This is a genomic window from Actinoplanes sp. NBRC 101535, from assembly GCF_030269225.1.
Taxonomy (GTDB): domain Bacteria; phylum Actinomycetota; class Actinomycetes; order Mycobacteriales; family Micromonosporaceae; genus Actinoplanes; species Actinoplanes rectilineatus.
Genome location: NZ_BSSY01000027.1, coordinates 57,672 through 107,916, shown reverse-complemented (window position 1 = coordinate 107,916; position 50,245 = coordinate 57,672). Strand labels below are relative to the sequence as shown.

Here is a 50,245-nt window from a genome sequence, read left to right as displayed (position 1 = left end):
TGCGGGCCTGCAACGCCAGGTTGTAGACCTTGCGCACGCAGCCGAACGTCCGGTTCAGCAGGTCAGCCTGCTCCGGAGTCGGGTAGAAGCGGAACTTGAAAGCCCGCTTCACCGTGCGCTTGGACATTCCTCACATGTTAGCACGCTTGTTTGTAACCGATCTTGCGGGCGGGCTGCGGGTAGACGCCGAGTTCGCCTTGACGGCGAATCGGCTACCCCTGACCTGCTCCGCAGGAGTCCGTTTCCTCTCCGGCCTGAAGGCCGGAGTATCCACGGAGGCATCTGATGACACGAGGGCACCGCCCCGTTTCCAGCAGCCGGGGAAGGCGATCCGGTCCTTGCCGATCCCCCCGCTCACCGGTGAGGTGCCGGCGGATCCGGGTCACCGACCCGGCGGTCCGGGCCGGTGACGACCACTTCGTCACCGGGGCGGGCGGCCGGCGCCCAGGCCGACGCCGGCGACGACGTGCTGACCCAGGTCGCGCCGACCAGGCGATGTACCGGGCCACGACCTCATCCCAGGATCACCTCCCGCGTCCACCGCAGCGTCGTGTCACCGCACCCCTCGACGGCCGGACTGCCGATCACCAGGTCGGCCGCGAGCCGGCGCGGCTGCCAGCCACCAGCGATGCTGTAGCGGGCGTCCAGGACCGACGCGGTGAACCGCCAGGTGCCCCGGGCTGCGGCGTCGTCGCAGATCAGCTCGCCCCGGGGCAGCTCGCCCTCGGCCGTCCACGTCTCGCCGGTCAGCACCATCGGCGCCGGGACCCGGCCGGTCCAGCCGTCCACGCCGACACAGACCGGGATGCCGTCGCAGCCGGTCAGGCGTACCGTCGCGGTGCTGAAACCGGCGCAGTCCTGAAAGTTCTCGCACTCGGCGATCGCCAGCTCGAAGGTGTCCTTGCCGGCCGTGCTCAACGCGGCGGGGATGCTCGCCGCGGAGACGTCCACGGTCTGCTCCCGGGCCGCCCGCAGCGCCTGCTCGGTCCGTGACAGCCGGTCCCGCAACGCGTCGGTCCGGCTCTCGGTGCGACGGGCCGCCTCCACCCGCATCACGGCGGTGACGACCGACCCCAGACAGACCACCATCATGGCCGCGAACAGCACGACGATCACCCGTAGCGAACTCATCCTAGGTCCACATCATGATCAGGCCGGACAGGCAGCCGGCCAGCACGAGCGACATCAGCAACGCGACCTTCCGGTACCGGCGGCGCTCGGCCGGGGTGGGCGGCGACGGCAACGGCGACGGCGACGGCGGTGGCACCGGCTGCGGGGTGATCTCTCGCAGTCGCTCGCGGAGGGTGCGTTCCAGGTCGTCGGGCGGGGCGTCACCCGGCGGGCGCTCCCAGCCGGTGACGCTGACCTCGCCGACCCCGGACTCGGGCAGGTGCACCAGGCGCGGATCGGGCCCGGCGTGCCGCAGACCGAAACGCTCCTCGAGGTCGTCGCGCAGGGTGATCCAGCGGGCCAGCAACTCCTCCAGTTCGGCCGGGCCGAGACGGTTCAGCCGGTCGGCGAGGGTCGGGCCGGGCAGCTCGGAGTGCACCAGCACCGGCAGGTGCCGTTCGTCGTCGAGGGTGAGGCCGCGGTCGTACCAGCGGGGCACCACCACCTCGGCCGGCAGTCCGCCCCGGGCCCGCAGCCCGGACAGCATGTCGCAGCGTTCCCGCAGGCCACCGGCGGGCTGATCGACGAAACAGTCGACCACCCGCGACCCGGCCGCGGTCGCCAGCCGGAACGACACGCTCTCTCCGGAGAGCCGGGCCGCCGCCGGCCGGTTGCCGCCGTCCACGACCAGCCAGCCGTCGCAGATCTCCGACGAACTGAACGCCGGCCGCCGTCCGGGATCCTCGGTGCTCTCCCCCGCGTCCAGTGCCTTCACCACCACCGTCTCGATCAGGCAGGTGCGGCGCAGCGGCGCGATCCGCCGCAGGCTCCCGTCCGGCAGACGCTCGGCCAGCGAGATCGTCCAGCGGAACCCGATCCGCCCACCCGGGAGTGCCCACCCGGGCATCTGCCGCCGCGGCGCCAGGAAGCGGCCACCGGATGCCAGATCCAGGCCGCCGGGCGGCAGCGCGGGCAACCAGTTCATCGCCATCCGGTGGGCGTGCCCGCCGGGATCCGGCATCGCCGGCACCACCTCGACCCCGTCGACCACCACCGGGCGCCCGGACCGGTTGGTCACCACCGGCGACGGCAGCGCCACGATCATCCGCCCACCGTCCAGGCGGAACACCCGGCGCGCGACCCCGTCGCTCCCCCCGGCGAACTCCAGCTCCACGTCCAGCCGGCTCCGCACCCTCGTATCCACGCTCATGAGCAGCCTCCGACGCCTCGAAGAAGACCCCCGGCGATCCCGCCACCTCGACCTTAAGGCCGGAAAACCCCCGGTTTCGTCGCCCTTCAGAGGGATTGCCGTCCTTCATTTCCGGTACGCGGAAAGCACCGTCCCGTGTCCGTCCTCGACCCGGCCCCGTGCCACCCGACCGGATGATCACCCGGTCGGACGGATGTCGCCGCGTCCGGCCGCGCGACCCGGCTCGCGCTCCCCATGCTGGTCGCACCGCGCGCCGCCACGGCCGCCACCGAGGGGAAGTCAGAGACGCATGCCCGTTCGTTTGTCCAGCCGCCGAGTCCTCGCCCTGGTCGTGGCGCCGATGCTGGCCGTGGCCGCCGGGGTCCCCGCCCTGGCCGCCCCGGCGTCCCCGGAGCCCGGGCGGCACCGCCCCAGCTGGCTGTGGCGGTGGTTCGGTGTCGCCCTGCCCTCCAGCACCTGCGACGACCCGGTGCCGGTCGGCAAGGCCGCTCCGACGATCCGGGTGGAACGTCTCGCGTCGCTCCAGTTCTGCTTCACCGGGTTCGCGCCGGGCGACGAACCCCGGTTGCACCTGCCCACCCCCGACGGGGGCAGCACCGAGTGGCCGGGCCGGCGCCACGGGAACGTCTGGACCTGGTCGTGGGAGACCGAGGACGTCGCCACCGTCCTGCCCCGGCCCGGCACCTACCGGTTCCGGGTGACGGCCCCGCATTCCCCCACCGGCACCGGTCGCATCGTGGTTCGGCCCGCCTCCCGTCCCCATGCGATCTTCACCGAGAACCTGCTGTTCGGCAGCACGGTGACCGCTACGGCGGTCGGGTACCGCCCCGGCGCCCCCATCCTGGCGAGCGTCTACAGCAACCGCCAGGGTGAGCGGCTGCGCCTGATCGAGGATCTGCCGCCGGTGATCGCCGATCGTTTCGGCGAGGGCATCGTCCGCTGGAGCGTGCCGTTCTCCCCGGCCCCCGAGGGCTACATGCTGCTGCTCGAGCCGATCGACCCGAACAATCCGAACGAGTGTTTCCAAGACCTCTGCGCCGGGATCGGGGGCGACTATTGAGCCGCCGGACGGTGCCGCGGCCCTCTCCCGAGGCGCCCACGCCGGAGCCGCGGGTCACGCTCCTCGACGGGCTGATCAAGTACGCGGTGCCGCTGCTCGGCGTCGTCGGCGCCGTCCTGTTCGGGACGCTGCGCCTCGCCTACGTCTTCTTCTACCAGCCGCTGCGGGCCACCCCGGAGGAGGTCGGGTACGGCTACCTGGAAGTCCTGTCCAGCCAGTTGGCCGGCACCGTGGAGCTGGTGCTGCTGCTCACCACGGTCCTGATGGCGACCGCCCTCGGCGCCACCGCCCTGCGCCACACCGCCGGAGGCCGCTGGCGGGCGGCCCTCGCCGCGCCGAGCCGGGCGGCCCTCACCCGGCTGGCGCGACGCTGCGCCCTCGCCGCACTGATCGTCGTGCTGGCCCTGCTTCCCGTGCTCGCCTGGCTGTTCGGCACCGAGGCCCGGCACGGCTCCGCGGTCCGCAACATCTACCTGCTGCGGTTCGTCCGGATCCCGGTGCTGGCCGTCCAGGCCAGCCCGGCAACGGTCACCTGGACCGCGCCGTCGCGTCCCGGCCTGCCGGAGATGAGCGGGTGCCTGCTCTATCTGGGACAGTCCGGCGGCATCACGGTGTTCTACGACGTCGCCGACCAGGAAAGCATCCGGGTGCCGTCGGTCCAGATCATGGTGAATCTGCCCTACGCCGAGGCCGTCCCCGCGACATGCGTCCCGGCCGACCGGTGAGACCGTCTCCCGTCGGTCAGCCGGCTCGGCGCCCCGGAATCCCGTTCGGTGAGCGCCGCCGCCACCTGTGCCGTGTCCATGTCGAAGATCATTCCAAAGGGGTACGACAGTTCCGGCGGTCCCCTCAGCCCTGGCCGGTGCCCCGTGACGTGGCGGGCACGCTGTCCGGCCGATGGCGCTCCTGCTCGTCACCGCGGTAGGAGAGATATCCGAACACCAGGCCGACGACGGTGAGGAGCACCGAGATCAGGGCGACCACCCCGTTGAACGTCGGATGCCGGAAGAGGCCGAACCGGCCCGCGTCCCCGCCGCCGTCGTCGTCGCCCAGCCGTAGTTCGAGCGTCCGGACGTCCGCCCCGGAGTGCACCAGGTCCCGGTCCGCCTTACGTTCCACGCCGTCGAGCAGGCGCCCGATCGGGAACTCGACGATCAGTCCCTGCGGGATCACCGCCTCCCGTCCGGCCGCCTCCAGGTTCAGCAGGTGGTGGTACGGCACCCACACGCCGGGATGCTCCGGCACCGGCACCTGCTCGTCCCCGGCCAGCCCCGGCAACGTCTGCTCGATCTTGCGCAGCTCGGCCCGGATCGCGGTGAGCAGGCCCCGGCGGCCGTTCTCCGGGCCGGACACCTTGATGGTGAGCACCGCGTCCTCGTGGTCGACCCGGATCAGCGCCCGGTTGTTGTCCATCGCGAGCACCACGCCGGTACGCCAGACCGTCGACCTGCTGATCAGGTGGTGCAGCCGGACGATCAGCCGGCCGATCACACTGGTCGGCAGGATCCCGTACCGCACGGTGAAGTGCAGGGAGCCCGCCCAGGAACCGGTGTCCGGCTCCTCCTTGGTCAGCAGGTCCGGGATCAGGAACACCTCGTCCGACTCGTAGCAGAGCTCGAACTTCTTCATCATCGCGATGATGAACGGCCGCTTGTCCGGCCAGTAGTCCCCCTCGCCGAGGACGGCGTCGATGTCCGCCCAGGAGAGCAGCCCGCGCGCCTGGGCGGCCCGGTGCGAGTTGAGCAGGTGGTAGACCCCGCCGGTGACCCAGCTCGGATTGAGGATGTTGGTGTCCCGGAGCCGGTTGTCGTTGCGGAAGCAGAGGACCGTGCCGAGGTCGTGCAGGAACTCGACGAGCACCTCCTGCGACTCCGCCGTGTTCACCCCGTGCCGCCGGCACAGCTCCTGGTACTCACTGAACGGCAGGTAGTCGTCGTCGAGCTTCTCCAGGTGCTGTTTGACGTCGAAGAAGGAGGCGGGCAGCAGGTCCCGCACATGTTTCAGGTCGCCGATCGCCCGGCTCAGCGACGCCCCCAGCTCGTCGATGCCGACGCCGGCGGCACACGACGTCTCCACGATGTCCACGATGTTGGGGTACTTGCGCCGCAGACCGGGCTTGTCGACGTCCAGCCCGAACTTCTCGCACTTGTTGCCGACCAGGATCACCGGCGACCGTTCCGACAGGCCCTGGATGAGCTTCAGCCAGTACTCGATCCGGTTCTGCTCCTCGCTCTGCCGCGCGTCCACCACCAGCAGGTAGACACTGCGCCGGGTGAGGAAGAACTGGTGGGTGGCGTGCATGATCTCCTGGCCGCCGAAGTCCCACAGATTCACCGCGATCGCGGACGGCCCGGCCTGGAGATCCCAGCGGGTCACGTCGATGCCCTCGGTCTTGCGCTCGTCCGGGTCGTAGTCGCCGCGGGTCAGCTGCCGGATCAGTGAGCTCTTGCCGACCGAGCCCTCCCCGACCACGAGCAGCTTGGCCTCGTTCAGCGGGCGCTGGTCCTGCCGGGTCCGGGCGAGGTATTCGCCGATGTGGTCCGGGCTGGCCGGCCGGGACAGGATCTCCGGCGGAATCGTCAGCCGGTTGCCGGCCAGCCCCAGATAGGACATCCCGGCAAGCCTGCCCGGATCGACCGCGATGCTGTCGATCCGATTTCCCGCCGCGTTCAGCGACACCAGCGACGGAATCTCGAAAACACTTCGCGGCAGTCGCGTCAACCGATTCCCGGAGATCAACAATCCACGGAGTCCGGTCAGCTTTCCGACACCCTCGGGAAGATCGGCGATCCGCTGCCCGGAGAAGTCGATCCATTCGATCAGCGGAAGATCGAAGAGCCAGTCCGGGATTCTTCCGATCTCTCCGCGGCCCGGCATGACCGCCGATCCGGACAGCCGGGTGAGCCGGTGGAGATCCGGCCGCCGATGGTGGGACTGCGGATCGAATCCGGCGCTGTAGGTGCCGGCATGACTCACATCGATCGTGCGGAGCCCGGTCAGCCGCCGTACCGACTGCGGAACCACTTTCAGGTTGGTCCCCGGTGCGACCAGATGCTCCAGACTCTTCGGCAGATGAAGCCGCGCCGCGGCACCGAGCGCGTTGAAACCGACGTCGAGCGCGGTCAGGTTCGCGAGGTCACGCAACGTGTAGGGAAGGTCCTCCAGCTGGCAGTCGGAGACCACGAGGCTCTCCAGCACGGCGAGCCGGCGGATGTCGTCGGGGAGGACACCCAGCGGAACACCGGACAGGCCCAGGTGACGCAGTCGCGGCATCTCCAGCACCAGCCGGGGGAACCCCGGAAGGGGATTGTTGGCCAGGTCCAACGTCTCGATGCCGAGTTCCACGATCCAATCCGGGACGGATCCGACGCCGCAGTTGACCATTTTCACCGTGTGCAGGCGGCGAATCTTGAGTATCTCCGGCGGGAATTCGCCGATGGCCTGACCCTCCATCACGAATTCCCCGGTCCGCCGGGCGGTCTGCAATGATTCGTGAAGGCGGTACATGATGGTGTCGATGTCGGAACTCCGGAATTAATATCGGATGGCCGCACGGGTTTTGACGCGTCATCCTACGCACGGAATTCACCGGACAGAACAGGCAACGAGCGCCGGTATCGCGGGGACACCCGTTCCGGGGACATACGGCGAACGCCCGGTATTCGGCATTCGCGGGCGGGCGTCGCCGGTGAGGTGTTCACCACCGGCGACGCCCGCCCCACCGACCCCGGCTCTCGCCGCCGCCGAGGCTCCGGCGTCAGTACGTCCACTTCTGGTGGTCGGCGCCGGTGCACTCCCAGATCTGCGCGGGTACGCCGTCCGCCGTGCTCGCGTCCGGCACGTCCACACATTTGATCGCCCAGAGGTTCACCAGGTCGTCGGAGCTGTTGTAGTCCCACTGCTGACTGATCCCGCCGGTGCAGGTGGCCAGTTGCAGGACGGTGCCGTCGGACGTACTGGAGATCTGCGCGCACTTGCCGCGTACCCGCATGGTCCCGTCGGCGGGATGGGTGAACCGCTGGGCCGTGGAGCCGGTGCAGGACCAGAGTTCGAGGCGGCCGGTGACAGCCGGGGCGTGCAGGCAGGTGCCGGTGCCGATGCTGCGGACCACCCGCCCGGAGGACGCCGCCGTGGTGGTCGTCGTGGCCACGGCCGGCTTCCCCGACGCCTTGGCGGTGGTCGTGACGGACGCCTTCGGTGTGGTCCCGGACGGGGGCGGCGCGGTGACCGGCCGTCCGGGTCCGGCACCGCCCGCCGCGGTACGTGACGGACGGCCCGTCGGGTCGGCGGTGGCGACCGGCGCTCCGGCCGGCCCGGGAGCCGACACCACCCAGGTGGCACCACCGGCGGGCACGTCCGCGTCCGGGCCGGACAGCGCCTCGGTGATCGCGGGCTGAGCGGCCACGCCGCCGCCGACCAGGGCTGCGGCGAGCAGGATCGTCAGGCTGCGACGGCTGAGGTTGCGGCGTCTGCCGGGCGGCGGTTCCGGGGTGATCGCGGGCGGGGTCGCGTCCGGATCGGCCTGCGGACGGGTGCGGGGCGCCGGCGGCCGCCCCGCCACCGGCAGGGACATCGAGGGCGCGGAGAGCGGATCGACGGGGGCGGGCGGTTTCGGACTCTCACCCAGCGGGATCGGGCGCGCGGGGGCCGGGGTCACTGCGGCGCCGGGTTCGGCGAACGTCGGCCCCTGGAAGCCGGGCAGCGATCCGGCGGCGCCCGCCCCCAGTGCCGCCTGCAGCAGGCGTTCGGCGGTCTCCGCGTCGGCCCGGTGCCGCGGATCGCGCTGCAGCAGCCCGATCAGCGTCGGGCGCAGGGCACCGGCGCGGGCCGGTGGCGGCGGCAACTCGGTGGCCAGGGCCGCGAGGGTGGCCATCGGTGACGACTTCGCGTACGGCGGTTTGCCCTCGACCGCCGCGTACAGCGTCGCCCCGAGCGACCACAGGTCGGCGGCCGGACCGGTCTCCTGGTCCAGGGCGCGTTCCGGGGCCAGGTAGGACGGCGACCCGAGGACGACGCCGGTGCTGGTCATGCTGGAGTCGCCGGCCGCGGTGGCCAGACCGAAGTCGGTCAGTACCACCCGGCCGTCGTGGGCGATCAGTACGTTCGCCGGTTTCACGTCCCGGTGCAGCAGGCCGGCCCGGTGCGCGGCCCGCAGCGCGGCGAGCACCCCGAGCCCGACCCGGGCCGCCCGCTCCGGGGGCATCGGGCCTTCGGCGCGGACCAGGTCGTACAGCGAGCGGGACGGCACCAGCTCCATGACGATCCACGGTTCGCCGCCGTGGAAGACCACGTCGTAGACCCGGACCACGTTGGGCGCGTCGAGGCGGGCGATGGCGCGGGCCTCCCGGATCACCCGGTCGCGCAGGGTACGGACCTCGTTCTCGCTGAGGCCGGGCTGCGGGGCCAGTTCCTTGATCGCCACGTCGCGGCCGAGCAGCTCGTCGCGGGCGGACCAGACACGGCCCATGCCGCCCTGGCCCAAGGCGCCTACCAGGCGGTAACGTTCGGCGATCAGATGCGGGTTCCTGTCGTGCACTGCGGCACGGTATCGGCGCGGATCGTCCGGGCACACGCGGCGCGCGCCGGCCCGTTGACGTCCACACGACGTCAATCCCTTGTCGATCATCGCCTGCCTGCGGCGACGGCCCAGCTCATCCCGGTCCCCCGCGGGGGCCGCCGTGGTTCCGGCGCGGGCCGGAACCCACGATGTGGACAGTGTGAGTTCTCTCTCCAGCGGTCTTTCACAATGTGACGCGCTTCCCACCCTCGCGGCCCGATCCGAACGACGACGGACACCCGGGGTTAGGTATAGCTAACCTAACTACTGGAGATTTCCATGTCTTTGTCCCGTCGGCGCTGGCTCGCCGTCTCCCTCGGCGCCGCCCTGCTGGCTGTCGCCGGCTGCACCACCACCGGCACCGAGGTCGACACCGCCGCCCCGGACAGCAGCGCCGCCGCCCAGTTCCCGGTCACGGTCACCACCGCGTTCGGCGACGTCACCATCGAGAAGCAGCCGCAGCGTGTCGTCGCCCTGGGCTGGAGCGACGCCGAGACCGCGCTCGCCCTCGGCGTGCAGCCGGTCGGCGCCTCCGACTGGCTGGCCTTCGGCGGCGACGGCCAGGGCGTGTGGGCACAGGGCCGCTACACGACCGCACCGAAGATCCTCGGCACCCTCGAGCTCGACATGGAGCAGGTCGCCGCCCTGCAGCCCGACCTGATCCTGGACACCCGCTCCAGCGGCAAGCAGGACCGGTACGACCTGCTCAAGGGTCTCGGCGTCCCGGTCGTCGGCATCCCGGCCGGCCGCGAGTCGTACCTGACCACCTGGTCGGAGCAGCTCGACCTGGTCGGCAAGGCGCTCGGCAGGACCACCGAGGCCGCGGCGCTCAAGACCGATCTGGACAAGCGCTTCACCGACGCCGCGGCGGCCAACCCGCAGTTCGCCGGCAAGACCACCGCGCTGGTCAGCCGCACCAAGACCGCGTACGGCGCCTACGTCAACAGCAACCGGTTCGAGTTCATGCAGAAGCTCGGCTTCGTCATCCCGCCGGCGCTCGACAAGATCCGGGGTGAGAACTTCTCGGTGCCGATCTCGGCCGAGCAGCTCGACCTGCTCAACGCCGACCTCGACGTGGTCTTCATGATCGGCACCACCAAGCAGACCCTCCTGGACGACAAGCTGTTCCAGGCCGTCCCGTCGGTCAAGGCCGGTCACGTGGTCTACCTCGAGGACAAGACCATCTCCACCGCGTTCGCCAGCGCCTCGGTTCTCGGCCTGCAGTACGCGATCGACAAGGCCGTCCCGCTCTTCGCCGCCGCCGTCGCCAGTTGACGAACGCCCGTACACGGACCGCCGGGTTCGTGGTGCTCCTCCTCGTGCTCGCGGGAGTCACGGTGCTCAGTGTCACCGTCGGCTCCCGCAGCCTGCCGCCCGGCACCGTCTGGGCGGCGCTGACGCACCACGACCCGGCCCTTCGTGATCACCTCATCGTCAGCGAGGTGCGCGTTCCGCGTACCCTCGTCGGTCTCCTCGCCGGTGCGGCCCTCGGCCTCGCCGGCGCCGTCGTGCAGGGCGTCACCCGTAACCCGCTCGCCGACCCGGGCATCCTCGGCGTCAACGCCGGGGCCGCCCTGTTCGTGGTGATCGGCATCAGTGTCTTCGGGCTCACCGACCTCATCGGGTACGTGTGGTTCGGCTTCGCCGGTGCCGCCGCGGCCGCCGTCCTGGTGTACCTCATCGGCTCGCTCGGCTCCGGCGGCGCGACCCCGGTGAAGATCGCCCTGTCCGGCGCCGCCCTGTCCGCGGCGCTCGGCTCGGCGACGACCGCCGTGCTGCTCACCGACACCGACACGTTCGAGCAGTTCCGGCTCTGGCAGGTCGGCTCCCTGGCCGGGCGGGGCCCCGAGATCGCCGCGCAGGGCCTGCCGTTCCTGCTCGCCGGGGCGGTCGTCGCGCTGGCCGGCGCCCGGGTGCTCAACGCGCTCGGAATGGGCGACGACGTCGCCGTCTCCTGGGGACAGAACGTGCACGCCGGGCGGATCCTGTGCGCCGCCGCCGTGGTGCTGCTCTGCGGGGCGGCGACCGCGATGGCCGGGCCGATCGGCTTCGTCGGCCTGGTCGTCCCGCACATCGCCCGGATCGTCACCGGGCCGGACCACCGGTGGCTCCTGCCGTACGCCATGGTCCTGGCCCCGATCCTGCTGCTGGCCGCCGACGTCGCCGGCCGGATCGTCGCCCGCCCCGGCGAGGTCCAGGTCGGCATCGTCACCGCGGTGATCGGCGCACCGGTGTTCGTCGCCCTGGCCCGCCGCCGACGACTGGCGGAGTTGTGACCGGCGGGGACGCGGCGCACCGCCGCCCACGACGGAGCCCCGCGGTGACCGGCGTGGTCGCGGCACACCGCCGCGCGGAACAGCGACGGGCCACCACGGCGACCCTTGCCACGGGTACGGCCGTGCTGGCCGTGTTCCTGCTGACCCTCTCCTACGGCGAGTTCCAGGTGTCGCTCCCCGACGTCGTCAGGTCCCTGACCGGGACCGGGCTGCCGGCCGTCGACTACATCGTGCACACCGTCCGGCTGCCCCGGGCGCTCACCGCCCTGCTCGTCGGGTTGGCGTTCGGACTGTCCGGGGCGATCTTCCAGCGGCTGGTGCGCAACCCACTGGCCAGTCCGGATGTGATCGGGGTCAGCGCCGGGGCGAGCACCGCCGCGGTCACCGCGATGATCGTGTTCGGCGCGGGCGGCCTGCTCGTCAGCGTCGCCGCGCTCACCGGGGCGATCCTCACGGCGACCGTCATCTATCTGCTCTCGTGGCGGTCCGGCGTGGGCGGTTACCGGCTGGTGCTGGTCGGCATCGGGATCGGCGCCGGACTGTCCAGCGTCACGTCGTTCCTGATGACCCGCGCGGACGTCCGGGTGGCGCAGGAGGCCCTGTTCTGGCTGACCGGAAGCGTCACGGGACGAACGTGGGGACACGTCCAGCCGCTCGCGGTGGAGCTGCTCGTGCTCGTACCCCTGTGCCTGGTTCTGGGCCGTGCCCTGAACGGCCTGCAACTCGGCGACGACCTGGCGCGGGCACTCGGCTGGCGCGTCGAGGCGACGCGACTGGGCCTGCTGCTGGGCGGGGTGCTGCTCGCCGGGGCGGCCACCGCGGCGGCCGGGCCGGTGGCGTTCGTGGCGTTCGTGTCCGGACCGATCGCGGCCCGGCTGGTCGGCGGCGGACGGCCCGCACTGCCGGCCTCCGCACTGGTCGGCGCCCTCGTGCTGCTGGTCGCCGACTTCATCGGGGCGCATCTGCTCGGCGACGTGCAGTTCCCGGCCGGGGTGATCACCGGCGTCGTCGGGGCGCCCTATCTGCTGTGGCTGCTCGCCACCGCCAATAGAAGGGGACACCAGTGACCACGTTACGGTCCGAGAAACTCAGCCTCGGCTACGGCGAGCGACGGGTCGTGGACGACCTCAGCCTCGACGTGCCCACCGGAGAGATCACGATGATCGTCGGGCCGAACGCCTGCGGGAAGTCGACGTTCCTGCGCGGACTGGCGCGGCTGCTGTCGCCGCAGGCCGGGTCGGTGCTGCTGGACGGCCGTGCCCTGCACGACACGCCGAGCCGGGAGATCGCCGTGAAACTCGGCATCCTCCCGCAGGGGCCGATCGCACCGGACGGCATCACGGTGGGTGACCTGGTCGGCCGGGGACGGCACCCGCACCAGGGCCTGTTCCGCCGCTGGAACGCCACCGACGACGAGGCGGTCACCCAGGCCCTCACCGCGACCGGGACACTCGACCTGACCGCACGGGCGGTCGACGAGCTCTCCGGCGGCCAGCGGCAGCGGGTGTGGATCGCCATGGCGCTCGCCCAGCGCACCGGCGTGCTCCTGCTCGACGAACCGACGACCTACCTGGACGTGAGCCACCAGGTGGAGGTCCTCGACCTGCTCACCGACCTGAACCGGCGGGACGCCACCACGATCGTCGCGGTGCTGCACGACCTGAACCTGGCCTGCCGGTACGCCGACCACCTCGTCGTGATGAAATCCGGTCACGTCGTCACCGCCGGAGTGCCCACCGAGATCCTCACCGAGGAGGTGGTCGCCGAGGTGTTCGGCATGCCGTGCCGGATCGTCGCGGATCCGGTCTCCGCGACACCGATGGTGGTCCCGATCGGCCGCCACCACAACGCCACCGGCCGGGAGGACACGTGACGGACACCCGGATCACCACCGAGGAGCAGCTGCGGGAACTCGTCGAACCGCCGCACCCGCACATCCGCGACAAGGCGCTGACCGTGATCGACGAGGAGACGGCACGGTTCCTGGCCGCGTCCACGTTCTTCGTCCTGGCGACGACCGGCGCCGACGGCTCGATGGACGTCTCCCCGCGCGGCGAGACCCCCGGCGGCGTCCAGGTCCTCGACGACCGGACCGTGGCCTTCGTGGACCGGCCCGGCAACCGCCGCCTGGACAGCTTCCGCAACATCCTGCAGCACCCGCGGGTGGGCATGCTGTTCATCGTCCCCGGCATGCGCGAGTGCGTCCGGCTCAACGGCGTCGCGACCCTGTTGCGCGACCCGTCGTTCGCCCCGGCCGGCGTCCGGGGCACCGCGATCGGCGTCACGGTCGCGGTGCAGGAGATGTTCGTCCACTGCGGCCAGGCGTTGCGGCGCTCGTCGCTCTGGGACCCGGCTGGCTGGCCGGATGCCGCGATCGTGCCCAGCCCGGCCGACCTGATCGCCGGTCAGCGCCGCCTCCGCCCGTCCCACGCCGAGGCCTGACAGCGATGTCTTGCTATGTCGGGGGACAGATGCGGCGCAGGGGCAGCGCGTCACCGACCGCCTCGGCCCACTCGGCCGGGGTGAGGTCGCGCCCTGCGATCCGGCAGGCGGCCCCGACCCAGGCGCCGTCGTCCAGCTGCCACTGAGCGACGCCGTCGAGATGTCCCACCGCGAGCTGGAATCCGGGCGCTCCGGGCCGGGTCGCGAGGCTGTTCGCCTGCCAGCGCGGACCGGGCAGCGGTCCCATCGTCAGGGTCCGGGTCGTCAGGTCCCAGAGCTGTACGTCGGCGCCGGTCTCGCCGTCGGCCCACTCGCTGCCGGAGACCAGCGTCGTGCCGTCCGCGTCGAAGGCGAGCGAGGTGACGCCCCGGCCGGACGGTCCGGGCAGCGGCTCGCCGTCCACCCGCCCGCGCGCCGCGTCGAGCAGATGGATCGCGTCGACGATCTCCGTGCCGCCCTCGCCCCAGTCCGACCGGTCGGTCCCGGCCACCAGCAGGTCGCCGGGGCCGAAGGCGAGCGCCGTCACCCGGGCCTGCTGCGGCAGAGTGATGTCCGGGCCGTGCCGGGTGCCGTCGGCGAGGTTCCACAGCTCGACCGCGCCGATCTGGCCGACGGCCACCACCCGGCCGTCCCGGCTGACCGCCATGCTGCTGGTCTCCGGACCGACCGGGAACCGCCGAACCTCCCGGCCGGTCACCGGGTCGACGACACCGACCCCGGCCCCGGCGTCGTCCTCCCCTTCGGAGAAGACCACGACCAGCAGGCCGTCCGGGGTGAACACCGCGCCGTGCAGCCAGGTGCCGTACCGGAGTGTGGCGCGAACCCGGCCACCGGCTTCGACGTCGATCAGGGACAACACTCCCCAGATGCTGGACAGCGCGCCGGTCGTGAGGCTCTCCCCGTCGACGCCGCCGGCCGCCAGCAGCCGCCCGTCCGGGCTGTAGGCGACCGTCGAGACGCCCCGGGCGAGATCCATCGGATAGTCGGCGACCCGGGCGCCGGTGTCCGGGTCCCACACCGAGGCGGCACCGACCTCACCGACGGCCAGGCGCGCGCCGTCCGGCCGGTACGCCACCGCGATCGCCTCCGCCGCCCGTCCCACCGGCCGCCGGATCAGCGTCTCCGGCAGCGCGGTCGCCACGCCCGGCAGCCGCCACACCAGGGCGTTTCCGTCGGCATCGGCGGTGAGCATCGTCCGGCCGTCCGCGGCGACCGACACGGCGGTGATGTCGGCCCGGTGGCCGGTGAACACCCGGCTCTCCCGGCCGTCGGCCACGCCCCAGGCCCGCAGCGCCCGGTCGTCGCCGACCGTGACGAGTGTGCCGCCGCCCGGTGTCAGGACGGCCGAAGTCGGCAGGTTGCCGCCGTCGCTCTGGTTCGGCACCACCCGGGGCGCCCCCGCCGGTGTCCACGTCCCGGTCCGCCAGGTGCGGACGGCCGGCGACGCCGCCGGTGTCGGCTCGTCCGGATAGGGCGTGCTGGTGCCGCTGGCCGTGCGCAGGGTCCGGCCGTCCGCCGTGAAGGTCAGGTCCTCCACCTCGTCCGGGTGCCGCGTCCGGTCCGTGGTGACCCGCCGGACCGATCCGTCCCTGACACCCAGGACGAAGACCTCGCCGAAGTGGCTGCCCACCGCGACGGTCGTCCGGTCCGGACCGATCGCGACGCTGCTGATGACCTCGTCGTTGCGGATCCGGAGCTGCCCGGTCCGCTCACCGGTGGCGGTGTCCCAGATCCCGACCGTGTCGCAGACCGTCGTCTCCGTCACGTCCTCCGAGACGAGGCAGAGCGCGGCGGCGAGCAGCGTGCTGTCGTCGCTGAACCGCAGCGCCGTGACAGACCGGCCGCCGGTGTCCAACGGTCGTGCCGTCGTGGCGACGGACCGGGTCAGGGCGAGACCCTCGCCGCCCAGCGCGAGCATCCGGCCGTCCGGGCTGAACGCGACCTCGGTGATGCCCCGGCCGGCCCCGGCCAGTGGCGCTCCGGCCGGGGCGCCGCCGGGCACCCGCCACCGCTGGACGGTCTGCGCACTTGCCGGCCCGCCGCCGGCGGAACGGGCGTCGACAGCAGGATCGCCCAAGGGCAGGTCGTCGTCCCCGGTGACGGTCACCGCCGTCCGCCCGTCGGGGCTGATCGCCGCCGCCCGTACCTGCACCGCGCCGGGGTGCAGATAGCCCACCAGGTCGTCGCGCCCCACCAGCGAATCGCGCAGCGCCTCCCGGGACTGCCGGGTCGGCTCGAGCCGGTGACTGTGCGCGGCCAGCAGCAGCGACCGGTCCGGCTGGGCCGTCCGGTAGGTGCCGGCGAACGCCGCGAGCGCCCGGGACCCCGCGACCCGGGACTGGGCGATCGCCTCGTCGCGCTGCCGGACCGCGACCACCGCCGCCGTGCCGGCCAGCAGCGTCAGCACCGACAGCACCGCGCCGACCGCCACGACCGTCCGGCGTGCCCGGGCGCGCCGCCGCAGGTGCTCGCCGATCAGGCTGTCCTTGCTGCGCCCCTGGATCGGCGCGGCGAACTCGGCGACCACGTCACCCAGGCTGAGCCCGGCGGGCTGGGCATCCGGCCCGGTGGCCCGCAGCCGCCGCAGGTCGATCCAGTGCGGCTCCTCGGCGAAGGCGCCGGCCAGCGACGCGGGCACGGCGGTGCTCAGCGGCTGGGCGAATCCGCCGCCGTCCCAGTGCAGGTCGCCGCCGGTCACCGCGATCAGGATCCGCTCCACCGGCCGGTTCGCGGTCCACCAGTCGATCTCGCGCCGCACCCAGGGTGACCCGGCGGATTCCGGTGAGGCCATCAGGATCAGCCAGTCGGAGCGGCCCAGCGCCTGCTCGATCGTCGACCAGAGTCCCGGGGAGGCGGCCAGGTCGGTGGCGTCACGGAAGACCCGCAGCACCCGGCCGCGGTACCACGGACCGGCGAACCGCTCCAACTCGGACTGCAGCGCCCGGGCGACGGCGGTGTCGGCCCGGTGGCTGTAGGAGATGAAGGCGTCGTAGCGCTCGGCGGACGGAATGGCGCGCTGCCGCGGGACGGGCAGTCGGAAAGACATCACCGGATTGTCGCCGTGATCACACGCATCGCTGACAGCCGTCACTCGCCAGGATGAAGCCCGAATGAAACCGGAGGGGAGCCTTTGATGAAGCCGCGCCGGAAATTAGGGCGCCGCTGCGAATTCCACGGGGGGAGAACTCGCAACGGCGTTGGCCGTACGCTAACCGACCCGGGACGCCACGTCCAGTCGTGCAGACCAGACCGGCACAGGAACCTCAGCGCGGCAGCGGGGACCGCCGACCGGCGGCGGCCACACGATCAGAGGCGTCCCGTTCGGGACGCCCACGACACCACATGGTCAGAAACGGCCAAGGCCGGCGGTGGGAGCCGGTCAGACGGCGTCCGGCAGCTTGATGTCGTCGACGCGCACGTCGCAGTTGTTGACGTGCAGCCCGTACCCCTCGACCGCCTCGATGATCCGCTTGCGGACGGTGGCGGTGATCTCCTCGACCACCTTGCCGGCCTCGATCACCAGGACCACCTTGAGGTCCACATCGGTGCCGTCGACCCGCGCCGACACCCCACGGGTGGCGTCACCGACCTTGTCCAGGCCGATCCGGTCGAGGACCGCGTTGAAGAAGCGGGCGACGTCACCGCCGAGCTCGGCGACACCGGGCACCGACAGAGCCGCGGCGACGGCCAGTTTCTCGACCACCTCACGCTCGAATTTGGTCTCTCCGCGGTAAGCCGCGACCTCGATCACCCCGGCGCCACCGTGCTGCGGTGGCACCGAAGGGACAATGGCCGAAATGCGGAACTCCTGTGTGCGTTCCGGGTGGAACTCCGTCTCGTCACCCATGTTCAGCCCCTACTTCGATCCCCAGTGACAACAGCGAGTCGCAAGCGACTCCGCGCGAGCCTACTGGACGAAGTCTCGCGTTTCACCTGCGATGGCCGTCACCCCGTTTCCCTGGCACCCTGTGACGATGAACATCGATGTCATGCGTACGCGTTTCGCCGAGGTGCGTGCCGCCGGCGGAACGGTGGCCCCGGACGAGCTGGACGAGTGGTGGGCCGCCTGCGCGACGGTTCGCCCCGAGGACATCCTCGGGGCGTGGCGCGGCAGCGAATTCGTCAGTGGACACTCCTTCGAGGGGCGCCTGGCCCGGGCCCGCTGGCACGGCAAGACGTTCACCTCACTGACCGACGTGGCGCCGATCGTCTGCCGCCGCGACGACGGCGAACTGTTCGCCGACACCGAACTGGCCAAGGGCGGCGCCAGTCTGTGGACGGTCGAATTCCGGGGCGAGTCGACGGCCACCATGATCTACGACGGTCAGCCGGTTCTCGACCATTTCAAGAGAGTCGACGAGGGTACGCTGCTGGGCGTCATGAACGGCAAGGGTGTCCAGGACGCCGGCCGCCACTACTACTTCGTCCTCGAGCGCGACTGACGTGCTCATCGAGGCAGCGCTGGTGGAGTCGCCCGGCGGACCGTTCACCCCGCGCGAGGTGGAGATCGAGGCGCCGCGTTCCGACGAGGTGCTGGTGCGGCTCGCCGCGGCCGGGATCTGCCACACCGACCTGACGATGCGGCGGTCGTGGCGTCCGGCGCTCCTGCCGATGGTGTTCGGGCACGAGGGCGCGGGCGTGGTGGAGGCGGTCGGTTCCGGGGTGACCACGGTGGCGCCCGGCGATCCGGTGTGCCTGACGTTCCGCAGCTGCGGAACGTGTCCGCAGTGCCGGGGCGGGCATCCGGCGTACTGCCTGCGCAGTGATCTGAACATGCGCGGGGTCCGGGCGGACGGCAGCAGCCCGCTGTCCCGGGACGGGTCCACGGTGTTCGGCAACTTCTTCGGGCAGTCCAGTTTCGCGACGTTCGCTCTCGCGTACGAGAGGAACACCGTGCCCCTGACCGCCGGGATCTCCCCGGTCCTGGCCGCACCGCTGGGGTGTGGGGTGCAGACCGGCGCGGGGACCGTGCTGAACACGCTGGACGCCGAGCCGGGCATGTCGCTGATCGTCTTCGGTGCGGGTGGTGTCGGGCTGAGCGCGGTGATGGCGGCGGTCGCGGTCGGCTGTGCGGTGATCGTGGTGGATCCGGTGCCGGCCCGCCGGACCCTGGCGTGCGAGCTGGGGGCGGCCGACGCGCTGGACCCGGCGACGCCCGGCCTGGTGCGGGAGCTGCGGCGGCTGACCGGTGGCGGGGCGCACCACGCGATCGACACCACCGGGCGGGGCGAGGTGATCGGGCAGGCCGTCGGCACGGTGCGGCGGCGCGGCACGCTGGCGCTGGTCGGGATGGGCGGGCGGGCCGAGGTCGACATCATGACGGTGCTGACCAACGGGATCCGGGTGCGCGGGGTGGTCGAGGGCGACGCGGTGCCGTCGGACTTCCTGCCGAAACTGATCGATCTGCACCGGCGGGGGCTGTTGCCGGTGCAGCGGCTGGTCACGGAGTACCCCTTCGCGGAGATCGAGACGGCGGCCCGGGACGCGGCGGCCGGCCGGGTGATCAAACCAGTGCTGACCTTCGGTTGACCAGGTCCGAAAGACCCTGTCGCCAGCCGGGCCGCCGACGTGTCATGGAGTCGTGCGCAGGAAGATTGTGATCGGGTACGACGGCTCACCCGGGGCCCGCGCCGCGTTCGGCTGGGCCCTCGACGAGGCGGAACGCGCCGGTGCGCCGGCCGAGCTGGTCCAGGCGGATCAGTGGCCGTTACAGGCGGCCGGACCGTCGCCGATGGAGCATCTGTCCGACGACGCGGTGCTCACCGCCCGGCGGACGCATCCCGGTGTGCCGGTGACCGTCACCACCGTGCGGGCACATCCGACGACCGCCCTGATCGGGGTCTCCGGTGATGCGGGGCTGGTGGTGCTCGGTGGTCGCGGGCACGGCGCGGTCGCCGGCCTGCTCGGGTCGGTCGGGTCGGCGGTCAGCGCAAGCGCCCGCTGCCCGGTGGTGGCGGTCCGCGGCGACTCGGCCCGGTTCGCCCCGGTCGTCGCCGGCATCGACGGCTCCCGGCGGTCGGCGCGGGTGGTGCGGTTCGCCGCGGCCCAGGCCGTCGCGCACGGGGTGCCGTTGCGGGTGCTGCACGTCCGGCCGGGTGCCTGGGAGGACACGCCACTGGATCATCTGGTGCGGTCGACGCACCGGGAGTTCCCGGAGCTGCCGATCGAGGCGGAGATCGTGGACGGCGACCCGGCCGCTGCGCTGACCGCTGCCGGGCGGTCGGCGCAACTGCTGGTGGTGGGCGGCAGCCGGGACGCCCGGCGCGGCCTGCTGCTGGACTCGGTCAGTCAGCATCTGATGCGCCATGCGACCTGTACGGTCGCGGTCGTTCCCCTTCTCCAATATGGATCTCCGGACTAGGCTGCGGTCATGCGGCTCGGTGTGACACTCCCCCAGACCAGTCACCGTTACGACCTGGCGAAGGACGTCACCGCGTTCGCCCGCGCCGCCGAGGAGATCGGCTTCGACAGCCTGTGGGCCTATGAGCGGATCCTCGCCCCGGTCGACTCCAGCGGCGAGCACGGCCTCTACGGGATCCCGGACGTGCCGTGGCCGGACGCCTACTCGCACACCACCGACGCGCTGGTCACCCTGACCCTGGCGGCGGCCGTGACCGACCGGGTCGAGCTGGGCACCGGGGTGCTCATCCCCGGCCTGCACCTGCCGATGCGCCTGGCCCGCAGCATCGCCGCGCTGGACGCCGCGTCCGGCGGCCGGGTGATCGCGGGCTTGGGCAGCGGCTGGTCGATCGACGAGTTCGCCGCGACCGCGCCCCGCCCGATCGCCGAGCGCGGCGCGGCCCTCGACGAGTTCCTGGACATCGCCGGTGAGGTGTGGGGTCCCGACCCGGTGTCCTACACGACCGAGCGTTACCAGCTGGTGCCGAGCGCGGTGAACCCGAAACCGGCTCGCCGGGTGCCGGTCTTCCTGGCCGCGGGCAACCGCCGCTCGTGGAGCCGGCTGGCCCGGCGCGCGGACGGCTGGCTGCCGTTCAGCGACTCCCCCGAGCAGGTCAGCAAGCGTCTGGACGCGCTGCGCGCGGAGGCGGTCGAGGCCGGCCGTGACCCGTCGGAGATCGGCTGCATCTTCCAGGTCACGCCGCGCGGGCTGGCCGAGGTCCCGTCGGCCGGACGCGAGCCGTACACCGGGAGTCTCCGCCAGGTGGTCGAGGACGTCGCGGCGCTGGGCGAGGCCGGTGTGGATCACGCCTATGTGACGCTGGCGTCGCTGGCCGGCAGCCTCAGCGAGCTGGTCGACCTGTCCGGAGAATGGTATGCGGAGGCAAAGGCTGCGGGCCTGACCGACATTCCGGAAACCGCGAAGGAATAGTCAGGACAGTGCGAGGAACAGCTTCTCCAGCTCGTCCTCGGTGAGCGGCGGCTCCTCGCCGCGCTCGCGGGCCGCGGTGCAGTGCCGCATGCCGGTGGCGATGATTTTGAAACCGGCCCGGTCGATCGCGCTGGAGACCGCCGCCAGCTGGGTCAGGACCTGCTTGCAGTCCTCGCCGTCCTCCATCATGGCGATGACCGCGCCGAGCTGACCGTGCGCCCGCTTCAGGCGGACCATCGCGTCCTTGAGCCGGCTCGGATCCATCCCCACGTGCGCTGCTCCTCAGGTGTGCCGACCGTCCGCCACGGTCGGCACAACATACCCCAGGGGGTATCCGGGGGCCAAAAACCTCAGGCCCCGGGCACCGTCAGCACGTCCCAGGCGGTGGCTTCCTTCCAGGTGCAGGAGTTCTGCACGACCGGCGCCTCGGTCCGCGACGACTCGCCCTCCACGGTCAGGCACATGTCGCTGTAGTACACCCGCAGCGTCGCCTCGGTGTCCTTCTCGGAGTACGGCTGGTCGACGTAGAAGCGCTGGCGATCGGCCACCTCGCACGGTTTCACCTGCAGCTCGGCCTCCTGGTCCAGGGCGGTCTTCGCGGGCAGTTCGAGGCAGCGCTCGGTGCCGGCGAGCTGGATCTGGCTGCCGGCGCCGTCGATGTCGACCGCCACCCACCGCTGCTCCGGCGCACCGGTCAGGTTGTGCTGGTAGACGCGGCCCTGGTACGTCTCGACGGCGAGCTCGGTCAGCTTGTTGCGCAGCACGAACGGGGTGCCGATGGTGAGCGCCTGCGGCTCGAGCCCTCCCGCCGGCTTCTCAGCAGGCGCGGGCGCCACCGAAGTGGGCGCGGCGGGGGCGGCGGGAGCGGCAGGGGCGGCGGACTCACTTCCGTCCGTCGCCACCAGAACAACGGCGGCGGCGGCAGCAATCGCGAAACCCGCCACCAACGGCCAGATCCACATTCGCCCCCGACCGGTCGATTCCAATTGCTGAGACACGAAAGAGCCTTTCCGTCCTGAGGGGAATCGCATTAAGCAGTTCTGGAAACCTTCTTGTCAAATCCGCTGAACAAGCCGGATCGGCGTCAGGAAGCGGCGGCCAGCGGCGCCCGGGTGACGATTCCCAGCACGCCGGTGTCCAGCCGGCCGTCCGGGTGCAGGGTGAATTCCCAGCGCGCACCGGCCGCCCCGCCGAACGCGACCACGGACCATCCGTCGCGTCCCGGCGCGGCGACCACCTCGGCCAGGGCCGCGGCGACACGGGCCTGCGGCGGCTCGGCCAGGATGACCACTCCGGACGGGGTGCCGGCTTCCGGCGTACCCAAGGAATCGAGGGCCGCGGCAGCGTCCCGGACCGCGACCGCACCGCCGGGGCCGTCCGCACCGAACCCGGCCGCGACCAGCGGAACCTTGGCCGACCAGGCGTTGGCGGACAGCTCGGCGAGCCAGGTGCGGGCCAGCGTCCGCAGGGCCGGTTTGGGACCGGTGACCGCCACGATGCCGTGGCATTGCCCGAGGTCGAGCAGGATGCGGGTGTCGTCGACCGCCCCCAGGCTGACCAGCCGCCGGTCCGGCACCGGGACGGCCAGGTCGACCGGCGCGGCCTGCAGCGCGAGGAAGGCCGCGGTCCAGACCCGGCCGTTCTCGCTGGCGGTCCAGGGTTCCGCGGGCCGGTCGTCCGGCACGGCCAGGCGCAGCACCACGCGGGCGGGGTCGACCTCGGCGACGGCGAGGGCGGGGAACGGCCGGCCGGTCTGCCGGCACGCGGTGGCGAGGACGCGCAACACCCGGTCGACGGCCCAGGCACCCATCGGATCGAGCGGTCCGACTGTCGGTTGTCCGACACCGCGGGTCGCTGCGGGTGCCCGGAGAAGGAGGGGGCCGGTCATGTCGTCGGGTAGCGGCGCGGCCGGGCGACGGCGCCGCGAGCGGGCGATGTCCAGCGCCGCCACCAGCGGCAGGACGACCACGCCGAGCACGATCGCGGCGATCAGGACGATCCGCCAGCCGTCCGGGACGCTGGCCGCCGCGGCCAGCGGCGAGTCGATCAAGGGCATGGAAGAGTCCTCACAGACGGTCACAAGAATGTGAATATGGTACGCATTACCGCGGCCCAAACGGGCCACCGCCTCATCGGTCATCCATCATGGATGGCCGTGCCACCCCGACGCCCAGCGGGTCGGAAAAGCTCCTGACCTGTGAGAACCGGAGAGTACGTGCGATTCTGCGTGACCGTGGTGGACCCGTTCACCGACCAGTGGACCGACCTCGTGATCACTGCGGACGGACGAAGTACCGTCAGCGACCTGACGCGAAGACTCCGAGATTTCACGGAAAGTGACATCGATCGGCTGTTCGTCGACGGCGCGCCGCTCGACCCGGGATCGACACTCGTCGCGTCGTCGCTGCGGGCGGGGTCGATCGTCGGCCTCGGCGCGCCGGTCACCGGCCGGCCCGCGGAGGTGCCCGGCCTGCTGGAGATCCGGGTCACCGCCGGGCCCGCGATCGGGTCGCTGCACCGCCTGACGTCCGGTGCCGGAGACCTCGGATCCAGCGCCGGCTGCTGGATCGCCGTCACCGACCCGGCGATCCCGGCGGTCGCCGCCCGGCTGACCGTGGACGTCAGTGGACGCGCCCGGATCGAGCCGGTGCCCGGCGCCACCGTGGAACACGAGGGCGAACCGGTCGAGGGCCGGGCCCGCTGGCGGGTCGGCGAACAGGTCACCGTCGGCGCATCGGTGCTGGAACTGGCCGAGTACACGATGCCGGACGCGGTGCTGCACCACGACGAGGACGGTCTGGACGTGGCCTACAACCGGCCGCCCCGGATCCTGCCACCGGCGCGGCAGACCACGTTCCGGCTGCCCACGCCGCCGCCCGCCCCGGCGAAGACCCCGCTGCCCTGGATCGTGGCCCTGCTGCCACTGGTCGGATCGATCGCCCTGGCCGTCGTCACCGGGCACTGGATCATGCTGGTGATCGCGATCCTGAGCCCGGTCAGCCTGATCGGCAACCACCTCTTCCACCAGCGGCACGGCAAGGAGTCGTACGCCGAGAAGGTCCGCGAGTACCGCGACCACCGCGACCGCGTCGAGGCCGACGTCCGGGAGGCGGTACTCGCCGAACGCCGCGAACGCCGCTACCGCAACCCCGATCCGGCCGCGGCCTGGAGCATCGCGTCCGGGCCACGGCACCGGCTCTGGGAACGGCGCCGCCGCGACGGCGACTTCCTGCAGCTGCGGGTCGGCAGCGCGGTGCTGCCCTCGGACGTGACGGTCGAGGATCCGCAGCGCGACGAACACCGGCGGGCCACCCGGTCCAGCGCCGGAGAGGTCCCGGTGACGATCCCGCTGCGCGAACACGGCGTGGTCGGCATCGCCGGAGCCGACGACACCGCCCGCGCCCTCGGCCGGTGGGCGGTGGCGCAGACCGCGGTGCTGCACAGCCCCACCGACGTACAACTGGTGATCCTGACCGACCCGACCGGCGAGAGCAGCTGGGACTGGGTCCGCTGGCTGCCGCACACCCGAGCGTCCACCGCGGACGGCCCGGCCGTGACGATCGGCACCGACGCCGACTCGGTCAGCCGCCGGGTGGCCGAGCTTCTGGAGACGATCGTCCGCCGGTCGAACGGCCGCAGCGGCTCGCACGAGGACGAGCCGGCGATCGTGGTGGTGCTCGACGGCGCCCGGCGGCTGCGGTCGCTGCCCGGTGTGGTGCAGCTGCTCAAGGCCGGCCCGACCGTCGGCGTCCACGCGATCTGCCTCGACGACGACCACCGGCGGCTCCCGGCCGAGTGCCAGGCGGTGGTCGAGGTGACCGGCGCCGGGCTGCGGGTGACCCGGACCGGCGCCGACGAACTCACCGCGGTACGCCCGGAGTACCTGGCCCCGGACTGGTGCGCCCGGGTGGCCCGGATCCTGGCCCCGCTGCGCGACATCAGCGACGAGGACGACGACTCGGTGCTGCCGTCGTCGAGCCGGCTGCTCGACGTGCTCGGCCTGGAACCGCCGGCCCCGGAGGGGATCCTGGCGGGCTGGCAACTCGGCGGGCGCAGCACCGCGGCGGTGATCGGCGAGTCCTACGACGGGCCGTTCGCCATCGACCTGCGGCGCGACGGTCCGCACGGCCTGATCGCCGGCACCACCGGTTCCGGCAAGTCCGAGCTGCTGCAGACCATGGTGGCCACCCTGGCGGTGGCGAACCGGCCGGACGCGATGACCTTCGTACTCGTCGACTACAAGGGTGGCAGCGCGTTCGGCGACTGCGTCCGGTTGCCGCACACCGTCGGCATGGTCACCGACCTGGACGAACACCTGGTCCGCCGCGCCCTGGAGTCGCTCGGCGCCGAACTGCGCCGCCGCGAGCACATCCTCGCCGACGCCGGCGCCAAGGACATCGACGACTACGTGCGGACCGGGCAGACCCTGCCCCGGCTGCTGATCGTCATCGACGAGTTCGCCTCGATGGTGCGTGACCTGCCGGACTTCGTCACCGGCCTGGTCAACATCGCCCAGCGCGGGCGCTCCCTCGGCATCCACCTGCTGCTCGCCACCCAGCGCCCCGGCGGCGTGGTCTCCCCCGAGATCCGCGCCAACACCAACCTGCGGATCGCGCTGCGGGTCACCGACGCGGCCGAGAGCCAGGACGTCATCGAGTCGCCGGAGGCGTCCCGGATCGGGCAGAACACCCCGGGTCGCGCGTACGTCCGGCTCGGGCACGCGTCGCTCGTGCCGTTCCAGAGCGCCCGGGTCGGTGGCCGCCGCCCCGGGCAGAAGGCCGTCGACCTGCCCCCGCCGGACGTACAGCCGCTGACCTGGAACCGGCTGGGCCGGGCCGTGGAGATCACCACGGCGCCGGTGCGCGAGGACCGCGACGACGTCACCGACCTGCAGGAACTCGTCCGGGCGATCAGTGCGGCGGCGGCCGCGGCGGGGATCGGGCCGCAGCACAGCCCCTGGTTGCCCGCGCTGGGCACGCACCTCACCCTCCCTTCGGGGTACGCCGTCGAGGACGTCCCGTCCGAGCAGGCCCAGCGCGTCGCCACCGTCGAACTGGACGTCTTCGGTCACCTGGTCGCGGCGGGTGCGCCGCGGACCGGCCGCTCCCAGTTGCTGCGCACGATGGCCGGTTCACTGGCCGCCACGCACTCCACGGCCGACGTGCACGTCTACGGACTGGACTGCGGAAGCGGCGCCCTGTTGCCGCTGAGCGAACTGCCGCACTGCGGGGCGGTCGTGACGCGTACCCAGGTGGAACGGTCGGTGCGGCTGATCCGCCGCTTCGAGGAGGAGATCCGCCGCCGCCAGGAGGTCCTGGCCACCGGACGGTTCGCCGACATCGCCGAGCAGCGCGCCGCGTCCGCACCGGAGAGCCGCCTCCCCCACCTGTTCCTGTTCCTGGACGGCTGGGAGGGTTTCCTGGCCACGCTCGGCGAACTCGACGCCGGTGTCCTCACCGACAGCATCTTCCGGTTCCTGCGCGAGGGCGCCAGCGTCGGCGTCCACCTGGTCGTCTCCGGGGACCGGTCGGTGCTGACCGGCCGGATCGCCACGCTGACCGAGGACAAGCTGGCGTTCCGGATGCCCGACCCCGGTGACATGTCGCTGATCGGCATCCCGTCCCGGCACGTACCGCAGGACATGCCGCCGGGCCGGGCGCTGCGCTCCGGTTCCGGCATCGAGATGCAGGTGGCGCTCCTCGACGGCGAGGCGAGTGGTTCCGGTCAGGCCGCGGCACTGACCCGGATCGGTCAAGCGGCGCAGGAGCGGGACGCGTCGGTGCCGGCTTCGCTGCGCCCGTTCCGGCTCGGTGAAATGCCCACCACCATCCGGTACGCGGAAATCACGCTCCCGTCGCCCGCGGCGAGACCCGGCTGGCTGCTGGTGGGCGTCGGCGGCGACCAGTTGGAGCCGCTCGGGCCGACCCTGACCGACGGCGTCCCGGCGTTCGCGGTGGGCGGCCCGCCGAAGTCCGGCCGCAGCACGGCGCTCGCCGCGATGCTGCGGTACACGCTGGACGCCGGCCGTCAGGCCATCGTCCTCGCGCCGCGGACCTCGCCGCTGCGGGAGGCCGCCGCGCATCCGGGGGTGGCCGCCCTGTTCACCGGCCCGGACGTGACGTCCGCCGCGTTCACCGAGGCGCTCGGCCGGCTCGGCCCCGGCGGGCTGATCGTGATCGACGACGCCGAGGCGCTGCGCGACGTGGACGCGGGTTCCGACCTGCGGGCGGTGCTGCGCGGCGGCGACCCGCGCGGCCTGGCCGTCGTCTTCGGCGGCACCCCGGAGGAGCTGTGTGCCGGGTTCAGCGGCTGGCTGGTCGACGCCCGCAAGTCACGGCGCGGGCTGATGCTCTCGCCGCAGAACCGCAACGACGGCGAGCTGGTCGGCGCCCGGTTGCCGCGGACCGTGATCGGCCAGCCCGTCCATCCCGGCCGGGGCCTGCTCTACCTGGGCGACTCGCCGGATCCGGTAGTGGTGCAGGTGCCGTGCTGATCCGCTGTGGTGGCCGGCCGGGTGGACGGGCCGGCCACCACAGCGTTCCCCGGGGCTATTCCGCGTCGACGAAACGGAACGAGCCGGTGATCGCGTCGAACAGTTCGAGCAGGTCGTCGGCGAGCGGCAGCATCGTCGACGACCCGGTGATCAGGGCGACCCACTCCGGGTTCGGCCCGGGGAACGGCACATACGTCTGCATCACCACGGACCGCACCCAGCCCTCGGCGTCGGGCAGCGCCACGTCCTCGATGCCCTGGGTGCGGGGCACCGTACCGGCGATGTACGGCATCGCGGCCTGCACCACGTCCCGCCAGGGCGCCTCGGGATCCCCGGTCCGGGCCTTGGCGCTCAGGTGGTGGCGGATCTCCGCGGCGTCCACCTCGTTGCCGGGCGGCCGGACGATGGTCACGGTGATGCTGCCGGTGAGGACCGCGCCGTCGAACCCCTCGGCCATCACCCCGCAGAAGGCGGCGCCGTTGGCGTGCGCGGTCCGCGCCAGGCCCCGCAGCAGCCGGGTCAGGGTCGCCCGGTGCGGCACCAGTTCGGGAACCGCCCGGGTCCGCTCGCTCACCATCGCGCTGATCGCGGTGTTCCGGGTGTCCGGGTGGACGTCGATCTCGAACCAGGACTCCGGGATGTTGATGCCGAAACCGGTCTGCACAGCACTCGTCACTGCTGTTCCTCCGTCAGCATGCCCGCCAGTCCCCGGTCGGTCTCACGGAATTTCTCCGCGCCTTTCCGGGCCGCTTCCGCAAGGCTCTTGCAGTTCTTGTCGACCTGTTTACGGCCGTCGTTCCAATGCGATTCGAACTCGTCGAGCGCATCGTCGACATCGGCCCCGCCCAATTCGTTCTCGAACTCGAGCATCCAGCCGTCCGTCCCGTTCAGACGATCACTGATCCGTTCCAGACCGGACGCGAATTCATCCAGTCCGTCCGGGTCGACCTTCAGTTGGTCGGACAAGTTATTGACTCCCATCTCCATGGAATGACCTCTGTGGCGCGCCACAGCGTACACGCGGAACATCTCGGCACAACGAAGGGGGAAAGCGCGAATGACGCGTCCCAGCGACTGGTCGACCCTCGGCCTGAAGAGCGATCCGACCCCGGGTTCGCCCGCCAATCTCCGGACCCTGAGCAACCGGTTCGACGCATTCGCCGACGATGCCCTGGCCGCCAAGGAAAGCATCTCGTCGATGCAGAACAACGACGATCTGCTGGAATGGACCGGGAAGTCGGGTGACGCGTTCCGGGAACAGTTCGGTGCGTTCCCCGGCCAGGTCGAGAAGGTGGAGCGGTCACACCGGATGGTCGGTACGGCGCTCAGCCGGTTCACGACCGAACTGGAGGAGGCCCAGAGCCAGGCCGACCGGGCGCTGCGCGACGGCCAGGAGGCGGAGGCCGAACTGGCCCGATACGGCAACCAGCTCAGCATCGCCCAGTCCGAGCACGACGCGCTGTCCCGGAAGGTGCAGGAGGCCCAGCAGCACGTCGACCCGGACCCCGCCGCGATCCAGGCCGCCCTGCGCGACCTGGAGAGCCGCCAGGCCGCCCTGGTCACGTTGCAAGGGCAGACCGGCGCGGCGGAAGCCCGGATGAGCGGCGCGAAGACCCTCGCCGAGCAGGCCCGCCAGATGCGCGCGACCGCCTCCAAGGAGTGTGTACGGCAGATCCGGGAGGCCTCCGACGCCGGCATCCAGCCGCGCTCGTTCTGGACCAAACTCAAGGACGGTCTCGGCAAGGTGTGGAGCGTGATCGCCGACGCCGCGTCCTGGATCGGCATGATCGCCGGCGGCATCGCGTTCATCTTCGGCGGACCGCTCGCCTGGGTCGCGTTCGGCGCCGCCCTGATCGGTGTGCTCGACTCGATCGGGAAACTGGCCAAGGGCAAGGGGAACTGGTTCACCCTGGTCAAGAACCTCGTCGGGCTGATACCGGGCACCAAGGGCCTGACCACGTGGACGAAGTTCAGCGGCGTGTGGAAACAGGACGGCGCCGCCGCGGCCTTCGGCGTCATCGGCGCGGCGATGAAGACGTCGATGAAGGCGTTCGTCCGCGACGGCATCGACGCCGTCAAGCTGACCTGGCGCAGCGAACGCTGGTGGGGCCTGATCAAACTGCCGTTCACCGGCACCGCGAACTTCATCAGGAACAAGTTCGCCGGCTCGAAGGCCAACGACGAGATGCCCGCGGTCGGCGACCCGGTCGACGTCAGCACCGGGCGGGTGTTCGTGGAACAGATCGACGTGCCCGGGCTGCGGCTGGAACGCACCCACCGCTCCGACCACCGGCTCGGCCGGCACTTCGGGGCGAACTGGGCCTCCACCCTCGACGTCCGGATCCGGCTCGACGGGCAGCGGGCGGACCTGGTGCTCGCCGACGGCACCCAGCTGAGTTATCCCCTGCCGGAGGGCGACGACGTGGTGATCCCCGAGCACGGGCGGGCACTGCCGCTGCGCCGGGCCGGATCGGGCCTGCTGGTCACCGACCCGCGGGACGGGTGGACGTACGTGTTCGCCGCGCCCCGCACCGACGACGCCGAACTGGCCGCCGCCGACGTTCCCGCCGAACTGCTGCCCGCTCCGGCACCGCGGGTGTGGGCGGAACTCGCCGTGCTCATGGACGCCGCCGGGAACCGCGTGGAGATCGCCCGCGACGACGACGGCACCCCGGTCGAGGTCCGGCACAGCGACGGGCGGACCGTGCTGGTCACCACGGACGCCGGGCTGGTGACCGCGCTGCACCTGGTGGACACCCCGGGCGCCACGCCGCGGTTCGTGGCCGGATTCGGGTACCGGGAACGGCTGCTCACCGCGGTGATCAACCCGTCCGGGCTGCCCCTGCGGTTCGGGTACGACACCGAGGGCCGGATGACGTCGTGGGAGGACCGCAACGGCATGTGGTACCGCTACCACTACGACACGACCGGCCGCTGCGTGCGCACCGAAGGACGCGACGGCTTCCAGTCGTACACCTTCCGCTATGAACCGGCCCGCACCCTGGCCACCAACTCGCTGGGGCACACCACGGTCTTCGACCTCAACGACGACCTGCAGGTGATCGCGGAGACCGACCCGCTCGGCGGCGTCGTCCGCACCGAATGGGACAGGGAGCACCACCTGCTGGCCCGGACCGACCAGCTGGGCCGGGTCACCCGCTACGGCTACGGCCCGGACGGCCGCCTGGACGCGGTGCTCCGGCCGGACGGCAGCCACGTCGAGGTCTACCACGACGGCAGCCGGGTCACCGCCATCGCCGCGGACGGACTGATCCGGGCCTTCACCCCGGACGAGCCGGTGAACCCCTACACCGGATTCGGCGCCCGGCCCGCCGCCGCCTACCGCGGCACCCCGATCCCCGGCCGGATCCGGCGCGACCACGACGCCGAAGGCAACGAGATCGCCGCCACCGACGCGGCCGGGCGGGTCAGCCGCACCGAATACGGCGCGTTCGACCTGGTCGTCGCCACGATCAGCCCGTCCGGGGCGCGTACCACCTACACCTACGACACCGAACTCCAGCTCACCGCGGTCACCGAACCGGGCGGGCGGACCTGGCACTACCGGTACGACCCGGCCGGCCGCCTCACCACGGAGACCGACTTCGACGGCCGGACCCGGCACTACACCTACGACGCCGCCGGCCACCTCGTCCGCGTCGTCAACAACGCCGACCAGGCCGCCGACCTGCGTTACGACCTGCTCGGCAACCTGATCGAACGGCGGTCCGACCAGGTCGTCACCACGTTCGCGCACGACGCGCTGGGCCGGGTGGTGGCCGCCACCGGGCCGGACGCGCACCTGACCGTGGACCGGGACCCGCACGGACGGGTCACGGCGGAGACCGTCAACGGCCGGGCACTGACCTACACCTACGACGACGCGGGGTCCACGGTGCTCCGGCGTACCCCCTCCGGGGTGGAAAGCTCCTGGACCGTCGGGGCCGAAGGCCGGCCCACGGTGCTGCGGATCGCCGGACGGTCCCTCGCCTTCACCTACCGCAGCGACGGGCTCGTCGTGGAACAACACTGGACCGGGGCAGGCGGCATCAGCCTCTCCTACGACCAGGACGGCCGTCTCACCGGCCAGCGGATGGACGGGCGGGAACGCCGCTTCGAATACACCGCGGACGGGCGGCTCACCGGCGTCGTCCAGGACGGCGCGCGCGTCGCCATCAGCTACGACCCGGACGGGCGGATCATCGCCGTCGACGACGAACACCACCGGTACGACGCGTCCGGCGCCCTCACCGGCCCGGACCTGGTGTACCACGACACCGACCTGGTGAGCGCCGGCGAGACGCTGTACACCTACGACGCCGAAGGCCGGCTGGCCACCCGCACCTCACTCGACGGCACGTGGAACTTCCACTGGAACGCCGACAGCCGGCTGACCGCGGTGGACTGCCCCGGCGGCGACCGGTGGCGCTACCGGTACGACCCGTGCGGCCGGCGGATCGCGAAGGAACACGAGGTCGCGGGAACCGTCACCGACCGCGTCGACTTCACCTGGGACGGCCCGCGGCTCACCGAACAGACCACCCTCGACGGCACGGTGACGACCTGGGAGTACGACGCGGACCGTCGCGACCCGCTGGTACAGATCGACAGCGGCTGGGCCCGTCTCGTGCTGACCGACCCGGCGGGCGCGGTGACCGCGGTCGAAGGACACGCCCCGGCCCACCGCACCCTGTGGGGTGTGACGACGGCGGCGTCGAGCCCGCTGCGCTTCGCCGGCCAGTACCACGATCCGGAGACCGGCCTGCACTACAACGTGCACCGCTACTACGATCCGGCCACCGGCCGGTACGTCAGCCACGACCCGTTGGGGTTGCGGCCGGCGCCGAGCCCCGTCCGGTACGTGGACAACCCGTTGCAGGAGTCGGATCCGCTCGGTCTCAACCCGGGGCGGGGCAGCAGTTTCAGCGGGTCGTCCGGGCGGGGCAGCATCCCGGACCGGCCGTCGAGCAGCGACATCGCCCTCCTCGACGACGACGCCTGGCGGGGTTCCATCACGGTCCTCGGCGGCTGACCCTCACCTTCGCCCAGCAGCGCCCCTCCGCCTGACCACGCCCCTTCCGCCCAGCCACACCTCTCCTCTCGGCCTTACCCCTCGTCTCGGCCACGCCCCTCCTCTCAGCTGCACCTCTCTTCTCAGCCACGCCCTCTTCTCAGCTGCACCTCTCTTCTCAGCCATGCCCCTCCGAACAGCCGTGGACGACGGCCCTACAGACTCAGCCGTCGTCCACGGCCCGTCCGCAAGCCGAATCGAACCGTCGACGACGGCCGGGCAACCCCAAGCCGTCGACGACGGCTGACTCCCCTCCCCCGAACAACCATGAACGACGGCACAGCCGACTCAGCCGTCACCCACGGTCCATCCACGAGCCGAAACCGACCGTCGACGACGGCCGAGCACCCACGAGCCGTCGTCGACGGCTGAGATTCGCCTGCCGAAGAGCCGTGGCCAACGGCTCGGTCAGCCCAGCCGCCGGTCGTGGTCCGCCCAAGACCGTGAGCGACCCCGGACGACGAGACCTGAGCAACGGCCGGCAAGTGCACGACAGGCTCGGGCCGTGGATGGGCGGGCTACGGCATCCGGCGCCGCCGGCCGGAAACGTGGTGCGGCCCGCCGAAGTGGCCCGGCATGCCGACAGGAAAGGCATGGCCGGGCCAGCCGTCAGTCACGGTCACGGTCCCGCCCGCAGGCCGACAGCGTTCCTCGACGACGATCGACAGCTCCATGACGACGGACAGCTCCATCCCGTTGGTGATGATCGGCCTGGCTTCGAGAGAGAACCGTGGACGACGGCCGACGTGACAACCGTCAACAACCGCCGGCACGGCAACCGTCAACGACGGCCAGGACGACAACCGTCAACGACAGCCAGGACGGCAACAGTGAACGACGGGAGCACCGGCCCCGGAAAGCGGCATCGCACCAGCAACGACGAGAACAGCAGCCCCGGAGAACGGCGTCAGTTCGGGCGGATCTCGATGCCGTTGAAGCGGACCTGACCGTCGCTCTCGTCGCTGAGCTGGGCGATCCCCAACTCGACCCAGCCCTTCGTGATGTCCCGGTTGAGGATCTGGGCCAGCGCCTTGTCGCCGTCGACGCGGACGGTGACGACCTGGTCGACGATCTCGATCACCACCCGGTGGCTGCTCGGGAACTTCGTCGGCCGGACGGTGCCGCTGATCGTGTCGAAGCGGTTCGACGCGGAGATCTGAGCCAGCCGGATGACGTCCCGGCACACTCCCAGGCGGTACCCGGAGTCCGCGGAGCGCAGGAATCCGATCACCGCGCACGCGTCCACACTCACGTCGTCCATCTCGACCACGATGGTCTGGTCACCGTTGAAGACGGTCTGCGGCCCGGGGCAGGCGATCCCGTCGCTGTTCGGCTTCGCGGTGATCCGGAGGCCGGCCGGTCCGGGCGTGCATGCGTACTCGTCGGTGGTGGTCTTGCGCCAGTTCCCGCTTCCGTCGAGGGGGTCGACGGCGGAGACGACGACGTCCGGTCCGTCGGTGGCTTTTCGCGGGGACGGCAGCGTGGTCACCGACGCCGGCGGGGCTGCTTCCTGGTCGTCGGTGGCGTTCCGCGCGGCCAGCCCGAGTGCCACGGCCGCGATCACCGCGGTGACGCCGCCGACGATCGCCATCCAGACTCTCCGATCGCGGACGGGGCCCGCCCGCCCCTGTCTCCCCCTGGGAAGGGCGCCGGGAAAAGCGCCGGAGAAGGCGCCGGGAAGACCGCGGGGAAGGCCGCCGGAGAGCAGTTCCGTGAGGCGCCCACCGAGAACCGCGACCCAGCCCTTCCGCCGCTGCCGTCGCCGGGCGGACCGCGGCAGCATCTCCCACCGCCGGTCGTCGGATTCGCCGGCCCCGCCGTCGAGCGACCGCGGATCGTAGGACCGGAGATCGACCGCCATGGCATCGTCCGGCCGAAAGCCGCCGGACTGAACACCTCCAGGCTGAACACCACCGGACCGGACACCGCCGGACCGGAAGCCTCCTGAACCGGAGGGCCGGCGCTGACCGTACCGGCCGCCCGTCGAGCCGGACCCGGAGTCCGCGGGACGGGGCCCTGTCGGACGGGCGAGAGCGGAACGGGGCAGGTTCACCGTGAGCGCCGCCGGTCCCGCCGCCAGCAACCGGTCCAGCACCTCCTGCGCCGTAGGCCGGTCCTCCGGGTCCTTGGCGAGCGCGTGCTCGACCAGCGCCCGCAGATCACCGTCCAACCGGCCCAGCTCCGGTTTCCCGGTCAGGATCCGCATCGCCGTGGCTGTCGGGGTGTCCGCCGCGAACGGCGTCCGCCCGGTGGCCGCGTACGTGATGAGCACCCCCCACGCGAACACGTCCACCGCCGGGGTCACCTTCAGCCCGTCCAGGCGTTCCGGCGCCATGTAGGACAGCGTGCCCACCATGTGGTCGGTGCGGGTGTGGTTGCTGGTCGACTCGAGGGCCCGCGCGATCCCGAAGTCGATCACCTTCGGGGTGCCGAGCGAGAACAGCACGTTGCGCGGTTTGAGGTCGCGGTGGATGACGCCCGCGCCGTGGATCGCGACCAGGGCGGTGGCCACCCCGACCGCCACGCTGTGCAGGTTGCCGTCGGTGAGCAGACCCTCGGCGACCACGTCGGCCAGGTCGGGGCCGTCCACATATTCGACGACCAGGTAGGGCGTCTCGTGGTCCGGGTCGGCGTCGAGGACCGCCGCGGTGCAGAACGACGGCACCTGCCGGGCCCGGTTGACCTCGCTGCGGAACCGGCCGCGGAACTCGGCCTGCGCGGCGAACTCCGGCCGGATGATTTTGACCGCGACAAGCCGTTCGGATGGTCCGCGGCCCAGGTAGACGGCGCCCATCCCGCCCTCACCGAGCACGCCGAGCATCGTGTAGTCGCCCAGCACATGCGGATCTTGCGGACGCAGCGGCTTGGTCGGCACGGACGGAGCCCCGCTCTATGTGGACGGTCGTGGTCGCGCAGAATCTAGCAGGCTTCCGCACGGGCGGAAGGTCGGCTTTGCGCGTACCCACGAAGCGGCGCGAGGGGCGGCGGGAGTGACCGCGGCAGCCGGCCCGGGGCGACGCGGCGCCGCGGCCGTTCGCGCCGATGGCCGGGACTGATCAGAGGTCCCGGAGGACCTGCAATGCCGGTGTGTGCAGGCCCGGAGCGGCCGCCAGGTAGGGTCCGCCGGCCAGGTCCCAGGGCGTGCCGTCCAGGTGGGTGACCACGCCGCCGGCCTCCTTGATGATCAGGAGCGGGCCGATGTGCGAGCGCACGTTGTCGAACTGCCAGTGCAGGTCGAGGTGCCCGGCGGCCACCTGGACAAGCTGCTGGGTGACCGGCACCGCGGCCCTGACCAGCAGCGCGGCCTGCATCATCGCGGCGATCGCCGCTCCGGCACGGCGGGCGGGTGCGGCCTCGCGGCTCGGGAGGGCCTGACCGGTTCCGGCCAGCGCCGCGGTCAGGTCACTCTTCGCGGAGACGGTGAGGGGTACGCCGTTGAGCAGCGCACCCTCCCCCGCGACGGCGGTGTACAGCTCGCCGGTCACCGGCATGTAGATCACGGCGAGGTACGGCTGTTTGTCGCGAACCAGACTGACGCCGATGTTCCACTCGGGGATGCCGTGCACCGCGTTGACGTTGCCGCCCACCGGATCGGTGATCCACCGGTCACCGCCCGCGATCGGCCCGGTGGCGTGTTCGTCGTCCTCCCAGCCCGCTTCCGGGAGTGCCCGGGTCAGTGCGGGGCGCAGCACGTGGAGCACCGCGGCGTCGTTGGCGCGCACGGCGGCGATCAGTTCGGGGCCGTCGGCGGGCGGGGTCGCCGCGGCGGCGCGTTTCAGCATCACCGCACCGGCTTCGCGGACGGCGGCGGCGACGGCTTCGAGCAGCAGTGCGGACATCGGAATCTCCTGAAATCGGATGATCGGGGACCGACTTCAGTCTCGGCGTCACCACATGGTTGAGTCCAGTGCACTCTTGCTACGTTACGATTTACCGCCATGCACTTGGACCTGAACCTGCTGACCGCGCTCGACGCGTTGCTCGAGGAGGGCAGCGTGGCCGGGGCCGCCGCCCGGCTGCGGCTGTCGGCACCCGCCGTCAGCCGAACCCTCGGCCGGATCCGGCGGCTGACCGGCGACGACATCCTGGTCCGGGCCGGGCGCACGATGATCCCCACGCCCTACGCGCTGTCGGTGCAGGCACAGGTCAGCGACCTGGTCCGGCAGGCCAACCAGGTGCTGACGCCGAGCCGCGACCTCGACCTCGGCACCCTGGACCGCACCTTCACGCTGCGCTGCCACGACGCCCTCGCCACGGCTCTCGCGCCGGACCTGCTGCGGGTGGTGGCCCGGGACGCACCCGGGGTCCGCATCCGGCTGCTGGCCGAGACGCCCGACGACACCGACGACCTGCGGCACGGCCGCGTCGACCTGGAGATCGGCGCCGGGCCGCCGGAACCGCCGGAGTTCCGTTCCGCGACCGTCGGGCACGACGGTTTCGTGGTGGTGATGCGTTCCGGTCATCCGCATGCCGGCGATCTGACCCTTGCGGGGTACGCGGACGGCACCCACGTCCTGGTCTCCCGGCGGGGGCGTCTCGCTGATCCGGTCGACGACATCCTCGCCGGTCACGGGCTGCACCGGCGGGTGCTCGCCGCGGTCGGCAGTGCCGCGACCGCGGCCCACGTGGTCAGCCGCGGCGACAGCCTGCTGACCCTGCCGTCGACCGTGTGCCGTCCGCTGATCGACGCGTTCGGACTGGTCACGGCGGCGCCGCCGGTCACGTTGCCGCCGGTGCCGATCGTCTGCGCGTGGCATCAGCGCTACGACTCGGATGCCGCGCACACGTGGTTGCGGGGGCTGGTCCGGTCGGTGTTCGCCGGGCTCGCCGCCCCTACTCCTCGTCCTGGTTCGACGGCCGGGACGGGCTCGCCACCGGAGCAACTGTCGCGACCGGAGCAGCCGTCGCCACCGGAGCCGCCGTCGTAGGAGCCACCGTGGGAGCGGCCGTCGTCGGCGCGGCCGTGGGAGCCGCGGCCGAAGGAGCCGTCGTCGGAGCCGTAGTCGGGGCGGTCGTCGGGGTGACGGTCGCGGAGCTGCTCGGCTTCGGCTGCGCCTTGCACGGGCCCGCCACCTGCAACTTCACCGCGGTGTACACGGAATCCGACCGGGTGCCGACCACCGTCAGCCGCTGCCCCGCCGTCAACGAGCTCAGCGGCACCGCCTTGCCGTTCAGCACGATCGCCGCCCCGGCCGGCACCACGATCGTCACCGTCTTGTCGCGGACGTCCGACGAACCGCTGCGCGCCGCCACCGTCACGGTGCCCTTCGCCGTGTCGACCGCGGTGACCGTGCCGGACGCCGCGAACGTCAGACCCGACTTCGCCGGGCAGGTCTTGCCGCCGTCCTGCTTCGCGGTCACCGAGGAGCCGCTGTGCGCGTACGCCGCCGCGCTCGTCGCGAGAACCGGGACGGTGAACGCGGTGGCCAGGGCGACGGTGGTGACGATGCGGCGGATTCGCATGTAATGAGCTCCTCGGTTGGGGAGTTCCATCGTGCGAACCGGCGGGTGTTCCCCCGGTGCCCGTGCCGGTGCGGCCCGGTTGCCGTCGCCGACCGGCGTCCTGCCCCGGTCTACAAGCGGAAACGCTCGACGAGCAGCTGCAGGTCCCGGGACATCCCGGCCAGCTGTTCCGCGGCCCGGTCCACCTCGGCCACCCCGGTGGTGGTCGCCTGGACGGCCGTGGCCACCGACCCGATGGTGTCCGCGACGGTCGACCCGGCGCCGGCCGCCTCGCTGACGTTGCGGCTCATCTCGTTCGTGGTGACGGTCTGCTCCTCGACCGCCGAGGCGATCGTGGTCTGGAAGTCGTTGATCTGCCGGATGATCTCGCTGATCTCCTCGATCGCCGCGACCGCCCCCGCGGTGTCCGCCTGGATCGTGGCCACCCGCTGCCCGATGTCCTCGGTCGCCCGGGCGGTCTCCTGGGCCAGGTCCTTGACCTCGGACGCGACCACCGCGAACCCCTTGCCCTGCTCGCCGGCCCGGGCCGCCTCGATCGTCGCGTTCAGTGCCAGCAGGTTCGTCTGCTCGGCGATCGCGGTGATCGTCTTGATCACGTTGCCGATCTCGGCGGACGAGTCGCCCAGCTTCGCCATCACCTGACTGGTGGTGGCGGTGACCTCCACCGCCCGCGACGCCACGTGCACCGCCTGGGTGGCGCTCTCGCTGATCTCCCGGATCGACGCGCCCATCTCCTCCGCGCCGGCCGCCACCGTCTGCACCGTCGACGACATGATCGCCGCCGAGTCGGCGACCGTCGCGGCCTGCTGGGCGCCCTGGTCGGCGCTCGCCGAACTGCGCCGGCTGGTCTCGGACAGCCCCTCGGCCGCCCCGGACAGCGTGGTCGCGTGCGCGGACAGGTCCGTGATGGTCTGCCGCAGCGTGCCGGTGGCCCGGCGCAGCGAGTCGGCCATCGCCCCCAGCTCGTCGCGCTGCCACACCTGCGGGTCACCGGACAGATCGCCCTCGGCCACCTGGTCGAGCACTCCGGCGACCCGGCGCAGCGGGCGGACCAGCAGGGTCGACACGTACAGTGCGGCGGCCACCGCCAAGGCCAGCGAGACGGCGGCCACCGCCACCAGCGTCCAGCGGGTCCGGGTGGCTGCCGCGTCGAACTCGTGCCCCTGGAGCAGAGCGGTGTCGGCGTACTCGATCTCGGCGTTGATCAGCGTCTCGTAGGTCTTGCGCAGATCACGGTTGTCACCCAGCGCCAGGGTGATCGCCGCCTGCGGCTGCGTCGTGTAGAGCGTGAACTCGGCGTCCAGCGCGGTGAACCACGTGTCGGTGGCCGCCTTGATGGCGTCGATCCGGGCCGCGGAGTCGGTCGAGTCGGCGACCGCGCGGGCGGCGGCAAGCGAGGCGTTGACCTTGTCCTGCCGGGCCAGCGCCTCCTTGCTGAACGAGGCGTCCCCCTTGAGCAGGAAACCGCGCTCGTCGTTGGCGGCGGCCTTGGCGGTCAGCGCCGCCGTGTTCAGGTTCGTGCTGTACGGCAGAACCTCGGCCACCTCGGTGTCGCGGCTGCCCTGCAACTCGGCGATGCCGACCACGCTCATCACGCCCGTCACCGCGGTGCCCGCGATGGCGACACCGGCGACGATCAGCACCTTCGTGGCGACCTTACGATCGCGGAACCACTGGCCCAGCCCTGATTTACCCGGCACGCCCCCATTCTCGGCCCACCGGGACGGGTGACGGGCGACGTTCCCGGTTCTGGCCCGCCGGGATCGCGTACTCTTTTGTCCTCGTGTCCGACCGTAATCCACTTCTGTCCCGCCGACGACTGCTCCTCGTCCTCGGCGCGGTCCTCACCATCCTGGTGGCCGTCAACGTCGCCAACAAGTTCGGACCGCCCGGCACCGGCCTGGTCGCCGGCCCTCTGGTCGCCCTGCTGCTGATCGTGCTCGCCCGCCGGGCAGGCCTGAGCTGGCACGACCTCGGACTGTCCCGGCGCACTCTGATACCCGGCCTGAGGTACGCGCTCGGCGCCGTCGCGGTGGTGGCCGTGGTCTACGCGATCGGCGCGGCGATCCCGCTGACCAGGCCGGCGTTCCAGGACGTCCGCCACCATCTGCACCTGGGCGCGGCGCTGCTGACCGCGCTGGTGGTGGTCCCGTTGGGCACGGTCCTGCTGGAGGAGGTGGCCTTCCGCGGCGTGCTGCTCGGCCTGGTCAACCGGCACCGGGGAGCCGCGTGGGCGAGCATCGTGTCGTCGGTGCTGTTCGGTCTCTGGCACATCCTGCCGTCGCTGCGTTTGGCCGAGGCCAACCAGGCGATCGGGGGTGCGCTGGGCACCGACACGACCGGTCAGGTCCTGGCGGTGGTGGCGGCGGTCGCCTTCACCGCGGTCGCCGGGCTGCTCCTGTGCGAACTGCGCCGTCGCAGCGGCAGCCTGATCGCGGCGGCGGCGCTGCACTGGGCCACCAACGGACTGGGCCTGTTGATGACGGCCGCTCTGGCTACGCTTATAGGGACATGAGAGCTTTTTCAGCGTACGCGGAAAAGGCCCTTATTGTCGAAAACGTCCACCGAGAGCAGGTAGCCGGGTCTCGATGGTCACGGAGTCCCGCGGTGTCGTCGGCTCGGAATCGCCGGCCGTCGTCCAGGGCGGCCTTCGGCTGCTCGACAACCGTGACTGACGGCTCGGCGAGTGCGACTCGGCGACTCGGCAACTCGGCTCGGCGACTCGGCTCGGCGACTCGCTCGGCGACTCGCTCGGCGACTCGGCTCGGCTCGGCGACTGAGGCTGAGGCTGACGGCTCCGCAAGCCGAGCCGTCGCTCACGGCTGTTCCGACACCGCAACTCAGCCACCAGCAACGGCGGGGAACCGTCAGCCGTCGCCCACGGTCGGCTTCGGCCCCGCGGGTGGACCACGGGCGACGGCCGAGCTGACCGAGCCGTCACCCACAGCTGTCCAAGAGCCGCAAGTCAACCACCAGCGACGGCCGAGGCCCGCTCAGCCGCCGGCGCGAGAGGGAATCCCCGACACTCCCCGGGCTGTCCTGCCGGAATCGGTAACTACGGGCCGGGTCGACGGGCCGGAAGGCAGCGAAAGCGGCCGGCAACTGGACCGCGAGATCGAGTCAACCGCCGGCCGGCGGGCCAACCGGACTTCGGCCGACCAGCACGCCCGAACTCACCACACTCACCACACTCACCACGAGCGTCGTGAGTTCGGGCGCCCAGCGCGCCCGAAGTCACCACACCCCACCACGAGCGTCGTGAGTTCGGCCGCCCAGCGCGCCCGAAGTCACCACACCCCACCACGACCGTGGTGAGTTCGGCCGCCCAGCGCGCCTGAAGTCACCACGCGGACGGGCTTCGCACCCTGACCGCGGAACGCGTCCAACTCCCCGGATGGGACACGTGTCAGAACGACAGCTCCCCGGATGGGACACGTGCCAGAACGACAGCTCCCCGGAGTGGAGAAGGGTCAGAACGGCAGCTCCTCGGAACGGACCGCCACCCGGTTGCGGCCGGTACGTTTCGCCTCGTACAAGGCTTCGTCGGCGAGTTTGGTGAGCTGACCGGGCCCGGCCGTGGTCCCGGTGGTCGCACCGACGCTGACCGTGACGATGCCGGTGGCCGCCAAGGCGTGCGGTTCGGTGAGTTCGGCGACCGCGTGGCAGAGGCGTTCCGCGGTGTTCAGCACGGCGATCACCGGGATGCCGGGCAGGACCACGCAGAACTCCTCGCCACCGTACCGGGCCACCAGATCGCTGTCGCGGACGCACGAGAGCAGCGTCTCCGCGACCCGCCGCAGGCAGGCGTCACCCGCCTGGTGGCCGTAGTGGTCGTTGTACGTCTTGAAATGGTCGATATCGATCATGAGGACGCCGATCGGGTCGCCGGTGCGGGCGGCGCGGGCGCATTCGGCGGCCAGGAACGCATCGAGGCGGCGGCGGTTGGGCAGGCCGGTCAGCGGGTCGGTGACGGTCAGCAGTTCGAGGCGGTGGTTGGCCTCGGCCAGTTCCTCGGTCCGTTCGGCGACCTTGCGTTCCAGCCACGTGTAGAGGCGGGTGTTCTCCAGGGAGACGGTCAGCTGGCCGGCGATCAGGCGTACCGCGTCGAGCCGGCCGGTGGAGAACGCGCGGCGGCTCAGCCGGTTCTCCAGCAGCAGCATCGCGCCGGCCCGGCCCTGCTGCGGGATCGGTACCACCAGCAGCGAGCAGTGGTCCAGCCCGGCCAGGTAGGGGTCGCGGGCCACCCGGTCGTCGCGGGCGGCGTCGTCGACCAGCAGTGGTTCGCCGGTGCGTTCGGCGTAGCGGATCGCGGTCAGCGGGAGCTGCTCGGCGGTGGGGGCGATACCGTCGCCGGGCGAAGACGAGCCGGGCAGGATCCAGCCGTCGTCGCGGTCGTCGCGCACGATCAGGTGGACGGCGGTGGCGCCGGTCATCCGGCTGAGGATGTGCTGCACGCGGGTCCGGAGCTGGTCCAGGGCGGTCTCCGAGCTGAGGGCGCGGGCCGCTTCGAGGACCGCCATCAGGTCGATGTCCTCGCTGGAGAGGCTTCCGCTGTGCACGGTGGTGGTCCGGGTCGGCGCGGGTCCGGTGGCGGCCAGTTCCGGGCATTCGCGGTCGAGGAGGCGGACCTTGCCGGTCGCGCCCCACCGGGCGTACCCGTCGCGGGCCTGGTCGAGAAGTCCGTGGGCGACCTGGTGCAGGCCGCGGCCGCGGTAGAACCGGGCGGCCCGTTCGTAGATCAGCGGCCGGTGCCAGCCGGCTCCGGTGCCGTCGGTGGCGGCCATCGCCGCGTCGTAGGCCTGTTCGGCGGCCGGGACGTCACCGGTGAGGGCGGCCCGGGTCGCCGTGGCGAGCAGGTGCAGGTGCCGGTAGTTGCCGGGCTGGTCGTCGGCGCGGGCGGCGAGGAAGTCCAGGCCGGTGTCGAGGTCGTGGAGGGTTCCGGTGCCGGCCTGCACGCCGAGGGCGACCAGCAGGTGGCTGGTGGCGAACATGGACGTGCCGGGTGCGCGGGTCATCGCCTCGGGGAGCGCGGCGGTGTGCGCGGTGAGGGCGGTGTCGTCGCCGAGGACCGCGGCGGCCAGCGCCCGGTAAGTCAGGTAGACGGCGGCGGTCAGGCCGTCGCCGGTCAGGGTGGTCAGGAAGGTGTCCTCGTCGAAGTCGTCCGGCGGGTTGTCGGTGCCGTCGCGGACGGCCTGCCCGAGCCGGGCGAATGCGGTGAAGACGGTTCGGTCCTTGTCCGCGCCGACCCGGTCGGCCATCGCCAGGGCGGCGCGGACCTCCTGGTCGAGGGTGTCCAGGGTGGCGCTGTCCGCGGTCTGGGTCAGGGCCGGGTAGTGGGTGTAGAGGGCGGTGTGCGGGTCGCCGCCGCGCAGCAGACCGTCGCGGGCTTCGTGGACCAGGCGCACGGTGGCGTCGAACGGTTCGAACCAGGGCGCGGTGGAGGTCGCGTGCAACAGTTTGACCAGGGAGGTCTCCGGTTCGTATCCGCGGGAGCCGGCGACGGTCAGGATGTGCCGCACCCCGGTGTACGCGCTGCGGTAAGTGCCGCCTCCGCCGATCGTCACCCAGCCGACGTAGGCGAGGGCCCGGGCCAGCGCCGCGCACGCACCCGCGGTCGACCACATCCGGGCGGAGTCGGCTACCAGCCAGGCGGCGGTGACGTGGTGGCCGAAGGCGGTGGCCAGGACCAGCCGGCCGTTGATCTCGGCGATGGCGAGCAGGCGCGGGTCGGTCAGCTCGGGGATCGGCGCGTCGTCGTCGCGGGCGGCCAGCCACTGGTGGAAGGCGGTCAGGCCGTCGGCGGTGGCCGGCCCGATCCGGTCCGGTCCGGGCACCGCGGCGCCGAGTGCGGCGAGCAGGTCCAGCCCGAGGGCGACGGCCCGGTCGGCGAGGCCGCGACGGAACAGGGTGTCGATCTGGTGGGCGGTGGACGCGGCGAGCATCTCCGGGGCGGTGCCGGCGGCGATCTCGGCGTACACCCGGTCGGCTTCGGCGAACCGGCTCAGCGCGCAGAGGGCCGCGTGCCACTCGGCGCGCGTTTCCGCGTACCCCGCATCGGTCTTCTCCAGGAGGCTGAGCGCACCGGCCAGACAGGCCTGCGCCCCGGCGTGGTTGGCGATCAGCCGGGCGGCGGACGCGGCCCGGCGCAGCAGATCGGCTGCGGCGGGTTTCTCTCCGATCACAGCGTTTTCCGGTACGCGCAGAGCCGGCACCGCCGCCAGATAGTGTGCCGCCGCGGCCGGCGCGTAGCCCGGTTGCGCGGCGAACCGGCGTGCCAGTGTCAGGTTCAGTCCGGCCCGCTCGTCCGGTGCGATGCGCTCGTGGGCGGCCTGTTGCACCCGGTCGTGCCGGAAGGCGACACCGTCGGCGTGGGTGGCCAGGAGCCCGTCGGTGATCGCCGGCAGCAGCGTCGCCGTGATCCGTGCCGGGTCCCGGCCGCTCGCGACGGCGAGGGTCGCGGTGTCCGGTGCCGCCCCGAGGCAGGACATGATCTCCAGGAGTTCCCGGGCCGGTACGGGCAGCGCCTCGATCCGCGTGCCGAGCAGGTCGACCACGTCGCCGTGGCCGACGAACCGGCGAACCGCCGTGGTGTCCCATTCCCAGCCGCCGCCGCGGGGCAGCAGTTCACCGTCGCGGCGCAGGGCGTCGAGCAGTTCCACGGTGTCGAACGGGTTGCCGCCGGTCCGTTCCGCCATCAGGGCGGCCAGCGGTGCCGCCCGGTCCGCGGGCAGTCGCAGCATCTCCGCCACCAGTGTGGTCAGGTCGTCCGGTCCGAGGTCGGCGAGGACGATCTCGGCGGAGGTGCCGCGGTCGCGGCGCAGGCGGGCCCGCAGCGCGCTCAGCGGGTGCGCCTCGTCGACGTCCTCGGTCCGGTACGCGCCCAGCACCAACACCCCGGCGAGGTCGCGCCGGTCCAGGACCTCGTCGAGGAAGGCCAGCGCTCCGGTGGTGGCCCACTGCAGGTCGTCGACGACGAACACCACCGGGCGGGCGGCGCTCGCCACGGTGCGCAGGACGGTCGAGGCGGCGGCGAGCACGTGACTGAAAGCGATCTCCTCGCCGCGGTCCGGTTCGGCCCCGAGCAGGCCGCGCATCGACGGCAGCAGCACCAGCGCGGCCCGCAGTTGTTCGGGGCTGAGCGCGTCCAGCAGCCGGGTCCGCAGGCCGGCCAGCACGTCGTCCGGTTCGGCGAGCAGCAGGTCGCCGAGCCGGTCGAAGGCCTCCCGCACCGGGTCACCGGCCCGGAACTGGTCGAACTTGCCGGCGGTGAACCAGCCGCCGGCCGCGGTCACCGCCGGGCGCAGCCGTTCGACGAGGGCGGTCTTGCCGCTGCCGGGCGGTCCGGTGAGCAGGGCCAGCACGCTGTGCCCGCCGGTCACCTCGCGGAGCAGCCCGTGCAGGGCACCCAGCTGGGTTTCGCGGCCGATCAGGCGCTGCGGCGGGGCCAGCCGCAGCGGGAAGTCGCGGTCGCCGAGCGGGAAGCCGGCCGTGTCGCCGGCCCGGCGGTGGCGGCGCAGCGTCTCCAGGTCGTGGGCCAGGCCCTCGCCGCTCTGGTAGCGCCGGCCCGGTTCCTTGTGCAGCAGCCGCAGCAGGATGCCCGACAGCGCCGCCGGCAGGCCGGGGACGGTCTCGGCCGGCGGGGTGGGTACCCGGGCCAGGTGGTCGTGGATCAGGTCGAGCGGTTCCCGGTCGCGGCCGAACGGCGGGGCGCCGGTGGCCAGTTCGTAGAGGGTGGCGCCGAGGGCGTACAGGTCGGCGCGGTGGTCGACCGCCTGTCCGGTGCGGCCGGTCTGTTCCGGGGCGAGATACGGCAGGGTGCCGGCCGGTTCGCCGGGTGCCACCGGTTCATCGCGGTCCCGGGCCGGCAGCACCGCCAGCTCGAAGTCGATCAGGGTGGGCCGGCCGTCCGCGCCGATCAGGATGTTCGCCGGGCTGACGTCGCGGTGCACCACGCCGCGCCGGTGGACGCCGGCCAGCACTTCGGCGAGGTGCAGCGCCAGGTCGACGAGCGGCCCGGCCGGCCAGGGCACGGGCATGTCGGCGAGGGTCCGGGCGTCCGCGTCGAGCACGGTCAGCGTGCCCGGGTGCCCGGCCGGGGCCAGGACGGGTACGCCGGGGAGGTCCTGCAGCCGCCGCAGCGCCGCCAGTTCGGTGCGCAGCCGTTCCGGTGCCCGCGGGCCGAGGGGCCGTTTGCGGACCACCCGGGTGCCGTCGGCGAGCCGTAGGCGGACTACATGGGTGCGGTCGCTGTCGTGCAGCACCTCTTCCACATCTACCGGTTCGGCCCGTACGCGCGGGGATTGAGGCCTCGGCGCAGACTGGCGTGATGTCCGATCAGGCGAAGAATCGTGCCGATCAGGCGAAATCGGTGACTCGGTGTGCCGTGGTGCTCCACAGTGAGGAAAACAGGCCGGTCCCAGGAGTGGTCCGATGTCGTACGACCGTCGTCCGCAGTCCCGCCCGGTCCGCCAGGTCCGCCGGGCCTCGCCGATCAAGACCATGCTCGCGATCATCATCGCCGGGTGCACGGTGATCGCCCTGTTCCTCGCCGGGATCGCCGCCGAGCAGTACAACAACGGCAACCGCTCGCCGGCCGCCGCGGTGACCGTCACCGCCGCCACCACCGCCCCCGGTGAGCGGATCGGTGACAAGGCCCGCGACGGGAGGTTCGAGTTCGTGGTGTCCGGGGTGGACTGCTCGCGCACCACCATCGGCGTGGAGCACCTGAAACGCACGGCGGACGGGCGGTTCTGCGTCGTCAGCCTGACGGTGCGCAACGTCGGCGACGACTCCCGGTTCCTGGTGGGCCGGGCGCAGCGGGCGTTCGGTGACGACGGCACGGCGTACGAGACCGACGGGCTGGCCGGCCTCTACGCCAACCGGGACGCCGCGACGTTCCTGCAGAGACTCGCACCGGGTGACCGGGTCGCCGGGAAACTCGTCTTCGACGTGCCGGAGCAGGTCGCGCTGACCTCGCTGGAGTTGCACGACTCGCTGCTGTCCGGCGGCGTGACGGTCCGCCTGGACCGGTAGAACGGGTGATGTGTCACTCGGCGGGCCGGACTGCGGATTCCAGCCGTACGGCTATGGTTGTCCTCCTGCAAAGATCACTGCCGGGGAAGAGGGTTCGATGACGGGCGTACGACCGTTGAACGTGCTCGTCGTCGACGACGACGACGCGGACACCATGATGATCGAGGAAGCGCTGGAGGCCTCGGCCACGCCGCCGATCGTGAACCGGGTCGCCGACGGGCGGGAGGCGCTGGACTATCTGCGCCGCCGGGGTCCCTTCGGTGACGCGGTCCGGCCGGATCTGGTGCTGCTCGACCTCAACATGCCGCGGGTCGGCGGGCAGCAGGTGCTGGCCGAGGTGAAACAGGACGAGGATCTCAAGCACATCCCGATCGTCGTGCTGACCACCTCCAGCGCCGCCCAGGACATCGTGTCCAGTTACGGGTCGCACGCCAACGCGTTCATCACCAAGCCGATGGATCTGGAGTCGTTCGAGGCGGTCGTACAGCTGATCAACCGGTTCTACAGCGACGTGGCGGTGCTGCCCCGCTGACCCTCGGGGCGTGCCCGTCCGGCGCCGGTCCGGGCGAACGCCGCCCAGACGTGCTTCACGTCGCCGACGGCGTACCAGCCGACCTCCTGGGAGAACCAGCGCGCCAGCAGCAGCCCGCGGCCGCCGCCGTTCAGCGGCCGGTCCGGCGCCAGTTCCGGGATCGCCTCCGGGTCGTGGTCGGCGACGTCCACCACGAGCTGTTCGCTGTCGCGCAGCAGCCGGACCGTGGTCGGCGGCTCGCCGTGCCGCAGGGCGTTGGTGGCCAGTTCGGTGGCCACCAGCACGACCTGGTCCACGAAGTCGGCGGCGTCCTCGTCCAGCTCCGCCAGCAGGCGGGCACGAAGGTCGGTCAGTTGCCGGGTGCCGTCGAGGGTCCACCGGCACACCTCCTCGGCCTGCGGGGGCTCCCCGGTTCGTATCGTCTCCACGGCCAGTCTGTGCCCCCGCTGAGCGTCGTCTATGCAGCGAACCGCAACCTCCCTCACCGGTGCCACTCCTTGCGTGCCGGGTGCCATGACCGATACTGCTCACGTGACTGAGCAGCCCCCGCCGTCCGACGGCCGCACCGAGACCCCGCCGGAACCGGCCCCGAAAGCGCCTTTGAACGCCAGCTGGATCTTCCCGGTCGGCGGTGGCGTGATCGGCCTCTACTTCCTGGTCAGCGGCGCCCTGAGCGTCCGCGACAAGCACGGCGACGGCATGTTCGCCCTGCTGATGGCCGCGATCGTGATCGTCGCCGCGGTGCTCGGCACGTGGATGCTGCGGACCTGGCGCGCCGACCGGGCCCGGCGCGAACCGTCCTGACAGCGGCCGTCCCGGTGTGCTGCGATCGGGACATGACACGTTCGTTGGCAGGAAAGGTCGCGCTGGTGGCCGGCGCGACACGGGGCGCCGGGCGCGGCATCGCGGTGGAGCTGGGTGCGGCCGGGGCGACGGTGTACGTCACCGGCCGCAGCACCCGGGAACGCCGCTCGGAGATGGACCGCCCGGAGACGATCGAGGAGACCGCCGAGCTGGTGACCGCGGCCGGCGGGACCGGCATCGCGGTCCGGGTGGACCATCTGGTGGCGTCCGAGGTGAAGACGCTCGTCGCGCGGATCTCCGCCGAGCAGGGCCGCCTGGATGTGCTGGTCAACGACATCTGGGGCGGCGAGCTGATGTTCAGCTGGACGGACCGGCTGTGGGAGCACTCGCTTGACGACGGCCTGCGGATCCTGCGGCTGGCCGTGGACACCCACATCGTCACCAGTCATCACGCGTTGCCGCTGCTGCTGGCCACGCCGGGTGGGCTGGTCGTGGAGGTGACCGACGGGACCGAGGAGTACAACCGGGACAACTACCGGGTGTCGTTCTTCTACGACCTGGCCAAGACGTCGGTGCTGCGGATGGCGTGGGCCCAGGCGAAGGAGGTGGGTCCGCTCGGGGCGACCGCGGTGGCGCTGACCCCGGGCTGGATGCGCTCCGAGATCATGCTGGAGCACCACGGTGTCACTGAGGCGACCTGGCGTGACGCCCTGACGGCGGAGCCGCATTTCGCGATCTCCGAGACGCCCGCGTTCACCGGTCGGGCGGTCGTCGCGCTCGCCGCCGACCCGGACCGGGCCCGCTGGAACGGCCGGTCGCTGTCGAGCGGCGGGCTGGCCGCGGAGTACGGCTTCACCGACGTCGACGGCAGCCGGCCGGACGCGTGGCGCTATCTCGTCGAGGTGCAGGACGCCGGTAAACCGGCCGACGTCACCGGTTACCGATAGTCACCGTCCCGCCGCGACCGCGCAGGCGCCCGGCGGCAACGTCGGGGCGCTGAGCTGCGCCAGCGACTGGTTGACCTCGGTCTTCGTGGCGAGCTGCTGGTACTTCTCGCCGATCACGATCTCGACGGTGCCGGAGGTCCGCTCCGCGCTGTACTCCTGGACCGCCGCGCCCAGGAAGTAGGCACGTAGCCAGTGCGCGGCGCTGACACTGCTCGGGCCGTACCGGATGACGGCGACCTCGGCGGACTTCTTCGTCTTCTCCTTGGGCTTCTCCGTCTTGAAGCCCCGGTTCTTGAAGTCCTCGGTGACCCGGCCGGCCGTCCCGGCCACCCCGGAACCGTTGAGCACCCGGATCGTGACCTGGGACTCCTCCTCCGGCAGGGTGAGATTCACCCGCGGCGCACTGTCCGGGCAGGCGGTCGCCGCGGTCCCCTGGGAGTCGCCGGCCACCGCGACCCCCGCGACGACGCCGGCCGCCACCGCCAGCACACCGACGGTGGCGTACGCCCGTACCCGTGAAAGCCTCATGTCTTCCCTGACGCACGCCGCCCCGGATCTGTTGCAGGCCGGCGACGGAAATCTCAGACGACCGTGGGCCGCTCGTTGCGATCGATGTCCTCGGAGTTCTGCACGAAGGTCTGCTGCGACACCTGCACCACCGTCGCCGACTCGTGGAACCGGCGCAACGTCGTCGAACCGCAGCTCACCATCGTGGAGCGGATCTTCGCCAGGGTGACCTTGACGTTGTCGTACAGGCTGCCGGCGTAGTTGACGTAGCCGTCCACGCCCTCCTCGAACGCGAGGTCCTTGCCCTGGCCGTAGCGGGCGGCGTTGCGGGCGCGGGCGCTGCCCTCACCCCAGTACTCCTTGAAGAACTGGCCGCCGATCTTCACCCGCGGCGCGGGGCTCTCGTCGAA

Annotated in this window: 40 protein-coding genes (1 of these 40 running past the window's edge); 19 read left to right on the top strand and 21 right to left on the bottom strand. The window is 72.0% G+C overall.

The annotated features are described in order from the left end of the window. The 3 genes from QSK32_RS42335 to QSK32_RS42325 form a co-directional block, all read right to left on the bottom strand. Positions 1 to 127, bottom strand: a 127-nt coding sequence (locus QSK32_RS42335; RefSeq protein WP_285475150.1) for a helix-turn-helix domain-containing protein, incomplete at its 3' end; no start/stop codon positions are given. Positions 128 to 513: 386 nt separating this feature from the next. Continuing rightward, a complete protein-coding gene (locus QSK32_RS42330; protein WP_045741023.1) occupies positions 514 to 1,131 on the bottom strand; it encodes a hypothetical protein in 618 nt (205 codons plus the stop codon). A gap of 1 nt (position 1,132) precedes the next feature. Beyond that, on the bottom strand, positions 1,133 to 2,302 hold the full coding sequence (locus QSK32_RS42325; protein ID WP_285475146.1) for a hypothetical protein: 1,170 nt from the start codon (positions 2,300 to 2,302) through the stop codon (positions 1,133 to 1,135). Between the two features lie 307 nt (positions 2,303 to 2,609). On the opposite strand from QSK32_RS42325, the gene QSK32_RS42320 reads away from it, so the two are divergent. After that, on the top strand, positions 2,610 to 3,380 hold the full coding sequence (locus QSK32_RS42320) for a hypothetical protein (protein ID WP_157410878.1): 771 nt from the start codon (positions 2,610 to 2,612) through the stop codon (positions 3,378 to 3,380). 11 nt (positions 3,381 to 3,391) lie between these two features. Next, on the top strand, positions 3,392 to 4,105 hold the full coding sequence (locus QSK32_RS42315; RefSeq protein WP_285475145.1) for a hypothetical protein: 714 nt from the start codon (positions 3,392 to 3,394) through the stop codon (positions 4,103 to 4,105). 124 nt (positions 4,106 to 4,229) lie between these two features. Here QSK32_RS42315 and QSK32_RS42310 read toward each other — a convergent pair whose 3' ends face one another. Next, on the bottom strand, positions 4,230 to 6,887 hold the full coding sequence (locus tag QSK32_RS42310; protein ID WP_285475144.1) for a COR domain-containing protein: 2,658 nt from the start codon (positions 6,885 to 6,887) through the stop codon (positions 4,230 to 4,232). Between the two features lie 250 nt (positions 6,888 to 7,137). Beyond that, positions 7,138 to 8,916: a protein kinase domain-containing protein gene (locus tag QSK32_RS42305; RefSeq protein ID WP_285475143.1), complete on the bottom strand. Its 1,779-nt coding sequence runs from the start codon at positions 8,914 to 8,916 to the stop codon at positions 7,138 to 7,140. 300 nt (positions 8,917 to 9,216) lie between these two features. Between QSK32_RS42305 and QSK32_RS42300 the strand changes: the two genes are divergently transcribed. Genes QSK32_RS42300 through QSK32_RS42280 form a run of 5 tightly spaced genes read left to right on the top strand, consistent with a single transcriptional unit; the run spans position 9,217 to position 13,655 of the window. Next, positions 9,217 to 10,212: an iron-siderophore ABC transporter substrate-binding protein gene (locus tag QSK32_RS42300; RefSeq protein ID WP_285475142.1), complete on the top strand. Its 996-nt coding sequence runs from the start codon at positions 9,217 to 9,219 to the stop codon at positions 10,210 to 10,212. Between the two features lie 29 nt (positions 10,213 to 10,241). Continuing rightward, positions 10,242 to 11,213: a FecCD family ABC transporter permease gene (locus QSK32_RS42295; RefSeq protein WP_285475141.1), complete on the top strand. Its 972-nt coding sequence runs from the start codon at positions 10,242 to 10,244 to the stop codon at positions 11,211 to 11,213. 44 nt (positions 11,214 to 11,257) lie between these two features. Beyond that, complete coding sequence (locus QSK32_RS42290; RefSeq protein WP_285475140.1) at positions 11,258 to 12,280, top strand: FecCD family ABC transporter permease; 1,023 nt, start codon at positions 11,258 to 11,260, stop codon at positions 12,278 to 12,280. Further along, the gene (locus QSK32_RS42285) at positions 12,277 to 13,086 is read left to right on the top strand and encodes an ABC transporter ATP-binding protein (RefSeq protein WP_157410880.1); all 810 of its coding nucleotides are present in this window, start codon (positions 12,277 to 12,279) and stop codon (positions 13,084 to 13,086) included. Before QSK32_RS42290 ends, QSK32_RS42285 begins: the two co-directional genes overlap by 4 nt. Beyond that, entirely contained in the window at positions 13,083 to 13,655 is a 573-nt protein-coding gene (locus QSK32_RS42280; protein WP_285475139.1) for an MSMEG_1061 family FMN-dependent PPOX-type flavoprotein, read from the top strand. The genes QSK32_RS42285 and QSK32_RS42280 overlap by 4 nt, the downstream gene beginning before the upstream one ends. A 13-nt stretch (positions 13,656 to 13,668) precedes the next feature. Here QSK32_RS42280 and QSK32_RS42275 read toward each other — a convergent pair whose 3' ends face one another. Next, positions 13,669 to 16,701: a toll/interleukin-1 receptor domain-containing protein gene (locus QSK32_RS42275; RefSeq protein ID WP_285475138.1), complete on the bottom strand. Its 3,033-nt coding sequence runs from the start codon at positions 16,699 to 16,701 to the stop codon at positions 13,669 to 13,671. 333 nt (positions 16,702 to 17,034) lie between these two features. Beyond that, entirely contained in the window at positions 17,035 to 17,502 is a 468-nt protein-coding gene (locus QSK32_RS42270) for an Asp23/Gls24 family envelope stress response protein (protein WP_052720238.1), read from the bottom strand. A gap of 127 nt (positions 17,503 to 17,629) precedes the next feature. On the opposite strand from QSK32_RS42270, the gene QSK32_RS42265 reads away from it, so the two are divergent. From QSK32_RS42265 to QSK32_RS42250, 4 genes are read left to right on the top strand one after another with little or no spacing between them, the layout of a single operon-like run. After that, the gene (locus tag QSK32_RS42265) at positions 17,630 to 18,097 is read left to right on the top strand and encodes a DUF4334 domain-containing protein (protein ID WP_285475137.1); all 468 of its coding nucleotides are present in this window, start codon (positions 17,630 to 17,632) and stop codon (positions 18,095 to 18,097) included. 1 nt (position 18,098) lies between these two features. Then, positions 18,099 to 19,184: an NAD(P)-dependent alcohol dehydrogenase gene (locus tag QSK32_RS42260; RefSeq protein ID WP_285475136.1), complete on the top strand. Its 1,086-nt coding sequence runs from the start codon at positions 18,099 to 18,101 to the stop codon at positions 19,182 to 19,184. A gap of 52 nt (positions 19,185 to 19,236) precedes the next feature. Then, positions 19,237 to 20,016 carry a universal stress protein gene (locus QSK32_RS42255; protein ID WP_045741036.1) on the top strand — a complete coding sequence of 260 codons (780 nt, stop codon included), beginning with the start codon at positions 19,237 to 19,239 and terminating at the stop codon, positions 20,014 to 20,016. 9 nt (positions 20,017 to 20,025) lie between these two features. Continuing rightward, on the top strand, positions 20,026 to 20,985 hold the full coding sequence (locus QSK32_RS42250) for a TIGR03619 family F420-dependent LLM class oxidoreductase (protein ID WP_285475135.1): 960 nt from the start codon (positions 20,026 to 20,028) through the stop codon (positions 20,983 to 20,985). Here QSK32_RS42250 and QSK32_RS42245 read toward each other — a convergent pair whose 3' ends face one another. The 3 genes from QSK32_RS42245 to QSK32_RS42235 form a co-directional block, all read right to left on the bottom strand. Next, a complete protein-coding gene (locus tag QSK32_RS42245) occupies positions 20,986 to 21,249 on the bottom strand; it encodes a metal-sensitive transcriptional regulator (RefSeq protein WP_157410895.1) in 264 nt (87 codons plus the stop codon). An 86-nt stretch (positions 21,250 to 21,335) separates the two neighbouring features. Continuing rightward, positions 21,336 to 21,887: an RICIN domain-containing protein gene (locus QSK32_RS42240; protein ID WP_285475134.1), complete on the bottom strand. Its 552-nt coding sequence runs from the start codon at positions 21,885 to 21,887 to the stop codon at positions 21,336 to 21,338. A gap of 182 nt (positions 21,888 to 22,069) precedes the next feature. After that, entirely contained in the window at positions 22,070 to 23,041 is a 972-nt protein-coding gene (locus QSK32_RS42235) for a hypothetical protein (protein ID WP_285475133.1), read from the bottom strand. A gap of 159 nt (positions 23,042 to 23,200) precedes the next feature. On the opposite strand from QSK32_RS42235, the gene QSK32_RS42230 reads away from it, so the two are divergent. After that, a complete protein-coding gene (locus QSK32_RS42230; protein WP_285475132.1) occupies positions 23,201 to 27,478 on the top strand; it encodes a type VII secretion EssC family protein in 4,278 nt (1,425 codons plus the stop codon). A 55-nt stretch (positions 27,479 to 27,533) separates the two neighbouring features. Here QSK32_RS42230 and QSK32_RS42225 read toward each other — a convergent pair whose 3' ends face one another. Both QSK32_RS42225 and QSK32_RS42220 read right to left on the bottom strand, forming a co-directional pair. After that, entirely contained in the window at positions 27,534 to 28,154 is a 621-nt protein-coding gene (locus tag QSK32_RS42225; RefSeq protein WP_045741041.1) for a hypothetical protein, read from the bottom strand. Continuing rightward, on the bottom strand, positions 28,151 to 28,465 hold the full coding sequence (locus QSK32_RS42220) for a type VII secretion target (protein ID WP_285475131.1): 315 nt from the start codon (positions 28,463 to 28,465) through the stop codon (positions 28,151 to 28,153). Before QSK32_RS42220 ends, QSK32_RS42225 begins: the two co-directional genes overlap by 4 nt. A 70-nt stretch (positions 28,466 to 28,535) precedes the next feature. On the opposite strand from QSK32_RS42220, the gene QSK32_RS42215 reads away from it, so the two are divergent. Then, positions 28,536 to 32,510: an RHS repeat-associated core domain-containing protein gene (locus tag QSK32_RS42215; protein WP_285475130.1), complete on the top strand. Its 3,975-nt coding sequence runs from the start codon at positions 28,536 to 28,538 to the stop codon at positions 32,508 to 32,510. 557 nt (positions 32,511 to 33,067) lie between these two features. Here QSK32_RS42215 and QSK32_RS42210 read toward each other — a convergent pair. The 3 genes from QSK32_RS42210 to QSK32_RS42200 form a co-directional block, all read right to left on the bottom strand. Continuing rightward, the gene (locus tag QSK32_RS42210; protein WP_285475129.1) at positions 33,068 to 33,352 is read right to left on the bottom strand and encodes a hypothetical protein; all 285 of its coding nucleotides are present in this window, start codon (positions 33,350 to 33,352) and stop codon (positions 33,068 to 33,070) included. Between the two features lie 104 nt (positions 33,353 to 33,456). Beyond that, entirely contained in the window at positions 33,457 to 35,424 is a 1,968-nt protein-coding gene (locus QSK32_RS42205; RefSeq protein ID WP_353051018.1) for a serine/threonine protein kinase, read from the bottom strand. 181 nt (positions 35,425 to 35,605) lie between these two features. Then, the gene (locus tag QSK32_RS42200; protein ID WP_285475128.1) at positions 35,606 to 36,388 is read right to left on the bottom strand and encodes an inositol monophosphatase family protein; all 783 of its coding nucleotides are present in this window, start codon (positions 36,386 to 36,388) and stop codon (positions 35,606 to 35,608) included. Positions 36,389 to 36,487: 99 nt separating this feature from the next. On the opposite strand from QSK32_RS42200, the gene QSK32_RS42195 reads away from it, so the two are divergent. Beyond that, the gene (locus tag QSK32_RS42195; protein WP_285475127.1) at positions 36,488 to 37,477 is read left to right on the top strand and encodes a LysR family transcriptional regulator; all 990 of its coding nucleotides are present in this window, start codon (positions 36,488 to 36,490) and stop codon (positions 37,475 to 37,477) included. On the opposite strand, the gene QSK32_RS42190 is transcribed toward QSK32_RS42195, so the two are convergent. Both QSK32_RS42190 and QSK32_RS42185 read right to left on the bottom strand, forming a co-directional pair. Beyond that, positions 37,383 to 38,012 carry a hypothetical protein gene (locus QSK32_RS42190; RefSeq protein WP_285475126.1) on the bottom strand — a complete coding sequence of 210 codons (630 nt, stop codon included), beginning with the start codon at positions 38,010 to 38,012 and terminating at the stop codon, positions 37,383 to 37,385. The two genes, QSK32_RS42195 and QSK32_RS42190, sit on opposite strands and share 95 nt — an antisense overlap. A 110-nt stretch (positions 38,013 to 38,122) precedes the next feature. After that, positions 38,123 to 39,712: a methyl-accepting chemotaxis protein gene (locus QSK32_RS42185; RefSeq protein WP_285475125.1), complete on the bottom strand. Its 1,590-nt coding sequence runs from the start codon at positions 39,710 to 39,712 to the stop codon at positions 38,123 to 38,125. 83 nt (positions 39,713 to 39,795) lie between these two features. Between QSK32_RS42185 and QSK32_RS42180 the strand changes: the two genes are divergently transcribed. After that, on the top strand, positions 39,796 to 40,527 hold the full coding sequence (locus QSK32_RS42180) for a CPBP family intramembrane glutamic endopeptidase (protein ID WP_045741046.1): 732 nt from the start codon (positions 39,796 to 39,798) through the stop codon (positions 40,525 to 40,527). Between the two features lie 955 nt (positions 40,528 to 41,482). Here QSK32_RS42180 and QSK32_RS42175 read toward each other — a convergent pair. Further along, positions 41,483 to 46,273, bottom strand: coding sequence for a diguanylate cyclase (locus QSK32_RS42175; RefSeq protein WP_285475124.1), 4,791 nt, complete (start codon positions 46,271 to 46,273; stop codon positions 41,483 to 41,485). 169 nt (positions 46,274 to 46,442) lie between these two features. Between QSK32_RS42175 and QSK32_RS42170 the strand changes: the two genes are divergently transcribed. Continuing rightward, positions 46,443 to 47,045: a DUF4352 domain-containing protein gene (locus tag QSK32_RS42170; RefSeq protein WP_245673853.1), complete on the top strand. Its 603-nt coding sequence runs from the start codon at positions 46,443 to 46,445 to the stop codon at positions 47,043 to 47,045. Between the two features lie 97 nt (positions 47,046 to 47,142). After that, positions 47,143 to 47,577 (top strand): response regulator, encoded by a 435-nt coding sequence (locus QSK32_RS42165; protein ID WP_045741048.1) that lies wholly within the window; start codon positions 47,143 to 47,145, stop codon positions 47,575 to 47,577. Here QSK32_RS42165 and QSK32_RS42160 read toward each other — a convergent pair. After that, positions 47,547 to 48,005 (bottom strand): ATP-binding protein, encoded by a 459-nt coding sequence (locus tag QSK32_RS42160; protein WP_045741049.1) that lies wholly within the window; start codon positions 48,003 to 48,005, stop codon positions 47,547 to 47,549. The genes QSK32_RS42165 and QSK32_RS42160 overlap by 31 nt on opposite strands. Positions 48,006 to 48,108: 103 nt before the next feature. Here QSK32_RS42160 and QSK32_RS42155 point away from each other — a divergent pair, with 103 nt between their 5' ends. Together QSK32_RS42155 and QSK32_RS42150 are read left to right on the top strand one after the other, a co-directional pair. Next, complete coding sequence (locus QSK32_RS42155; protein ID WP_045741050.1) at positions 48,109 to 48,381, top strand: hypothetical protein; 273 nt, start codon at positions 48,109 to 48,111, stop codon at positions 48,379 to 48,381. A gap of 32 nt (positions 48,382 to 48,413) precedes the next feature. Continuing rightward, positions 48,414 to 49,328, top strand: a complete 915-nt coding sequence (locus QSK32_RS42150; protein WP_045741051.1) for an SDR family oxidoreductase — start codon at positions 48,414 to 48,416, stop codon at positions 49,326 to 49,328. On the opposite strand, the gene QSK32_RS42145 is transcribed toward QSK32_RS42150, so the two are convergent. Both QSK32_RS42145 and QSK32_RS42140 read right to left on the bottom strand, forming a co-directional pair. Further along, the gene (locus QSK32_RS42145; protein ID WP_045741052.1) at positions 49,329 to 49,856 is read right to left on the bottom strand and encodes a LytR C-terminal domain-containing protein; all 528 of its coding nucleotides are present in this window, start codon (positions 49,854 to 49,856) and stop codon (positions 49,329 to 49,331) included. Positions 49,857 to 49,909: 53 nt separating this feature from the next. Beyond that, positions 49,910 to 50,245: the 3' portion of an IMP dehydrogenase gene (locus tag QSK32_RS42140; RefSeq protein WP_285475123.1), read on the bottom strand. Its footprint extends 1,152 nt past the window's final position; 336 of the gene's 1,488 nt are visible here — the last part of the coding sequence; its start codon lies beyond the right edge, outside the window — the gene reads right to left on this strand; it ends in the stop codon at positions 49,910 to 49,912.

Excerpts from the sequence above, each read along its gene's own strand:
- QSK32_RS42330 (WP_045741023.1), bottom strand. The coding sequence starts at position 1,131 with ATGAGTTCGCTACGGGTGATCGTCGTGCTGTTCGCGGCCATGATGGTG.
- QSK32_RS42320 (WP_157410878.1), top strand. The coding sequence starts at position 2,610 with ATGCCCGTTCGTTTGTCCAGCCGCCGAGTCCTCGCCCTGGTCGTGGCG.
- QSK32_RS42310 (WP_285475144.1), bottom strand. The coding sequence starts at position 6,887 with ATGTACCGCCTTCACGAATCATTGCAGACCGCCCGGCGGACCGGGGAA.
- QSK32_RS42300 (WP_285475142.1), top strand. The coding sequence starts at position 9,217 with ATGTCTTTGTCCCGTCGGCGCTGGCTCGCCGTCTCCCTCGGCGCCGCC.
- QSK32_RS42275 (WP_285475138.1), bottom strand. The coding sequence starts at position 16,701 with ATGTCTTTCCGACTGCCCGTCCCGCGGCAGCGCGCCATTCCGTCCGCC.
- QSK32_RS42270 (WP_052720238.1), bottom strand. The coding sequence starts at position 17,502 with ATGGGTGACGAGACGGAGTTCCACCCGGAACGCACACAGGAGTTCCGC.
- QSK32_RS42265 (WP_285475137.1), top strand. The coding sequence starts at position 17,630 with ATGAACATCGATGTCATGCGTACGCGTTTCGCCGAGGTGCGTGCCGCC.
- QSK32_RS42250 (WP_285475135.1), top strand. The coding sequence starts at position 20,026 with ATGCGGCTCGGTGTGACACTCCCCCAGACCAGTCACCGTTACGACCTG.
- QSK32_RS42245 (WP_157410895.1), bottom strand. The coding sequence starts at position 21,249 with ATGGATCCGAGCCGGCTCAAGGACGCGATGGTCCGCCTGAAGCGGGCG.
- QSK32_RS42235 (WP_285475133.1), bottom strand. The coding sequence starts at position 23,041 with ATGCCCTTGATCGACTCGCCGCTGGCCGCGGCGGCCAGCGTCCCGGAC.
- QSK32_RS42220 (WP_285475131.1), bottom strand. The coding sequence starts at position 28,465 with ATGGAGATGGGAGTCAATAACTTGTCCGACCAACTGAAGGTCGACCCG.
- QSK32_RS42215 (WP_285475130.1), top strand. The coding sequence starts at position 28,536 with ATGACGCGTCCCAGCGACTGGTCGACCCTCGGCCTGAAGAGCGATCCG.
- QSK32_RS42200 (WP_285475128.1), bottom strand. The coding sequence starts at position 36,388 with ATGTCCGCACTGCTGCTCGAAGCCGTCGCCGCCGCCGTCCGCGAAGCC.
- QSK32_RS42195 (WP_285475127.1), top strand. The coding sequence starts at position 36,488 with ATGCACTTGGACCTGAACCTGCTGACCGCGCTCGACGCGTTGCTCGAG.
- QSK32_RS42190 (WP_285475126.1), bottom strand. The coding sequence starts at position 38,012 with ATGCGAATCCGCCGCATCGTCACCACCGTCGCCCTGGCCACCGCGTTC.
- QSK32_RS42170 (WP_245673853.1), top strand. The coding sequence starts at position 46,443 with ATGTCGTACGACCGTCGTCCGCAGTCCCGCCCGGTCCGCCAGGTCCGC.
- QSK32_RS42165 (WP_045741048.1), top strand. The coding sequence starts at position 47,143 with ATGACGGGCGTACGACCGTTGAACGTGCTCGTCGTCGACGACGACGAC.
- QSK32_RS42150 (WP_045741051.1), top strand. The coding sequence starts at position 48,414 with ATGACACGTTCGTTGGCAGGAAAGGTCGCGCTGGTGGCCGGCGCGACA.
- QSK32_RS42145 (WP_045741052.1), bottom strand. The coding sequence starts at position 49,856 with ATGAGGCTTTCACGGGTACGGGCGTACGCCACCGTCGGTGTGCTGGCG.